The organism is Caulobacter sp. GW821-FHT12D05 (genome assembly GCF_058807295.1).
Window position 1 is genome coordinate 1,078,172 of the sequence record NZ_JBXAQO010000001.1, and the last position, 56,434, is coordinate 1,134,605.

General features: G+C 66.9%; 50 protein-coding genes, 3 tRNA genes and 2 pseudogenes (1 of these 55 only partly in view). 22 read left to right on the forward strand and 33 right to left on the reverse strand.

The annotated features are described in order from the left end of the window. Positions 1-148: 148 nt before the first annotated feature. Together AC1RRR_RS04710 and AC1RRR_RS04715 are read left to right on the forward strand one after the other, a co-directional pair. A tRNA-Asp gene (locus tag AC1RRR_RS04710) sits at positions 149-225 on the forward strand. Between the two features lie 84 nt (positions 226-309). Then, positions 310-1,302: an LLM class flavin-dependent oxidoreductase gene (locus AC1RRR_RS04715; protein ID WP_492810945.1), complete on the forward strand. Its 993-nt coding sequence runs from the start codon at positions 310-312 to the stop codon at positions 1,300-1,302. Here AC1RRR_RS04715 and AC1RRR_RS04720 read toward each other — a convergent pair. The 7 genes from AC1RRR_RS04720 to clpX form a co-directional block, all read right to left on the reverse strand. Beyond that, entirely contained in the window at positions 1,299-2,510 is a 1,212-nt protein-coding gene (locus AC1RRR_RS04720) for a glycosyltransferase family 4 protein (protein WP_492810947.1), read from the reverse strand. The genes AC1RRR_RS04715 and AC1RRR_RS04720 overlap by 4 nt on opposite strands. Before the next feature lie 65 nt (positions 2,511-2,575). Then, positions 2,576-2,779: a type II toxin-antitoxin system antitoxin gene (locus AC1RRR_RS04725; RefSeq protein ID WP_492810949.1), complete on the reverse strand. Its 204-nt coding sequence runs from the start codon at positions 2,777-2,779 to the stop codon at positions 2,576-2,578. 1 nt (position 2,780) lies between these two features. After that, positions 2,781-3,653 (reverse strand): SPFH domain-containing protein, encoded by an 873-nt coding sequence (locus AC1RRR_RS04730; RefSeq protein WP_492810950.1) that lies wholly within the window; start codon positions 3,651-3,653, stop codon positions 2,781-2,783. A 127-nt stretch (positions 3,654-3,780) separates the two neighbouring features. Further along, positions 3,781-3,855 (reverse strand) — tRNA-Val (locus AC1RRR_RS04735). Positions 3,856-3,967: 112 nt separating this feature from the next. Then, entirely contained in the window at positions 3,968-4,246 is a 279-nt protein-coding gene (locus tag AC1RRR_RS04740; RefSeq protein ID WP_013079364.1) for an HU family DNA-binding protein, read from the reverse strand. 143 nt (positions 4,247-4,389) lie between these two features. Then, positions 4,390-6,789 (reverse strand): endopeptidase La, encoded by a 2,400-nt coding sequence (lon, locus tag AC1RRR_RS04745; RefSeq protein ID WP_492810952.1) that lies wholly within the window; start codon positions 6,787-6,789, stop codon positions 4,390-4,392. Positions 6,790-7,189: 400 nt separating this feature from the next. Beyond that, a complete protein-coding gene (gene clpX / locus AC1RRR_RS04750; RefSeq protein ID WP_354072648.1) occupies positions 7,190-8,452 on the reverse strand; it encodes an ATP-dependent Clp protease ATP-binding subunit ClpX in 1,263 nt (420 codons plus the stop codon). Positions 8,453-8,789: 337 nt separating this feature from the next. Between clpX and AC1RRR_RS04755 the strand changes: the two genes are divergently transcribed. Continuing rightward, positions 8,790-9,461 (forward strand): HAD-IB family hydrolase, encoded by a 672-nt coding sequence (locus AC1RRR_RS04755; protein WP_492810954.1) that lies wholly within the window; start codon positions 8,790-8,792, stop codon positions 9,459-9,461. A gap of 85 nt (positions 9,462-9,546) precedes the next feature. Here AC1RRR_RS04755 and AC1RRR_RS04760 read toward each other — a convergent pair whose 3' ends face one another. The 6 genes from AC1RRR_RS04760 to AC1RRR_RS04785 all read right to left on the reverse strand — a co-directional run bounded on the left by AC1RRR_RS04760 (position 9,547) and on the right by AC1RRR_RS04785 (position 15,616). Continuing rightward, complete coding sequence (locus tag AC1RRR_RS04760) at positions 9,547-10,188, reverse strand: ATP-dependent Clp protease proteolytic subunit (protein ID WP_454716369.1); 642 nt, start codon at positions 10,186-10,188, stop codon at positions 9,547-9,549. A gap of 167 nt (positions 10,189-10,355) precedes the next feature. Then, positions 10,356-11,714 carry a trigger factor gene (tig, locus tag AC1RRR_RS04765; protein WP_492811767.1) on the reverse strand — a complete coding sequence of 453 codons (1,359 nt, stop codon included), beginning with the start codon at positions 11,712-11,714 and terminating at the stop codon, positions 10,356-10,358. Between the two features lie 197 nt (positions 11,715-11,911). Further along, positions 11,912-11,996, reverse strand: a tRNA-Leu gene (locus AC1RRR_RS04770). Positions 11,997-12,040: 44 nt separating this feature from the next. After that, positions 12,041-13,492 carry an NAD(P)H-hydrate dehydratase gene (locus AC1RRR_RS04775; protein WP_492810956.1) on the reverse strand — a complete coding sequence of 484 codons (1,452 nt, stop codon included), beginning with the start codon at positions 13,490-13,492 and terminating at the stop codon, positions 12,041-12,043. 10 nt (positions 13,493-13,502) lie between these two features. Further along, positions 13,503-14,072 (reverse strand): histidine phosphatase family protein, encoded by a 570-nt coding sequence (locus AC1RRR_RS04780; protein WP_492810957.1) that lies wholly within the window; start codon positions 14,070-14,072, stop codon positions 13,503-13,505. Between the two features lie 5 nt (positions 14,073-14,077). Beyond that, entirely contained in the window at positions 14,078-15,616 is a 1,539-nt protein-coding gene (locus tag AC1RRR_RS04785; protein WP_492810958.1) for an acetyl-CoA acetyltransferase, read from the reverse strand. 247 nt (positions 15,617-15,863) lie between these two features. Here AC1RRR_RS04785 and AC1RRR_RS04790 point away from each other — a divergent pair, with 247 nt between their 5' ends. From AC1RRR_RS04790 to AC1RRR_RS04800, 3 genes are all read left to right on the forward strand, one after another. Continuing rightward, the gene (locus tag AC1RRR_RS04790; RefSeq protein WP_099577548.1) at positions 15,864-16,202 is read left to right on the forward strand and encodes a P-II family nitrogen regulator; all 339 of its coding nucleotides are present in this window, start codon (positions 15,864-15,866) and stop codon (positions 16,200-16,202) included. A 44-nt stretch (positions 16,203-16,246) separates the two neighbouring features. Beyond that, positions 16,247-17,656 carry a type I glutamate--ammonia ligase gene (glnA, locus tag AC1RRR_RS04795; RefSeq protein ID WP_492810960.1) on the forward strand — a complete coding sequence of 470 codons (1,410 nt, stop codon included), beginning with the start codon at positions 16,247-16,249 and terminating at the stop codon, positions 17,654-17,656. Positions 17,657-18,030: 374 nt separating this feature from the next. Next, positions 18,031-20,208: a TonB-dependent receptor gene (locus AC1RRR_RS04800; protein ID WP_492810962.1), complete on the forward strand. Its 2,178-nt coding sequence runs from the start codon at positions 18,031-18,033 to the stop codon at positions 20,206-20,208. Positions 20,209-20,270: 62 nt separating this feature from the next. Here AC1RRR_RS04800 and AC1RRR_RS04805 read toward each other — a convergent pair whose 3' ends face one another. Together AC1RRR_RS04805 and AC1RRR_RS04810 are read right to left on the reverse strand one after the other, a co-directional pair. Next, positions 20,271-20,654 (reverse strand): putative quinol monooxygenase, encoded by a 384-nt coding sequence (locus tag AC1RRR_RS04805; protein WP_492810963.1) that lies wholly within the window; start codon positions 20,652-20,654, stop codon positions 20,271-20,273. Beyond that, the gene (locus AC1RRR_RS04810; protein WP_492810965.1) at positions 20,651-21,532 is read right to left on the reverse strand and encodes a LysR family transcriptional regulator; all 882 of its coding nucleotides are present in this window, start codon (positions 21,530-21,532) and stop codon (positions 20,651-20,653) included. The genes AC1RRR_RS04805 and AC1RRR_RS04810 overlap by 4 nt, the downstream gene beginning before the upstream one ends. A gap of 74 nt (positions 21,533-21,606) precedes the next feature. Between AC1RRR_RS04810 and AC1RRR_RS04815 the strand changes: the two genes are divergently transcribed. After that, positions 21,607-22,230 carry a hypothetical protein gene (locus tag AC1RRR_RS04815; protein ID WP_492810967.1) on the forward strand — a complete coding sequence of 208 codons (624 nt, stop codon included), beginning with the start codon at positions 21,607-21,609 and terminating at the stop codon, positions 22,228-22,230. On the opposite strand, the gene AC1RRR_RS04820 is transcribed toward AC1RRR_RS04815, so the two are convergent. After that, positions 22,227-22,574 carry a Kazal-type serine protease inhibitor family protein gene (locus AC1RRR_RS04820; protein ID WP_492810969.1) on the reverse strand — a complete coding sequence of 116 codons (348 nt, stop codon included), beginning with the start codon at positions 22,572-22,574 and terminating at the stop codon, positions 22,227-22,229. The two genes, AC1RRR_RS04815 and AC1RRR_RS04820, sit on opposite strands and share 4 nt — an antisense overlap. 139 nt (positions 22,575-22,713) lie before the next feature. Between AC1RRR_RS04820 and AC1RRR_RS04825 the strand changes: the two genes are divergently transcribed. From AC1RRR_RS04825 to parE, 3 genes are all read left to right on the forward strand, one after another. After that, entirely contained in the window at positions 22,714-24,177 is a 1,464-nt protein-coding gene (locus tag AC1RRR_RS04825) for an amidohydrolase (protein ID WP_492810970.1), read from the forward strand. After that, positions 24,177-25,529, forward strand: a complete 1,353-nt coding sequence (locus tag AC1RRR_RS04830; RefSeq protein WP_492810972.1) for an amidohydrolase family protein — start codon at positions 24,177-24,179, stop codon at positions 25,527-25,529. Before AC1RRR_RS04825 ends, AC1RRR_RS04830 begins: the two co-directional genes overlap by 1 nt. Before the next feature lie 104 nt (positions 25,530-25,633). Next, positions 25,634-27,736, forward strand: a complete 2,103-nt coding sequence (parE, locus tag AC1RRR_RS04835) for a DNA topoisomerase IV subunit B (protein ID WP_492811769.1) — start codon at positions 25,634-25,636, stop codon at positions 27,734-27,736. Positions 27,737-28,455: 719 nt separating this feature from the next. Here parE and AC1RRR_RS04840 read toward each other — a convergent pair. The 3 genes from AC1RRR_RS04840 to AC1RRR_RS04850 are packed head-to-tail and all read right to left on the reverse strand — an operon-like array spanning position 28,456 to position 30,515. Further along, positions 28,456-29,214, reverse strand: a complete 759-nt coding sequence (locus AC1RRR_RS04840) for an EcsC family protein (RefSeq protein WP_492810974.1) — start codon at positions 29,212-29,214, stop codon at positions 28,456-28,458. Positions 29,215-29,271: 57 nt separating this feature from the next. After that, a complete protein-coding gene (locus AC1RRR_RS04845) occupies positions 29,272-29,718 on the reverse strand; it encodes a hypothetical protein (RefSeq protein ID WP_492810976.1) in 447 nt (148 codons plus the stop codon). Beyond that, positions 29,715-30,515, reverse strand: coding sequence for a hypothetical protein (locus AC1RRR_RS04850; protein ID WP_492810977.1), 801 nt, complete (start codon positions 30,513-30,515; stop codon positions 29,715-29,717). Before AC1RRR_RS04850 ends, AC1RRR_RS04845 begins: the two co-directional genes overlap by 4 nt. 121 nt (positions 30,516-30,636) lie before the next feature. On the opposite strand from AC1RRR_RS04850, the gene hdaA reads away from it, so the two are divergent. After that, positions 30,637-31,326 (forward strand): DnaA regulatory inactivator HdaA, encoded by a 690-nt coding sequence (hdaA, locus tag AC1RRR_RS04855; protein WP_492811771.1) that lies wholly within the window; start codon positions 30,637-30,639, stop codon positions 31,324-31,326. 35 nt (positions 31,327-31,361) lie between these two features. Here the strand turns inward: hdaA and AC1RRR_RS04860 are convergent. Further along, positions 31,362-31,445: pseudogene (locus AC1RRR_RS04860) on the reverse strand (hypothetical protein); the annotation flags it as partial. Positions 31,446-31,571: 126 nt separating this feature from the next. Between AC1RRR_RS04860 and AC1RRR_RS04865 the strand changes: the two are divergent. Together AC1RRR_RS04865 and AC1RRR_RS04870 are read left to right on the forward strand one after the other, a co-directional pair. Then, entirely contained in the window at positions 31,572-33,797 is a 2,226-nt protein-coding gene (locus tag AC1RRR_RS04865) for an RNA degradosome polyphosphate kinase (protein ID WP_492810978.1), read from the forward strand. Then, positions 33,794-34,180: a hypothetical protein gene (locus AC1RRR_RS04870; RefSeq protein WP_492810980.1), complete on the forward strand. Its 387-nt coding sequence runs from the start codon at positions 33,794-33,796 to the stop codon at positions 34,178-34,180. The genes AC1RRR_RS04865 and AC1RRR_RS04870 overlap by 4 nt, the downstream gene beginning before the upstream one ends. Here AC1RRR_RS04870 and AC1RRR_RS04875 read toward each other — a convergent pair. Further along, positions 34,177-35,133 (reverse strand): phosphotransferase, encoded by a 957-nt coding sequence (locus tag AC1RRR_RS04875; protein WP_492810981.1) that lies wholly within the window; start codon positions 35,131-35,133, stop codon positions 34,177-34,179. The genes AC1RRR_RS04870 and AC1RRR_RS04875 overlap by 4 nt on opposite strands. Before the next feature lie 170 nt (positions 35,134-35,303). Here AC1RRR_RS04875 and AC1RRR_RS04880 point away from each other — a divergent pair, with 170 nt between their 5' ends. Then, complete coding sequence (locus AC1RRR_RS04880; RefSeq protein WP_492810983.1) at positions 35,304-36,806, forward strand: Ppx/GppA phosphatase family protein; 1,503 nt, start codon at positions 35,304-35,306, stop codon at positions 36,804-36,806. Between the two features lie 154 nt (positions 36,807-36,960). Continuing rightward, positions 36,961-37,233 carry a hypothetical protein gene (locus AC1RRR_RS04885; protein ID WP_492810985.1) on the forward strand — a complete coding sequence of 91 codons (273 nt, stop codon included), beginning with the start codon at positions 36,961-36,963 and terminating at the stop codon, positions 37,231-37,233. 38 nt (positions 37,234-37,271) lie between these two features. Here AC1RRR_RS04885 and AC1RRR_RS04890 read toward each other — a convergent pair whose 3' ends face one another. The 5 genes from AC1RRR_RS04890 to rnd form a co-directional block, all read right to left on the reverse strand. Continuing rightward, complete coding sequence (locus tag AC1RRR_RS04890) at positions 37,272-38,186, reverse strand: hypothetical protein (protein WP_492810986.1); 915 nt, start codon at positions 38,184-38,186, stop codon at positions 37,272-37,274. Between the two features lie 107 nt (positions 38,187-38,293). Beyond that, positions 38,294-39,832 carry an MFS transporter gene (locus AC1RRR_RS04895; RefSeq protein ID WP_492810988.1) on the reverse strand — a complete coding sequence of 513 codons (1,539 nt, stop codon included), beginning with the start codon at positions 39,830-39,832 and terminating at the stop codon, positions 38,294-38,296. Positions 39,833-39,931: 99 nt separating this feature from the next. Continuing rightward, positions 39,932-41,221: a serine hydrolase domain-containing protein gene (locus AC1RRR_RS04900; RefSeq protein WP_492810989.1), complete on the reverse strand. Its 1,290-nt coding sequence runs from the start codon at positions 41,219-41,221 to the stop codon at positions 39,932-39,934. Positions 41,222-41,297: 76 nt separating this feature from the next. Next, complete coding sequence (locus tag AC1RRR_RS04905; protein WP_492810990.1) at positions 41,298-42,962, reverse strand: ATP-binding protein; 1,665 nt, start codon at positions 42,960-42,962, stop codon at positions 41,298-41,300. 151 nt (positions 42,963-43,113) lie between these two features. Continuing rightward, positions 43,114-44,283: a ribonuclease D gene (rnd, locus tag AC1RRR_RS04910; protein WP_492810991.1), complete on the reverse strand. Its 1,170-nt coding sequence runs from the start codon at positions 44,281-44,283 to the stop codon at positions 43,114-43,116. Positions 44,284-44,419: 136 nt separating this feature from the next. Between rnd and purM the strand changes: the two genes are divergently transcribed. From purM to AC1RRR_RS04930, 4 genes and pseudogenes are all read left to right on the forward strand, one after another. Further along, positions 44,420-45,445, forward strand: coding sequence for a phosphoribosylformylglycinamidine cyclo-ligase (gene purM / locus AC1RRR_RS04915; protein WP_492810992.1), 1,026 nt, complete (start codon positions 44,420-44,422; stop codon positions 45,443-45,445). Positions 45,446-45,448: 3 nt separating this feature from the next. After that, positions 45,449-45,546 (forward strand): annotated as a pseudogene (locus AC1RRR_RS04920) (hypothetical protein); the annotation flags it as partial. An 18-nt stretch (positions 45,547-45,564) separates the two neighbouring features. After that, on the forward strand, positions 45,565-46,146 hold the full coding sequence (gene purN / locus AC1RRR_RS04925; protein ID WP_492810994.1) for a phosphoribosylglycinamide formyltransferase: 582 nt from the start codon (positions 45,565-45,567) through the stop codon (positions 46,144-46,146). 81 nt (positions 46,147-46,227) lie between these two features. Then, on the forward strand, positions 46,228-46,851 hold the full coding sequence (locus AC1RRR_RS04930; RefSeq protein WP_492810995.1) for a DedA family protein: 624 nt from the start codon (positions 46,228-46,230) through the stop codon (positions 46,849-46,851). Here AC1RRR_RS04930 and AC1RRR_RS04935 read toward each other — a convergent pair. The 3 genes from AC1RRR_RS04935 to ndk form a co-directional block, all read right to left on the reverse strand. Beyond that, on the reverse strand, positions 46,848-48,386 hold the full coding sequence (locus AC1RRR_RS04935) for a tetratricopeptide repeat protein (RefSeq protein WP_492810997.1): 1,539 nt from the start codon (positions 48,384-48,386) through the stop codon (positions 46,848-46,850). The two genes, AC1RRR_RS04930 and AC1RRR_RS04935, sit on opposite strands and share 4 nt — an antisense overlap. 102 nt (positions 48,387-48,488) lie before the next feature. After that, on the reverse strand, positions 48,489-48,956 hold the full coding sequence (locus AC1RRR_RS04940) for a hypothetical protein (protein ID WP_492810999.1): 468 nt from the start codon (positions 48,954-48,956) through the stop codon (positions 48,489-48,491). A gap of 91 nt (positions 48,957-49,047) precedes the next feature. After that, positions 49,048-49,467 carry a nucleoside-diphosphate kinase gene (gene ndk / locus AC1RRR_RS04945; protein ID WP_172271551.1) on the reverse strand — a complete coding sequence of 140 codons (420 nt, stop codon included), beginning with the start codon at positions 49,465-49,467 and terminating at the stop codon, positions 49,048-49,050. Positions 49,468-49,560: 93 nt separating this feature from the next. Between ndk and AC1RRR_RS04950 the strand changes: the two genes are divergently transcribed. Continuing rightward, positions 49,561-51,426: an ABC-F family ATP-binding cassette domain-containing protein gene (locus tag AC1RRR_RS04950; RefSeq protein WP_492811001.1), complete on the forward strand. Its 1,866-nt coding sequence runs from the start codon at positions 49,561-49,563 to the stop codon at positions 51,424-51,426. Positions 51,427-51,518: 92 nt separating this feature from the next. After that, a complete protein-coding gene (locus AC1RRR_RS04955) occupies positions 51,519-51,920 on the forward strand; it encodes a hypothetical protein (protein WP_492811003.1) in 402 nt (133 codons plus the stop codon). Positions 51,921-51,923: 3 nt separating this feature from the next. On the opposite strand, the gene AC1RRR_RS04960 is transcribed toward AC1RRR_RS04955, so the two are convergent. Further along, on the reverse strand, positions 51,924-52,829 hold the full coding sequence (locus AC1RRR_RS04960; protein ID WP_492811004.1) for a LysR family transcriptional regulator: 906 nt from the start codon (positions 52,827-52,829) through the stop codon (positions 51,924-51,926). Between the two features lie 133 nt (positions 52,830-52,962). Here AC1RRR_RS04960 and AC1RRR_RS04965 point away from each other — a divergent pair, with 133 nt between their 5' ends. Beyond that, positions 52,963-53,712 (forward strand): SDR family oxidoreductase, encoded by a 750-nt coding sequence (locus AC1RRR_RS04965; RefSeq protein WP_492811006.1) that lies wholly within the window; start codon positions 52,963-52,965, stop codon positions 53,710-53,712. On the opposite strand, the gene AC1RRR_RS04970 is transcribed toward AC1RRR_RS04965, so the two are convergent. The 3 genes from AC1RRR_RS04970 to AC1RRR_RS04980 form a co-directional block, all read right to left on the reverse strand. Continuing rightward, complete coding sequence (locus tag AC1RRR_RS04970; protein WP_492811007.1) at positions 53,684-53,836, reverse strand: hypothetical protein; 153 nt, start codon at positions 53,834-53,836, stop codon at positions 53,684-53,686. The two genes, AC1RRR_RS04965 and AC1RRR_RS04970, sit on opposite strands and share 29 nt — an antisense overlap. Then, entirely contained in the window at positions 53,833-55,524 is a 1,692-nt protein-coding gene (locus AC1RRR_RS04975) for a cellulase family glycosylhydrolase (protein ID WP_492811009.1), read from the reverse strand. Before AC1RRR_RS04975 ends, AC1RRR_RS04970 begins: the two co-directional genes overlap by 4 nt. 83 nt (positions 55,525-55,607) lie before the next feature. Next, on the reverse strand, positions 55,608-56,434 hold the 3' portion of the coding sequence (locus AC1RRR_RS04980) for an MASE1 domain-containing protein (RefSeq protein ID WP_492811011.1). Its footprint extends 1,621 nt past the window's final position; the window shows 827 of its 2,448 coding nt (coding positions 1,622-2,448); its start codon lies off the right edge, out of view; its stop codon occupies positions 55,608-55,610.

The window sequence follows — 56,434 nt, forward strand, 5'->3', positions numbered from 1 at the left end:
GGATGTAGCTCAGTTGGTTAGAGCGCCGGCCTGTCACGCCGGAGGTCGCGGGTTCGAGTCCCGTCATTCGCGCCACCCCTTTAAATAAGGGGTCGGAAAGCACCCTCCCCTCGGTTTACGGACGACCGTCGCGCCCAGGCGCAACGATGCGGATGTAGCTCAGTTGGTTAGAGCGCCGGCCTGTCACGCCGGAGGTCGCGGGTTCGAGTCCCGTCATTCGCGCCACCGTCCAGTGGTTCTTCTCCCCTTACATCGAGAATGATCTTCGCAACGGCTTGAGTTGCGATTGCCGCACGCCATGTAGCGGACATGACCTCAGCTTACCCGCAGTTCTCCGTTCTGGATCTGGCCCCCGTTCCGCAAGGCACGCCCGTCGGCCAGGCGCTCAACAACAGCCTGGACCTGGCCCAGCACGCCGAATCTCTCGGCTTCCACCGCTACTGGCTGGCCGAGCATCACAACATGCCGGGAATCGCGTCAGCCGCGACCGCCGTCGTGATCGGCCACGTGGCCGGCGGGACGAAGACGATTCGGGTCGGCTCGGGCGGCGTCATGCTGCCCAACCACGCCCCGCTGATGGTCGCCGAGCAGTTCGGCACGCTCGCCGCGCTCTATCCGGGTCGCATCGATCTGGGCCTGGGCCGCGCGCCGGGCACCGACCAGGCGACCATGCGCGCCCTGCGCCGCTATGCCGGCGCTGTTGATTCGTTCGCCCAGGACGTCGTCGAGCTGCAGCACTGGTTCAAGCCGGCCGATCCGGACCAGAACATCCGCGCCGTGCCGGGCGAAGGCCAGGACGTGCCGATCTGGCTGCTGGGCTCCTCGACCTGGGGCGCTCAGCTGGCCGCGGCGCTGGGCCTGCCGTTCGCCTTCGCCGCCCACTTCGCGCCCGACTCGCTGCTGGACGCCCTGCTGCTCTATCGCCGGCACTTCAAGCCGTCGGAGGTGTTGGACAAGCCCTATGCCATGGCCTGCATCGGCGTCTGCGCGGCCGATACCGATAAGGAGGCGACTCGCCTAGCGACCTCGACCCAGCAGCAGTTCCTGGCCCTGCGCCGCGGCCGCCCTGGCCTGCTGCCCCCGCCGGTCGACGATATCCGCGAGCACGCCTCGGAAGCCGAGCTGGCGGGCCTGGATCACACCTTCCAGTACTCGGCGATCGGTTCGCCCGAGACGGTGAAGCGCAAGATCGACCAGGTGCTGAAGCTGACGGAGGCCGACGAGCTGATGTTCGCCTCGCAGATCTACGATCACGCCGCGCGCAAGCACAGCTACGAGATCCTGGCGTCGCTCAAGGCCTAGTGGTCGCGCAGCGGGACCTGGCCGCCGAACGCCTGGCGGCCGGTCAGCCCGCCGTAGATACCGCAGAGCTGGCGGAACACCGCGTCCCAGCCGTGCCGTTCGACGGCGCGACGGCGAGCAGCCGCGCCGATGGCGGCGATGTCACGCGCGAACAGGGCTTCGATCGCTTCGGCGAAGGCCGCAGGCTCGGACATCGAGGCCAATTGGCCGACTTCCTCATCGACGGATTCGGCCACCCCGCCGGCGGCGACACCCACGACAGGCAGGCCACAGGCCATGGCCTCCAGCACGATCAGGCCGAACGGCTCATTGTCATTGGCATGGACGAAGGCGTCGCAGCTGGCCAGCACGCCGGCCAGGGTGGCGGGATCGCGCACATAGTCCAGGCACAAGGCGCGGTCGCTGACCGGCGCGCCGCCGCCGGCCCCGACGAACAGCAGCTTGTAGGGCGCGCCGAGTCGCTCGACCGCGCTGACCAGCACTTCCAGTTTCTTCTCGCGCGCCGGACGGCCGGCGAAGACCAGCAGGCGCTCGTCCGGCGCGACGCCCAGGCGGCGGCGCAAAGCGTCCCGATCGCCACGCGCGGGGTGGAACAGCTCGGTGTCGACGCCCAGCGGCAGGCCGATGGCGTTGTGCACGCCCGCCTCGATCAGGCGGCCGGCGATGAAGCGGCTGGGAGCCACGGCCTGGTCGAACTGACGATAGATCGCCGCCCAGCGCTTCTGGACGGGCTTTTCGGCCCACTCGCCGATGTGCAGCGCCGCTAGCTTACCCAGATCGGTGTGGCAGAAACCGACGACGGGAATGCCCAGGGCGCCCCCTGCCCTCAGCGCCGCCAGGCCGGGCGTATAGGGATCGCCGGCCTCAATGATGTCAGGCCGCTGACGGATCAGGCGGTCCATCCAGGCGGCCTTGACCATTGGCCAGCGGTAGCCGGCGCCGAACGGCAGCGGAGCAGCGTAGATCGAGACTCGACCCTGGCCATCATAGGAATCACGCGCGCCCGGCACGACCAGCGTATGGCGGACGTCTTGGCGATTGGCCGCCAGCCAGGCGCGCTTGGACGCCAAGTAGCGACGCACGCCGCCGCTGCGCGGGGCATAGAGCATTGTGGTGTCGACAAGACGAACCGGGCCGTCAGTCGGCGGAGCGATTTCAGAGTGGAAACCACGCAGGCCGGCGGGCCGAGTCAATGTCGTGTCCGTCACGCCGATTCCTCATCGCTACTCCAGGCCCCCCATTCGGCCCTGGAACGATAAAGCTTTTGCGACACTCACAGTTCCTCGCCGTTCCCGGACGATTTTGGAGTGACGCCGCGACGCTTGAGGGCCTCGCGCAGCAATACCTCTACCTGAGCATTCACGCTGCGCAACTCCGCGTCGGCCAGCTTTTCGACGGCGGCCAACACCTCGGGACGGACGCGCATCAGAAACGCGCGCCGTCCGCCTTTTGCTCCCTTTTCCGGATCCTCGGCCACGTCAGCCGTACAGCGTGCCGGTGTTGACCACGGGCTGGGCCTCGCGATCGGCGCACAGCACGACCAACAGGTTCGAGACCATCGAGGCGCGACGCTCGTCGTCCAGAGTGACGACGCCCCGCTCGCTGAGCTGGCTCAGGGCGCTTTCGACCATGTCCACGGCGCCGGCCACGATCGTGCGGCGGGCGGCCAGCACGGCCTCGGCCTGCTGACGCTTCAACATCGAGCCGGCGATCTCGGGGGCATAGGCCAGGTGCATCAGGTGCGCCTCGTCGATGGCGACGCCGGCGACGTTGCAGCGCTGCTGCAGGTCCTTCTGCAGGCGGTCACCGACCTCCTCGGCATGGGCGCGCAGGGTCGGCTCGCCCTCCTCCGCGTGATCGTAGGCGTAGTGCGAGGCGACCTCGCGCAGGCCGGTCTCGATCTGGATGTTCACGAAGGCGACGTAGTCATCGACGTCGAACAGGGCCTGGGCCGAGTCCTTGACCCGCCAGACGATGTTGGCGGCGATCTCGATCGGGTTGCCGCGCTTGTCGTTGACCTTCAGCGTCTCGCTGGTGACGTTGCGCACCCGCAGGCTGATCTTCTTGCGACCATACCAGAACAGGATCCAGCGCAGGCCGGTCTTACGGTCGGTGCCGACATAGGATCCGAACAGGGTGATCGCGTAGGCCTCGTTCGGCTGCAGCGAATAGAAGCCCGCCGACACCAGCAGAAACAGCAGGACCAGGGCGACGCCGATGACCGGCAGCTCCTGCGAGAAGGCGAAGATCCCTCCGCCCAGCAGGAACGGCAGCGCCAACAGCGGCAGGCCGCCGCCCATGCCGCCATGGGGACGCTCGGTAGTGGGATTGATGGTGCGGGTCTCGGTCATGGCGCTCCTCCAGCGGTGCGATCAAAGTGATATCACTTCGATCAGTATTACGCAGGTTAAAACGGCGTCATGTGGCGGCACCCCGCGCTGGCTCGCGCGAGGTTGGATCGGACTTGTGCTGGAAGGATGGTGGGCAGTGAGGGGATCGAACCCCCGACCCTCTCGGTGTAAACGAGACGCTCTACCGCTGAGCTAACTGCCCCACTTGGGTGGGCGCTTCTAGCCGCACCCGTGCGCCGCGCAAAGCGCAAAACGAAAAGGCGGAACGTCAGCCCCCCAGGATGACGCTCCGCCTCTCTTAAGCGGAAACTGGTTTAGCCGTTCAGCGAGGACTTCAAGCCTTCGCCGACCTGGAAGCGCGCGGTCTTCGAAGCGGGACGGTTGACGGTCTCGCCGGTGCGCGGGTTGCGGGCGGTGCCTGCGGCGCGGGTCACGGCCTTGAAGGTGCCGAAACCGACCAGGCGAACGTCCTGACCCGATTTCAACGAGTCGGTGACGGCGTCGATGAAAGCTTCCAGCGCGTCCTTGGCCTGGTTCTTGTTGATGCCCGCCTTCTCGGCGATCGCCGTAACGAGTTCGGCTTTTGTGGTCATGTTTTTCTCCCAGCCTGAGCGGCGCCGCTTATTCCTTACGGCGCTTGGCTCAGCGGGGGATTATGGCGGCAGAAAATGCCCCGTCAAACGCGAGCGGCGCGGGAAACTCCCGCGCCGCCTAAGTTATCAACGATTAGTTGCGTTTAGTGGGTCAGAACGGCGTCCCCGTCGGGGTCGTCCTTCTTCGCACCCGCAGCAATCGGCTCATCAGCCTCGTTCCATTCGACCGGGGTCAAAGGGCCCGTGAGGCCGTGCTTGAGCACCTCGTCCATGGTCGAGACCGGGATGATTTCCAGACCGTCCTTGACGCTCTGGGGCACATCCGCGAGGTCCTTCTCGTTCTCCTGCGGGATCAGCACGGTCTTCACGCCCGAGCGCAGAGCCGCCAGCAGCTTCTCCTTCAGGCCGCCGATCGCGGTGACCCGGCCGCGCAGGGTGATCTCGCCGGTCATGGCGATATCCTTGCGGATCGGGATGCCGGTCAGCACCGAGACGATGGCCAGGCCCATTGCCGCGCCGGCGGACGGACCGTCCTTGGGCGTGGCGCCGTCCGGCACGTGGATGTGGACGTCGGTCTTCTCGAACACCGGCGGCTTGATGCCGAACTGCACCGACCGCGAACGGACGTAGCTGTTGGCCGCCGAGATCGACTCCTTCATCACTTCCTTGAGGTTGCCGGTGATCGACATGCGACCCTTGCCCGGCATCTTCACGGCTTCGATGGTCAGGATGTCGCCGCCAAATTCCGTCCAGGCCAGACCGGTGACAATGCCGACCTGGTCAACTTCGTCGGTCTCGCCGTAGCGGTACTTCTGGACGCCCGCGTACTTGGCCAGGCGCTCATCGTCGATGGTGATCGTGGTCAACTTTTCGCGGGCCAGGTCACGCACCGTCTTGCGCGCCAGGGCGCCCAGTTCCCGCTCCAGCGACCGCACGCCGGCTTCCCGGGTGTAGTAGCGGATCAGGTCGCGGATCGCCTTGTCCGGAACGATGAACTCGGCCGGCTTCAGGCCGTGATCCTTGCTCAGCTTCGGCAGGATGTGGCGCTTGGCGATCTCCAGCTTCTCATCCTCGGTGTAGCCGGGGATGCGGATGATCTCCATGCGGTCCAGCAGCGGCTGGGGCATGTTCAGGCTGTTGGCCGTCGTGACGAACATCACCTGCGACAGGTCGTAGTCGACCTCCAGATAGTGGTCGCCAAAAGTCGAGTTCTGCGACGGATCCAGCACTTCCAGCAGCGCCGAGGCGGGGTCGCCGCGGTAGTCGCTGCCCATCTTATCGATCTCGTCCAGCAGGACGAAGGCGTTCGTGGTCTTGGCCTTCTTCATCGACTGGACGACCTTGCCAGGCATCGAGCCGATGTAGGTGCGGCGGTGACCGCGGATCTCGGCTTCGTCACGCACGCCGCCCAGCGACATACGCACGAACTCGCGACCGGTCGCCTTGGCCAGCGACTTGCCCAGCGAGGTCTTGCCGACGCCGGGAGGACCGACCAGGCACAGGATCGGGCCCTTCAGCGAGTTGGTCCGGGCCTGGACGGCCAGGTACTCGAGGATCCGTTCCTTGACCTTGTCCAGGCCGTAGTGGTCCTCGTCGAGGATGCCTTCGGCTTCCGGCAGGTCGATCTTCTTGGTCTTGGCCTTGCCCCACGGGATCGACAGCAGCCAGTCCAGATAGTTGCGGACAACGGTGCTCTCGGCCGACATCGGGCTCATGTTGCGCAGCTTCTTCAGCTCGCTCTCGGCCTTGGTGCGGGCTTCCTTGGAAAGCTTGGTCTTCTTGATGCGCTTTTCGAGATCGATCAGCTCGTCGCGCGAGTCATCCGGGTCGCCCAGCTCGCGCTGGATCGCCTTCATCTGTTCGTTCAGATAGTACTCGCGCTGGGTCTTCTCCATCTGGCGCTTCACGCGCGAGCGGATCTTCTTCTCGACCTGCAGAACCGAGATCTCGCCTTCCATGAGGGCGAAGACCTTCTCCAGGCGCTTCACGACGTCGAAGATTTCCAGCAAGTGCTGCTTGTCGCCGATCTTCACCGACAGGTGGGCGGCGATGCTGTCGGCCAGCTTGCCCGGTTCGGCGATCTGCGGGATCGACGCCAGGGCCTCCGGCGGCACCTTCTTGTTCAGCTTCACATAGTTTTCGAATTGCTCGACGACCGCGCGCGACAGGGCCTCGGCCTCGGGGCCGGCGCCTTCGTCTTCGCTGACTTCGCCGATCTGGGCCTCGTAGAAGGACTCCTGGTCGGTGAACTTCACGACGGCCGCGCGGCCCTTGCCCTCGACCAGCACCTTCACGGTGCCGTCGGGCAGCTTCAGCAGCTGCAGGACGGTGGCCAGAACGCCGACGTCGAAGATGTCGCCCGGCGCCGGATCATCATCCGCCGAGTTCTTCTGGGTGACGAGCAGGATCTGCTTGTCGCCGCGCATCACTTCCTCGAGGGCGCGTACGGATTTATCGCGGCCCACGAAAAGCGGCACGACCATGTGCGGGAACACAACGATATCCCGCAGCGGCAAGACAGGAAGCGTACGTAGTTCGGACATGTGCTCAATACTCCCGGCCTTCAGCGCCCCTAGACGCCTTGGCCCTGCGGGCCGCCGTAACATCAGACGATGCGCCTGAGTCGAACGACCCGTCCGCCCGTGACTGGGCGAATGGTCGTTATTTATGTGGACGTTTTACAACAGGGTTCAAGCGTACTCGCCTCACAGCGGCGACAGGTCGCGCGTGACCGGCAAAGCTGAAGTGAATATGCCCCAGCTGGCGCCATAGCGGGCAAGTTCGCCTAAACACTGTCGGGAAAAGGACTTTCGCTCGCTCAAGCTGCCCGTGGCGCCGAAGCCTCACCGGTCGTCCAACAGGTTTACGACACCGGTTTATCCACGAAAAAGGCGCGCCTCCCTGTGGAAGACGCGCCCTGATTTTCGCGACGAAGCTTGGCGCTTAGGCCGAAGCGGCCCCGCCCTTCTTCTCGGCGTAGATCAGCAGCGGCTGAGCGCGGCCTTCCACGACCTCGGCATTGACCACCACTTCCTCGACGCCCTCATAGTTGGGCAGCTCGAACATGGTCTCCAGCAGGATGCCTTCCATGATGGAACGCAGGCCGCGGGCGCCGGTCTTGCGGGCAATGGCCTTCTTGGCGACCTGGTGCAGGGCGTCCTCGGTGAAGGTCAGGCCGATGTTCTCCATCTCGAACAGGCGCTGGTACTGCTTGACGAAGGCGTTCTTCGGCTCGGTCAGGATCTTGACCAGGGCGGTCTCGTCGAGATCCTCCAGGGTCGCGACCACCGGCAGACGGCCGATGAATTCCGGGATCAGGCCGAAGCGCTGCAGGTCGTCGGGTTCGACGTTCCGCAGGATCTCGCCCGTCCGGCGCTCTTCCGGATCGGTCACTTTCGCGCCGAAGCCGATCGACTTGGCCGCGCCGCGCGCCGAGATGATCTTCTCGAGGCCGGCGAAGGCGCCACCGCAGATGAACAGGATGTTCGTGGTGTCGACCTGCAGGAATTCCTGCTGCGGATGCTTGCGCCCGCCTTGCGGCGGCACGGAGGCGACGGTGCCTTCCATGATCTTCAGCAGGGCCTGCTGCACGCCTTCACCCGACACGTCACGGGTGATCGACGGGTTGTCGGACTTGCGGCTGATCTTGTCGATTTCGTCGATGTAGACGATGCCGCGTTGGGCGCGCTCGACGTTGTAGTCGGCGGCTTGCAGCAGCTTCAGCACGATGTTCTCGACGTCTTCGCCGACGTAACCGGCTTCGGTCAGCGTCGTGGCGTCGGCCATCGTGAACGGCACGTCGATGATTCGGGCCAGCGTCTGAGCCAGCAGCGTCTTACCCGTACCGGTCGGACCGACCAGCAGGATGTTCGACTTCGCCAGTTCGACGTCGTTGTTCTTCGAAGCGTGGTTCAGGCGCTTGTAGTGGTTGTGGACCGCAACCGCGAGGACCTTCTTGGCGTGACCTTGGCCGATCACGTAATCGTCCAGGACTTCGCAGATCTCGCGCGGCGTCGGGACGCCGTCCTTGGACTTCACGAAAGCGATCTTGTGCTCTTCGCGAATGATATCCATGCAGAGCTCGACGCATTCATCACAAATGAACACCGTCGGTCCCGCGATGAGCTTGCGCACCTCATGTTGGCTCTTTCCGCAGAAAGAACAGTAGAGAGTGCTCTTGGTGTCGCCGCTCGCGGCTTTCGTCATGATCGCTTCTCACACTATGGCGACTTACGGCTTACGCCGGTGACGCCCCTCCGAGCACACACACCGCCACCGAAGCAGGCAGGATATACGCCGGGAGTTGTCTAATCCTTGACAATCCCCGATCCGGGCTCGGTTCACAAGCCTTGCCGGCGCCTTTCCGCCCTCAAACGCCTGAACCTGCTGGATCGTGTCATGACCTCGTCATCTAATTTGGGCGATTGGCGCGCCGACGCAAGCGCCGAGCGACTAAGCCCTTACCGCCGCCCCAGGAACCCCTTATTACGAGAACCGGAATCGTAAGGGTCGAGCGCGGCAAGCGCGCTCTTTGGGAAGGTCTATGGCGAAGCGTTCGTTGATGTCGATGGGTTTGAGCGCGTCGCGTCCGATGACCGGCGATCTGGGCGATGAGCCCGCGCTCGTGGCCTTCGATTTCGACGGCACCCTGACCGTCAAGGACAGCTTCAACGCCTTCCTGAAGTGGCGCGCCGGCCGCAAGTGGACGCGCGGCGTCATCCGCCTGACCCCGTCGTTGATCGGCTACGTGTTCGACAGGAACCGCGCGAAACTCAAGGCCGCCGCGGTCCGCGAGTTCATGAAGGGCGCCACGGTCGAGCAGATCGAGAACGACGCGCGGGCCTTCGCCCAGGCCTTCGCCCCGTCCCTGCTGCGCCCCGACGCCCTGGCGGTCTGGCGCTCGTGGCGGGCCAAGGGGGCCAAGCTTGTCATCGTAACGGCCTCGCCCGAAATCACCGTCGCGCCCTTCGCCCGGGGCCTGGGCGCCGACATGCTGATCGGCACGCGCCTGATGACCAACGAGGACGGCCGCATCCTGGGCGGCCTCGACGGGAACAACTGCCGGGCCAAGGAAAAGGTGCAGCGCCTGCGCGAGGTCTTCGGCCCCGACGTGCACCTGACGGCGGCCTACGGCGACACCTCGGGCGACACCGAGATGCTGGCGATCGCCGACGAGAAGGGCTACCGCGTCTTCCGAGGCCGGCCCGCGACCTGAGCGGATTTGCCGCAGGGTTCCGAGTAAAGAAAAAGCCGCCGATCCTGAGATCGGCGGCTTTCTTGTTCTTGCGAAGCTTCGCGCCTTATTCGGCGCCGGCCTCGGCCGCGTCGCGGCTGTCGTAGACGTGGTCGACCAGGCCCCAGGCCTTGGCTTCGTCAGCGCTCATGAAGTGGTCGCGGTCGAGGGTCTTTTCGACTTCCTCATAGGTGCGGCCGGTGTGCTTGACGTAGATCTCGTTCAGGCGACGCTTGGTCTTGATGATGTCCTCGGCGTGGCGCTCGATGTCCGAGGCTTGGCCACGGAAACCGCCCGAGGGTTGGTGCACCATGATGCGGGCGTTCGGCAGCGCGATGCGCTGGCCCGGCGCGCCGGCTTGCAGCAGCAGCGAACCCATCGAAGCGGCCATGCCCATGCACACCGTCGAGACCGGGCTCTTGATGTATTGCATGGTGTCGTAGATCGCGAGGCCCGACGTCACCACGCCACCCGGCGAGTTGATGTACATGGCGATCTCTTTCTTGGGGTTCTCGGACTCCAGGAACAGCAGCTGGGCGCAGATCAGGCTGGCCATGCCGTCCTCGACCGGACCGGTCAGGAAGATGATCCGCTCCTTCAGCAGGCGCGAGAAGATGTCGAAGGCGCGCTCGCCGCGGCTGGTCTGCTCGACCACCATCGGAACCAGGTTCATCGCCGTCGCCATCGGATCGTACATCATAGGGATCACCCTCTTTGTGTGTCTGGGCGGCGAAAACGAATCAGCTCTCGCGCGCCGTCGCTCTCGCATATCGCGTGGCGCTTAACAGGTTGCAAGGAGCCGGCGGTTTCGTGGCGAAACGAAAAAGGCGCGGCCCTCGCGGACCGCGCCTCATTTCTTTCGACTTCAGCGAAGCCTTAGCCGCCGTAGCCTTCCGGCAGGTCGTCTTCTTCCAGGAGTTCGTCCTTGGAGACTTCCTTTTCCTCGATCTTGGCCTTGCCGAAGATCAGGTCGACGACCTTGTCTTCGTAGATCGGGGCGCGCAGGGCGGCCTGCAGGTCGGCGCGCTGGCGGTACATGTCGAACACTTGCTGGGCCTGAGCGCCGTACTGGCGGGCTTCGCGCATGATCGCGTCGGTCAGTTCCTGGTCGGTGACGACGACGTCGTTCTTACGACCGATTTCGGCCAGCACCAGACCCAGGCGCACGCGGCGCTCAGCGATCTTCTTGTACTCGTCCTTCAGGGTCTCTTCCGACTTCTCGGCGTCTTCCGGCGGCAGGCCGCCACGGGCCTTGTCGGCCTCGACCTGTTGCCAGATGCCGGCGAACTCGGCGTCGACCATGCGCGGCGGCAGGGCGAAGTCGTGCTTGGTGTCCAGGACGTCCAGCAGGGCGCGCTTCAGCTTGAAGCGCGAGCTGTTTTCGTAGCGGCTGCCCAGGTTCGACTTCAGCAGCTCGGTCAGGGCGGCCAGGTCCGACAGACCCAGGCGCTTGGCCAGCTCGTCGTCGGCCTTGCCATCGACCGGCGCGCGGACTTCGGTGACCTTGGTGGCGAATTCGGCGTCCTTACCGGCCAGGTCGGCGGCTTGGTACTCTTCCGGGAACTTCACCTTCACGACAATTTCGTCGCCCGGCTTGGCGCCGACCAGTTGCTCTTCGAAGCCCGGGATGAATTGGCCCGAACCCAGGACCAGCTCAGCGCCTTCGGCCTTGCCGCCGGCGAATTCGACGCCGTCGATGGTGCCGACGAAGTCGATCAGCAGTTGGTCGCCGTCCTTGGCCTTCAGGCTCTTGCCCGTGCGCGGCTCATAGGTGCGAGCCTGCTTGGCCAGCTCGGCCAGGGCTTCTTCGACTTCTTCGTCGCCGACCTTGTAGACCGGCTTGACCAGCTCGATCGACGCCGGGTCGATCGGTTCGAATTCCGGCATCACTTCGACGGCCAGATCGAAGACCAGGTCTTCGCCGCCGTTGAGGACCTTGTCCATGTCCGAGGTCGGGTTCAGCTCGGGCTGACCGGCCGGACGCAGCTTGTTCTCTTCCAGGACCTTCGAGGTCGTCTCGTTCAGAGCCTGCTCGATGACTTCGCCCATCAGGCCCTTGCCGTACAGGCGGCGAACGTGGGCCGTCGGCACCTTGCCGGGACGGAAGCCCTTCACGTTCATCTGCGGCGCGACTTCGGCGATGCGCGCTTCCAGGCGCGTGGCCAGTTCACTTGCGGGCACCGTGACGCCAAAAACGCGGCTGAGGCCTTCGCCCGACTTTTCAACGATCTGCATCGACATTCTTTAATTCTCGGGTCCGAGGCGCCGAGCGCCCGAGCTCCGCCCTGGGGTCCAAAAGATCGACGCCGCCCGCGAGGCCGGGGCGGCGAAAGAGCGCCCTTATGTCACGACGTGCGCGAGCATCCAAGAGCGTCATAAGTAAAACTCGTGACAGCCGACCCAGTCTTTTGAGCAGGCCGTCACGAGGCGTCTGGTGCGGATGAGAGGACTCGAACCTCCACGCCTCTCGGCGCTAGAACCTAAATCTAGTGCGTCTACCAGTTTCGCCACATCCGCGTGCGAGGGGGATTACGGACTTAAACCCCGCCGCGCAAGTCCGGTCAGCGCCCGGCGTACAGCTGCGCCAGCACGGCCGGCGCCAGGCCCGGCAGGTCCTCGGCGATCAGGCCCGGCCCATGAGCGGCGCCGCACTCGGCGTGGATCCAGGCCCCGGCGCAGGCGGCCTCGAAGCTCTCCATGCCCTGGGCGATCAGCCCGCCGATGAAGCCGGCCAGCACGTCGCCCGAACCGGCGGTGGCCAGCCAGGGCGTTCCGTTCAGCGACACGGCCGCCCGGCCGTCCGGCGCGGCGACCACGGTGTCGGGGCCTTTCAGCAGCACGACGGCCCCTGCCCGCCTGGCCGCCTCGCGAGTCGCGGCGATCCGCTCGGGCGACCGGGCCAGCAGGCCCGGGAAGATTCGCTCGAACTCGCCCGGATGCGGGGTCAGGACGTCGTCGCGGTCGAGACAGGCGAACAGGGTCTCGACATCATGCCGGAAACTGGTCAGCGCGTCGGCGTCGACGACCAGGGCCGCGCCGGTCTGGGCCAAGGCTTGCAGGTTCAGCGCGGTCGCCTCTCCCACCCCGGCGGCCGGACCGATGATCACCGCGTCGGCCTCCTCGGCGGCGACGGCCAGGTCGGCCTCCGCCCCGAACGGCGCCAGCATGATCGCCTCCAGGTGGGCGGCGTTGACCGCCAGAGCGCCCGGCGGCGACAGCAAGGTCACCGCGCCGGCCCCGATCCGCAGACCGCCCCGCGCCGCCAGCCGCGCCGCGCCCGTGCTCCACATCTCGCCGCTGACCACCTTGAGGCGACCGCGCGTGTGCTTGTGGGCGTCCAGCGCCGGCCACGGGAAGCGCTTGCCCCAGAGGTCGGGCTCGTTCTCGAACAGGTCCGCACCCTCGCCGGGCCACAGGCCGATGTCGGCGACGACGATCTCACCGCAGGCCTTACGGCCCTCGGCCAGCACATGGGCGCGCTTGCGGCGGTGGAAGGTGACGGTCAGGTCGGCGCGGAAGGCGACATCACCCAGCGGCTGACCCGTGTCGCCGTGCAGGCCCGACGGCGTGTCGACCGCGACCAGGGTCAGGGAAGGCTCGGCGGCGAGACGCGCCAGCTTGGCAACGTCGCCCTCCAGGGGACGCGACAGCCCCGCCCCGAACAACGCATCTATATAGAGCGTACCGGTTGAGAGCTCGGTCGACAGCGGCCGGACCTCGCCCTTCCAGCGCGAGGCGGCCCAGCGGCAGGCGTCCGTCGACGGCGGATAGGCGGCCTCGACCACGACCTGCCAGCCGCGCTTGCGCAGATGGCGGGCGGCGACATAGCCGTCACCGCCGTTGTCGCCGGGACCACACCAGATCACCACGGGACGATGGGCGTAGCGCTCCCGGATAGCCTGGGCCACGGCCTCGCCGGCGCGTTCCATCAGCACCGGCGTCGGCGTGCCGCGCTCGACGGCGGCGCGATCGGCCGCGGCCATCTGGGCGACCGTCAGAATCTCTCGCGCCACGCCTACTCCTTCAAAGCACCTGACTTTGAGCTTCGCGCCCTTTCGCAGCCAGGATCAAGCGGTCCCCGTCGATCTCGAACACCGTGCGCGAGCAATGGTCGGGCCGAAAGGCCATGACCTCGCCCTGCCCCGTCGCCACGCCGACCGCCGCATTCAGGGCGACGAAGTGGCTGAACACTGCCGCGCCGGCGTGTTCGGCCAGGGCCGTGGCAACGCTTTGTGTCCAGTCGACATAGTCCAGGTCGCCCTGGATCTGATCCCAGCGCCCGCCGAACGCCTGGCGCAGCCACGCCGGTCTTTCCTCATGGCTCAAGGCCGCCGGGGTGGGGATCTCGCCGACGCGCGGATCGATGACGATGTCCACGCCCAAAGCGTCGGCCAGCGGCTCGGCCGTCTCGCGGCAGCGGCGCAGCGGCGAGGACACCACCCGCGTCGGTCGCTGATCCTTGGGCAAGGCCAGGACCTCCTTGGCGATCGCCAGGGCCTGCAACAGGCCCGTGCCGTCCAGGCCCGGATCCTCGTCGTCTCCGCCCCAGGTCGCAGCGGGTTTCCCGTGACGGATGACATGCACTCTATTCATGGCGCTCAATCCGGGACGAAGAGGCTGCGGACGCCATCCGGATGCGGCCCGACCACGCCGGTGCGCCCGACGCCCTCACGGCTTTCCAGGTCGCGCAGCACCTCTGGGTCGTCCGGTGTCTGGGCCACGAAGCGGCGGCCCTCGGCGTCGCGACCGATGACGATGCCCATCCGCACGCCCTCGCGGCCGTGGACGACGGTGTAGGTCTCGATCGTCGCTGGCCCCTCGGGTTTCTCGACGATCTCCGGATGCGGCAGGGCATCGATCCGCGCCTGGAGCACCGAAGGCGCCTCCCGCTCCCATTTCCCCTCGAAGGGCTTGGTCGAATAGATGCCAACCGACTGCTTGGTCAGGAACCAGCCATTGGCGGTCGACAGGCCCCAGGCGCCAGGCCGTTCGCGCAGCTTGGCCACCATCTCGGCGATGGCGTGCAGGGCGTAGTTGTTCCCCGGTCCGCCGAAATACGGCAGGCCACCGGTGACGGTCAGGCCGCGCGGGTCGTCCAGGGTCAGGCCGATCTCCTCGGCCCCTATCCGCACCGCCGAGGGAAAGCAGGAGTAGAGGTCGATGACGTCCAGGTCCTCGACACCAATCCCAGCCATCTCCAGCGCGCGTTCACCGGTCAGGCGCATGGCGGGGCTGGAGTGGTAGTCCTGGCGCTCCAGCGGATACCAAAGGTCCGAAGCGTCGGCGCAGCCATGCAGGAAGACCCACTTGTCCTCCGGCACGCCCAACTCCCGCGCCTTGCCGACGCTGGCGATCAGGACGGCGGCCGACTGGTCGACTTCCATGATGGCGTTCAGGTACTTCGGGTACGGATAGCCGACCATCCGATTGCGGTCGGTGACGGTGACCAGTTCCTCGGGCGAGCGCTCGACCGGAAACCAGGCATGCGGATTGGCGGCGGCGACCTTGGTGAAGGGCGCGAAGAAGTCGCCCAGCTGCTGCTGGTGATCCGCCAGTGAGCGCCCGTCCCGCGCTCGCAGCGCGTTCTCGAACAAAGGATAGGTGTTCACCGGATAGCCCAGGCCGTGCGCACCCTCCTGCCGGGTGACGCCCGGACGCGGGTCGCCGATGCGCTGGGGCGTGCTGGTGATGTCGTCACCCCAGCCCTCGAAGCCCAGGCCGCCCTTCATCCGCTTCATCAGCGAGCCGAGGAACTCCGCCCCTGTCACCAGGGCCAGTTGCGACTCGCCCTTGGCGATCCGCTCACAGACGACATTGACCGCCTGCTGGGGGCTGTTGCCGCCGGTCTCGGTGTAGACGCTCCATGCTGGCGAGGCTCCGATCGCACGCGCCAGCGAGGCCGGCGGATCCGCCAAGCGTGGCAAAGGCAGCTTCGACAACCCTCCAGGCGCATCGATGCTGAACGCAACGACCGCCAAAGCGTCCAGATCGGCAAGAACCGACCCTGTCAGCCCGGCGTCGAGCGAGGCTCTTTCCGCCGCAGTTTTCAGCAATTCCAGCGGAGATGGTGAATTTTCGGCCTCACCGCGATACGTGAATTGGCCCGCCCCGATCAAAACCGGCGTGTCGTCGCGCATTTCCACCCCCGTTCAAACGCTCGTTCGGCGCGATCGTAGGCGCCAAATGGCGCATCGCAAGCCGATTTGGCCGCCAATCCGAAAATGCGCATTTCAACGGCGCCAGGCGCCTAAAAATGCGCCACATGCCTATGAGACAACGGAACGGTCATAAATGTCGGCGGCGCTCGCTTGCGACGCTCCGGCGGTCGTGATGGTTGCCCGCTCAGTGAAGGCGGCACGCCGCCGACGGGACCGAGTGGAACCGATGAAGAAGATCGAAGCCGTCATCAAGCCGTTCAAGCTGGATGAGGTGAAGGAGGCCCTGCAGGACATGGGCGTCCAGGGCATGACCGTGCTCGAAGCCAAGGGCTATGGCCGTCAGAAGGGCCATACGGAACTCTATCGCGGCGCCGAGTACGTCGTGGACTTCCTCCCCAAGATCAAGGTGGAGGTGGTCGTCGAGGACAGCCAGCTGGAACCCGCGCTGGAAGCCATCACCCGCGCCGCCCGCACGGGCCGTATCGGCGACGGCAAGATTTTCGTCTCGGAGATCGCGGAGGTCATCCGCATCCGAACCGGAGAAAGCGGCCCGGCCGCCGTTTAGGCCGGTTCGTCAAACACTTAGAGACTCTACAAAGGGGATACGGAATGAGCACCGCCAAGGATATCCTGAACCTGATCAAGGAAAAGGACGTCAAGTACGTCGACGTCCGCTTCACCGACGTGCGCGGCAAGTTGCAACACGTCACGTTCGACATCGACCTGGTCGACGATGACTTCCTGAACGACGGCACCATGTTCGACGGCTCGTCGATCGCCGGCTGGAAGGCCATCAACGAGTCGGACATGAAGCTGCGCCCGGACCTGTCGAGCGCGATCATCGATCCGTTCTATCAGCAGACCACGCTGGCCCTGTTCTGCGACGTCGTGAACCCCGACGACGGCACCCCCTACAACCGCGACCCGCGCTCGATCGCCAAGGCCGCGCTGAACTACGTCAAGTCGGCGGGCGTGGGCGACACCGTCTACTTCGGCCCGGAAGCCGAGTTCTTCATCTTCGACGACGTGCGCTGGTCGACCTCGCCGAACAACACCGGCTACTCGTATGACTCGAGCGAACTGCCGAGCAACTCGGGCAAGGAATATCCGGAAGGCAACATGGGCCACCGCCCGGGCCCCAAGGGCGGCTACTTCCCGGTGAACCCGGTCGACAGCTGCCAGGACCTGCGCGGCGAAATGCTGGCCGTCATGGGCGAGCTGGGCATGAAGCCGGAAAAGCACCACCACGAGGTGGCCCCGGCCCAGCACGAACTCGGCCTGAAGTTCGACACCATGGTCGTCATGGCCGACCGGATGCAGCTCTACAAGTACGTCATCCACAACGTCGCCGCGGCCTACGGCAAGACGGCCACCTTCATGGCCAAGCCGATGTTCGCCGACAACGGCTCGGGCATGCACGTGCACCAGTCGATCTGGCAGGACGGCAAGCCGCTGTTCGCCGGTGACAAGTACGCCGGCCTGTCGCAGGACTGCCTGTACTACATCGGCGGCATCATCAAGCACGCCAAGGCTATCAACGCGTTCTCGAACTCGACGACGAACTCGTACAAGCGCCTGGTGCCCGGCTACGAAGCCCCGGTGAAGCTGGCCTACAGCTCGCGTAACCGCTCGGCCTCGATCCGCATCCCGCACGTCGACTCGCCGAAGGCCAAGCGTCTGGAAGCCCGCTTCCCCGACCCGATGGGCAACCCCTATCTGACCTTCGTCGCCCTGCTGATGGCCGGCCTGGACGGCATCATCAACAAGATCGACCCGGGCGCTCCGGCCGACAAGAACCTGTACGACCTGCCGCCCCGCGAGCAGAAGAAGATCCCGGAAGTCTGCGGCTCGCTGCGCGAAGCCCTGGAAAGCCTGGACAAGGACCGCGCCTTCCTGAAGGCCGGCGGCGTCATGGATGACGACTTCATCGACAGCTACATCGAGCTGAAGATGGAAGAGGTGATGCGTCTGCAACTGCACCCGCACCCGGTCGAATTCGACATGTACTACAAGTGCTAATCGCGTTGAGCCTGTCCGGTTTGAATGGCTTCCATTCAAACCGGATAAACAGGCTCAATCTCAAACATTGAGCGCGCCTAGCGCGCTCGGCGCTTAGACAGACGAAGGGCCGGAGAGCGATCTCCGGCCCTTTTTCGTTGCGGCGCAAGGTGAGCGACGCTCCATAAGTAGAATAGATTATTACTTACTAGGCGCCGCTTGAACAAAAATGTCGCAACTTCGCAACAGAACCGACGTAATCGGCCAGAATGGGCCGTTTTCATGCGTTCTGAGATATCCCAACAGCCTCCGATGAGCCTATCGCAGCGCAATAGAAGCGCCGTTAACGCCCCAGTGAGAGTCGGCGGGCGGCGTGCTCATCACAGGATGTCTCCATGCACCCCACCCGCTCCTTCCGCCGCGCCCTCGTGGTGTCCTGCGGCCTGACCGCCCTCGTGGCCTCGCTGGCCGCCGCTCCGGCCGCCTTCGCCCAAGACACCAAGGTCGGCGAGATCATCATCACCGCCCAGAAGCGCAGCGAAAACCTGCAGGACGTGCCGGTTTCGGTCGCCGCCATCGGCGGTGAGCGCCTGCAGTCGGCCTTCGCCGCGGGCGATGACATCCTGACCCTGTCGGGCAAGGCTCCCGGCCTGTACGCCGAGTCCTCGAACGGCCGCGTCGCCCCGCGCTTCTACATCCGCGGCCTGGGCAACGCCGACTTCGACCTGGCTGCCTCGCAGCCGGTGTCGATCATCCAGGACGACGTCGTCCTCGAGAATGTCGTCCTGAAGAGCTCGCCGCTCTATGACCTCGACCACGTCGAAGTCCTGCGCGGCCCGCAAGGCACGCTGTTCGGCCGCAACACCACGGCCGGCATCGTCAAGTTCGACACCATCAAGCCGACCGACGAGACCAAGGGCCGCGCCACCGCCTCGTACGGCAGCTACAACACGTTCACCTTCGACGGCGGCCTGGGCTGGGCCGTGGTCCCCGGCAAGGTCGCGGCTCGCGCCTCGGTGCTGTTCCAGCGCCGCGACGACTGGATCGACAACACCTTCACCAAGAAGCCGAACACCCTGGGCGGCTTCAATGAGAAGGCGGCTCGCCTGCAGCTGCTGTTCACGCCGACCGACAAGCTGTCGGCCCTGTTCAACGTCCACATGCGCGACCTGGACGGCACCGCCGCCGTGTTCCGCGCCAACGTGCTGACCAAGGGCTCGAACAAGCTCAACAGCAACTACGACCGCGATCAGGTCGCCTACAACAACCCCGCCAATAACCCGCAGACCTACAAGGGCGCCGGCGCTTCGGCCAAGATCGAGTACGACTTCGACGGCGCCAAGCTGACCTCGATCACCGCCTACGAGAACACCCACGGCTACAGCCTGGGCGACATCGACGGCGGCAATCCGGGCGGTCCGGGCTTCATCCCGTTCCAGTCGGACACCCAGGACGGCATCAAGAACCTGTTCCAGTGGACTCAGGAAGTCCGCCTGGCCAGCGACACCGACGGCCCGCTGAGCTGGCAGGTCGGCGGCTTCTACTTCGACACCAAGTACGACATCCGCACCGACCCGTTCTTCATGCCGGCCACCACGCTGCGCCAGAAGAACAAGGCCTGGGCCGCCTTCGGTCAGGCCTCGTATAAGGTCAGCGAGCAGCTGACCCTGACGGGCGGCCTGCGCTACACCGACGACGACAAGGACATGAACGTCGTCTCGGGCCCGAACAAGGCTCCGTCGGTCGCCGTGTCGGACTCGAAGGTGACCTGGGATCTGTCGGCCTTCTACAAGATCGACGAGGACGTCAGCGTCTACGCCAAGGTCGCCTCGGGCTTCCGCGGTCCGTCGATCCAGGGTCGTGACATCGCCTTCGGCTCGCCGGCCTCGGCCGCCAAGTCCGAAACGATCATGTCCTACGAGCTGGGCCTGAAGAGCGAGCTGTTCGAACGTCGCGTCCGCCTGAACGGCGCGGTGTTCACCTACAGCATCGACGATCCGCAGTTCAGCGCGGTCGGCGGTGGTTCCAACTCGAACCGCCTGATCAACGCCAAGAAGGGCGACGCCTACGGCTTCGAACTGGACAGCGAGTTCGTGATCACCCCGAACTTCGTCGTCACGGCTGGCTACAGCTATGCCCACACCAAGATCAAGGACAGCACGCTGGCCGTCGCGCCTTGCGCCGCCTGCACCGTCACCGACAAGCTGACCGCGGCCGGCCTGGCCCTGGTGGACGGCAACCCGTTCCCGAACGCGCCGAAGTACACCTTCGACTTCACGGCCCGCTACTCGGTGCCGGTCGCCACGGGTGAACTGTTCGCCTTCACCGACTGGAAGCGCCAGGGCTACACGAACCTATTCCTGTACCAGTCGAAGGAGTTCTACACGAAGGGCGACTTCGAAGGCGGCCTGAAGCTGGGCTACGCCAACAAGGAAGGCGGCTGGGAAGTGGCGGGCTTTGCTCGCAACATCACCAACGAGAGCAACATCAAGGGCGCGATCGACTTCAACAACCTGACCGCGTTCGTCAACGAACCCCGCGTGATCGGCGTCTCGATCGACGCGCGCTTCTAAGACCTTCGGGTCCGCAAGACGGGAAAGGCCGCGGAGCGATCTGCGGCCTTTTTCTTTGGTCGCTACTTCAGGCCGTGTCCGCTGACCGGGATGGTCTCGAAGTGCTGCGGGAAGCCGGCGATGATCGGCCGGGCCTTGGCGATGGCCGCCTGCACGGCCGGCAGCTTCAGAGACGCGGCGTGGGCGTCCTTGTCGGTCCAGACCTCAGTGATCCATAGGGCGTCGGCGTTGGCCGGGTCCTTGGCGATCACGTAGCTGAGACAGCCGGGCATGTCGTTCACGCCTTCGCCTAGGATGGTCAGCAGGTCGTCGCGTTTGCCGGGCGCGGCCAGCATCTGTCCGATCAGTCCGTACATGGGCGTCTTCTCCTGGGCTTGGACGGTAGTCGACAGAGCGGCGACGGCGAGGCCGCCGGCCAGCACGTCACGTCGAACGATCTGGGTCATGGTTCCGCTCCTATCGCCAAGGCGGACCGGATCGTGTCAGCATCGGCCGAGACGAGCGCCGCGCCCAGACCCAGAAGATGCAGGGTGTTGACGCAGACCGGCAAGCCAGGCGGGCGGACGACCCGCACCCGTTCCCGCCATGCTGGGGCCTCAACCAGGTCCAGCGGCGCGATGGTCGCTCCGCGCCCCGCGGCGCAGCTCTCCATGGCTTCCTCGATCTCGCCGGTGCGGTCCAGGCGACGAAGGCTGTCGGGCTGGCGGCCGAACACCGTCTCGAACCAGTGGCCGAAGACGAACTCGTATTCGTCGTAGGTGACGAAGGTCGTGGTCGCCATGGCGTCCAGATCGGCCGGCGCCGGGGCGTCGCGGGCCACGGCCAGGACGATCTCTTCTTGCGCCAACGGCTTGGACTGTACCGGCGCGGCGGTGACCGGGCGGTAGGTGACGGCCAGATCGGCCGCGCCGCTGGACACCGCCGCCAGCACCGTCTCATGCGCGCCGAAAGCCAGCTCCAGCGGACGATCGGCCGGCAGGCTGGCCATCAGGCGCGGCGCCAGGCGATAGCGGCCGAACGCCGAGACCGTGGCGATCCGCAGGGGCTTGAGCGCCGGATCCTCCTGGGCCAGCCGCATCCGCGTGCGCTCGACCTCATCCAGGGCGCGGCCGACGCTCTCGAACAGCGCCTGCCCCGCCGCTGTCAGCCGCAGCGCCCTGCCCGCCCGTTCGAACAGCGGCCGGCCGATCTCGGCCTCGAAGCGCTTGAGGTCGTGGTGGATGGCCGGCGGCGACTTGCCCAGGCGCGGGCTGGCCGCGGCGATGCCGCCCGCCGCCGCCACCGCGTGGAACACCGCCGCCCGGCGCAGGTCCGCGTGCCGCATGATTTCAAGATCCGAAAGAATGGCGCTCTTCGTTCGAAATATTCCCGAACGCCGTTCGCCGCTAGGTGTTGGCCATGACCCCGTTGCTCCTGATCGCCCAAGCCGCCTTCCTGTTCGCCTACGATGTCGATCGCGGGAAGCAGGACGCCTTCGAGGCCCGTTACGCCGCGCACCTGGCCTGGCACGCCGAGCACAAGGATCCGCTGCCCTGGTACGGCTGGTACGTGACCAGCGGCCCGCGCACCGGGCTCTTCATCGACGGCACCTTCGGCATCCCGTTCGCGGCCATGGACCAGCGCATCGATCCCACCGGCGACGGCGCCGACATGGAGGCCAAGGTCCTGCCCTTCGCCAAGGCGCGAACCTATTCGGCGCTGGAGCTTTGGTCCGAGGTCAGCACGGCCCGGACGCTGGAGGACCGCAAGCCGACCGCTGTGCTGGACGCCTTCACCGTGATCGTCGCGCCGAAGAACGTCGCGGCCTTCGAGACGGCGCTGAGCCGCGAGCCGAAGGGCCGAGCCGCCTGGTACCGCACAGTCAGCGGCGGCCCGACAGGTTCGTACCTGGCGCTGGTCCCACGTCAGACCTGGGCGGACCTGGCCAGCCGCCCCGCCATCCTGGGCAAGGCCGCCGCGCTGGCCGAAACCGTCGAGGTCGAGAGCTGGTCCTATCGGCCCAAGCTCAGCCGCATCCCCTAGGCCTTGCACTCACCTTCGGAGGCGACGCTGGCGCCAGCCCCGGCCGCCTGGCAGGCATTGCCGTAGGTCTTGCCATCGCAGCCGCAGACCGGCTTGTAGATCATCGGGCAGACCTGCGGCTTCTTGCGGCAAGTCCCCGCCGCGTCGGCGATGGTCTTGCAGGCGTTGACCTCCATCTGGCAGGTCAGGCCCGCCTGGCATTGGAAGCCGGCGAAGCCGCCGCACATGCCGCCCTCGGCCACCGGCGTACGGGGCGACTGAGCCGGCGGCGTACCGCCACCCGAGGTCGGCGCGCTGCAGGCGGTCAGTACGATCATGGCGAGACAGGCGAGCAGACGGCGCATGGACGACCTCCGATAGGCGCGCCGCCAAAGCGTGCCGCGCAACAAATTTGCCGTAAATGCGTCCGTCGGACGCTGTTCGACTTGATAGCGCGGTTCTTTTCGTCTGTCCTTCCCGCCTCTTCGAGAGTCGGGGTTTTTCATGATCAGATGGCGTAGCGTGGCGATGGCCACGAGCCTCTTGGCGCTTGGGCTTTCGGCCTGCGCGACGACCGGGACGACCAGTCCCGCCAAGCCCGCGGCCAAACCGGCCGAAAAGGCCGAGGCCAAGCCGCTGCCCAAGGGCCTGGACGGCCAGGCCTCGACCGGCTTCCCGTCGACCTATGTCCCGCTGCCGTCGCGCGCTACGGCCTTCGTCGGCGCCACGATCCTGACCGCGACCGGCCAGCAGATCGAGAACGGCGTGGTCTTCGTCTCGGGCGGCAAGATCTCGTCCGTCGGCGGTCCCGAGACGCCGATCCCGGCCGACATCGCGGTGATCGACGCCAAGGGCAAGTGGATCACCCCCGGCATCATCGACGCCCACAGCCACCTGGGCGTCTATCCCTCGCCCGGCGTCCAAGCCCGCTCGGACGGTAACGAGGCCACCGATCCGAACACCGCCCAGGTCTGGGCCGAGCACTCGGTCTGGCCGCAGGACCCCGGCTTCAACCGGGCCCGCGCCGGCGGCGTCACCACGCTGCAGATCCTCCCCGGCTCGGCCAACCTGTTCGGCGGCCGTTCCGTGACCTTGAAGAACGTCCCGGCCCTGACCATGCAGGGCATGAAGTTCCCCGACGCCCCCTACGGCCTGAAGATGGCCTGCGGCGAGAACCCCAAGCGCGTCTATGGCGGCAAGGGCCGCTCGCCCTCGACGGCGATGGGCAATGTCTTCGGCTATCGCAAGGCCTGGATCGACGCGGCCGACTACGCCCGCAAGTGGGACGATTTCCGCGCCAAGCAGCAGAAGGGCGAGAAGGCCGACGCGCCGAAACGCGACCTGCAGATGGAGACCCTGGCCGGCGTCCTGAAGGGCGACATCCTGGTCCAGAACCATTGCTACCGCGCCGACGAGGAAGCGGTGATGATCGATATCGCCAAGGAGTTCGGCTACAAGATCACGATGTTCCACCACGCGGTGGAGAGCTACAAGATCGCGCCTCTGCTGGCGAAAGAAGGCATCTGCTCGGCGACCTGGGCGTCGTGGACCGGCTTCAAGATGGAGAGCCTGGACGGCATCGACGCCAACGCCGCCATCCTGTGGAAGAACGGCGCCTGCGTCGTCATCCACTCCGACGACCCGATCATGACCCAGCGGCTGAACCAGGAAGCCGCCATCGCCATGACCGCCGGCAACAAGCTGGGCTACGGCATCACCCGCGCCGAGGCGATCAAGTGGATCACCGCCAACCCGGCCAAGGCCATGGGCATCGGCGACAAGACCGGTTCGATCGAGCCCGGCAAGGCCGCCGACCTGGTGGTCTGGAGCCGCGACCCGTTCAGCGTCTACGCCCAGGCCGAGAAGGTCTTCATCGACGGCGCGCTGATCTATGACCGCCAGGACAAGCGCTTCCAGCCCAAGTCCGATTTCGAGCTCGGCCAGCCCGGCCAGGGAGCGTTCAACTGATGATCCGGTCACTGCTTCTGGCCAGCGCCGCCTGCGCGTTGGCCCTCCCCGCCGCGGCCGAAACGGTCGCTATCGTCAATGCTCGGATCGAGCCGGTCTCCAGCGCCGCCATTGCCAATGGCGTGCTGGTGATCAAGGACGGCAAGATCGCCGCCGTCGGCGCCAGCGTGGCCGTCCCGGCCGGCGCCAAGGTGATCGACGCCAAGGGCGGGGTCGTCACCCCCGGCCTGGTCGCCCCGTCCTCGAACCTCGGCGCCTCCGAAGTCAGCGGCGTCCGCGAGACCCGCGACGACGGCACCGGCAGCGCGCTGTCGGCCGCCTTCGACATCGCCTATGGCGTCAACCCGGCCTCGCCGATGCTGGGCCTGGCCCGCGACGGCGGCGTCACCAGCTCGGCCGTCGTGCCGGTGCTGTCGGGGACCGGCGGCGGCGCTCACGAGCATGCCGACGACGGCGTGGCCGAGGAGATGACCGCCGGGGCCAGCGGCGATGGCGACCCGCCGCTGTTCGGCGGCCAGGCGGCGTTCATCCGCCTGAAGGCCGGGGCCAGCGACATCGTCGAGGCCTCCAAGCTGGCCGTCACCGTCTCGCTGGGCGAAAGCGGGGCCCGGGCCGCCGGCGGCTCGCGCGGCGCGGACCTCGTGCTGATCCGCTCGGCCCTGGAGGACGCCCGCGCCTTCGCCAGCCGCCGCGCGGCCTTCGAGCAGGGCGCGACCCGCGACTTCGGCCTCTCGCGCCTGGATCTGCAGGCGCTGATCCCGGTCGTGCAGGGCAAGATCCCGCTGCTGATCCGCGTCTCCCGCGCCGCCGACATCCGCCAGGCCCTGAAACTGGCGGCCGAGGAGAAGATCCGCGTCGTCCTCGAAGGCGTCGAGGAAGGCTGGATGGTCGCCCCCGAAATCGCCAAGGCCGGCGTGCCGGTCATCGTCGATCCGCAGGCCGACCTGCCCGACAGCTTCGAGGCCCTGGGCTCGCGGCTCGACAACGCCGCCCGCCTGAACGCCGCCGGGGTCACGGTCGCCATCAACGGCTCGCGGGACTTCAACAACCTGCGTCAGGAGCGGCTGAACGCCGGCCTCGCGGTCGCCAACGGCCTGCCCTACGCGGCCGGCCTGGCGTCGGTGACCCTGACCCCGGCCAGGATTTGGGGCCAGGACGGCAAGATCGGCTCGCTGGACGTGGGCAAGGTCGCCGACGTCGTGGTCTGGAACGGCGATCCGCTGGAGACGACCAGCTGGCCGCTGAACGTCTTCGTTGGCGGCGTCGAGCAGCCCAAGGACAGCCGCCAAACCCAGCTGCGGGACCGTTACGCGGCCACCGACCAGAGCGGTTACCCGCCGGCCTACCGCTAGAAGATCCGGATCCGCCCCCAGTTCGCTGGGGGCGGATTTCTCTTTTCAGGGGAAGCGCGTGAGCCCATACGAGGCCCCCGCGTTCGAATCGCTTAAGACTCCTCCTGATGTCCTCCGACAAGACCCCCTCGCTATTCGACGACGACGCCCTGGCGCCCGTCCCCGCCGCGCCGTTCCAGGCCAGCGTGGAGCCGCACGTCGAGCCGACGCCGCGTCCGATTCCGCCGCCGCCCCCTTCGAGCAAGCCCGCGCCGCCCGCCAAGGCCTCGGCGCCGGGCGAATACTCGGCCGCCGACATCGAGGTGCTGGAAGGGCTGGAGCCCGTCCGCAAGCGCCCCGGCATGTACATCGGCGGCACCGACGAGCGGGCGCTGCACCACCTGTTCGCCGAAGTGCTCGACAACTCGATGGACGAGGCCGTGGCCGGCTTCGCCAAGACCATCGAGGTCAAGCTCGACGCCGACGGCTATCTGTCGGTCAAGGACGACGGCCGCGGCATGCCCGTGGACCCGCACCCCAAGTACCCCGGCAAGTCGGCGCTGGAGGTCATCATGACCGTCCTGCACGCCGGCGGTAAGTTCACGGGCAAGGCCTACGAGACCTCCGGCGGCCTGCACGGCGTCGGCGCCAGCGTCGTCAACGCCCTGTCCGAGCGCGTCGAGGTCACCGTCTGGCGCGACGGCTTCGAGCACCTGCAGGTGTTCTCGCGCGGCAAGCCGCTGGGCCCGATCCAGCAGATCGCCCCGTCGAAGAAGAAGGGCACCATGGTGCGCTTCAAGCCCGACGACGAGATCTTCGGCGAAGGCACCAACTTCAAACCCGCCCGCCTGTACCGGATGGCCCGCTCCAAGGCCTATCTGTTCCGGGGCGTGCAGATCAAATGGTCCTGCGATCCCTCCCGTATCCATGACCAGACCCCACCCGAGGCCGTCTTCCACTTCCCCAACGGCCTGGCCGACTTCCTGGCCGAGCGGACCAAGGGCCTGACCACGATCACGCCCGAGAGCTTCTCGGGCCGCATCGAGCGCCAGGGCGAGGCCGGCGCCGTCGAGTGGGCCGTCAGCTGGACGCCCCAGGGCTTTGGCGAGCACGACGGCTTCATGCAGTCGTACTGCAACACCGTGCCCACCCCCGAAGGCGGCACCCACGAGAGCGGCTTCCGCGCCGCCCTGACGAGAGGTCTGAAGGCGTACGCCGACCTCAAGGGCGAGAAGCGCGGCGCGATCATCACCGCCGACGACGTCGTCGCCCAGGCCGGCGCCCTGATCTCGGTGTTCATCAAGAACCCCGAATTCCAGGGCCAGACCAAGGAAAAGCTGTCGACGACCGAGGCCCAGCGCTTCGTCGAGGCGGCCTTGCGCGACCCGTTCGACCTGTGGCTGACCTCCAGCCCCAAGAACGCCCAGGCCCTGCTGGAATTCGTCATCGAGCGGGCCGAGGAACGCCTCAAGCGCCGCAAGGACAAAGAGGTCACCCGCGCCTCGGCGACCCGCAAGCTGCGCCTGCCGGGCAAGCTGGCCGACTGCGCCGGCGGCGCGGTCGACGGCGCGGAACTGTTCATCGTCGAAGGCGACTCGGCCGGCGGCTCGGCCAAGCAGGCTCGCGACCGCAAGAACCAGGCGATCCTGCCCCTGCGCGGCAAGATCCTGAACGTGGCCTCGGCCAGCGGCGAGAAGTTCACCGCCAACAAAGAACTGTCGGACCTGATGCTGGCCCTGGGGGCCCAGGGCGGGAACAAGTATCGCGAGGAAGACCTGCGATACGACCGCATCATCATCATGACCGACGCCGACGTCGACGGCGCCCACATCGCCAGCCTGTTGATCACCTTCTTCTACCGCACCATGCCGGACGTGATCCGCCAGGGGCACCTGTACCTGGCCCTGCCGCCGCTCTACCGCATCGCCCACGGCGGCAAGAGCGAATACGCCCGCGACGACGCCCACAAGGACGAGCTGCTGGCCACGGTGTTCAAGGGCAAGAAGCCCGAGATCGGCCGCTTCAAGGGCCTGGGCGAGATGATGGCCTCCCAGCTGAAGGAGACCACCATGGACCCCAAGAAACGCACCCTGGCCCGCGTGACCCTGCCGCGCTCGGAAGAGGCGGTGGAAAGCCTGGTCGAGACCCTGATGGGGCGGAAGCCCGAGCTGCGGTTCCGGTTCATCCAGGAGAATGCGGAGTTCGCGGCGGCGGATCTGGATCTCTGATTTCCCCCTTCCCCCTTGATGGGGGAAGGGTCGGGGATGGGGGTGATCTGCTGAGCCGGCGGCCGTGTGCGGCATCCAACGCCGTAGCCACCCCCACCCCTGCCCCTCCCCCATCGAGGGGGAGGGAACGTGTTTCATCGCCCTCGCGCCGAGAAGCTGCGAGTTGGTGGAAAGGGACGCGAAGCGCCGGACAGCGTCCGGAGTGTGAGTAGTGATTACCGTTTCGACGAAGCCCGACGCTCCGCGCAGCCGTTATCCGGTGAGCCCTCGACGCGCGGGGTCTTAACCCGCTTCCGAAAGAGGCCCCCGACGGGCGGGCCAGGGCGACGACCCCGGTCCCGGAATACGCGGGCGATTTCAGCCCACGCCTGCCGCGTTCGCCAAGCCTTCGCCGCCAGGGCTTCGCCCCATGTTTCAGGGAACCTGCGCCTGGATCCGCCGCGAAGGCGAGCCTCCCGAAAGAGACCCGGCGCTTCCCGCTCGACCACCCCTGACAGCCGTCACGATCGCCGGCCGGACGTCCCTTCCAAGCCGTCAGGTGAGATGAGGATACGGCAGGTTTTGGAGCCGGGGACGGAGAGGTGTGAACGCTCTTGAGTCACCCTTCTCCCCTTGCGGGAGAAGGTGACCGCCAAAGGCGGTCGGATGAGGGGTCGCACAAGCCTAACCCCTTGCGCCACAACGCTAATCCGAAAGGCCTATCAACCCCTCATCCGGCGCTACGCGCCACCTTCTCCCGCAGGGGGAGAAGGAGAAACACCCGTCCCGGTCGATGCGTTCGCCCCCTGCTCCGCCCGCATCCGGTAGGCCATCACCGCCGTATGCCCCAGCCGTTCCACCAGCCGCCAGTTGACGATCGCCCCCAGCGGCGCGCCGACCACTGGGATGAACTGGGCTAGTTTCGCCAGGTCGATGTGGTCGCGGTACTGCTGCTGGAAGGCCCGCCAGTCGAAGTCGTCCAGGTGCTGGGGATGCGCCCGCGCCTCCCAGTCCTCCAGCGCCGCGAACACCCCGGCCCGGTGCTGAGCATCCGAAAACGCCAGCTCGAAGACGTGCAGGATGAACAGCCGCTCGGGCAACTCGGTCCCGTCATGGCCGAAGATCGCGGCGATCTCGAACAGCAGCTTGATCTTGAAGCTCATCAGCAGCGGGAAGTCGGCCGCCGCCAGCAGGAAACCCCCGGCCCCGGTGACCCCGCCCTCGGCCGCCGCCGCCTTCTTCCACCCGTCGATCGCCTTGGCCGCCCTGGCCCGCCGCTCGTCCAGGGTCAGGCCGATCATCGGCGACCCGGTCGTGAAGTCCGACCCGACCAGCAAGGCCCGCGTCATCCCCTCGATGCCGGCGGTGATGGCGGCGTGGACCTTCTCCGGGATCAGCCGGTTGATCCGCTGCTGCGTGGCGCGGGCGATGCCGTTCAGCGGGCCGGGCGGACGGAGGAGGTCTTCGCGCCAGGTGAGGAGGTCGGGGGAGAGAGGCATGCGCACCTTGAGCCTTACATAACAAGTGGCCAATGGACCGCATTAGTCTCCGACCAGCTACTCCGTAATCAACGAGCGCATGTCACGCTCCAGAATTCCATAAGATCCATTCCCAAAATAGAAAATATCAGACGTTTCTATCCTCAATGTTCTGTAAACAGTCAATTTAATGTTCATAGAAACTATAGAATGCCCAAACGGAAGTAGATAGATCTTTGTCCAAATCTTCTCGTTGAGCTTTTCATGAAGACCTCGAACGATTTTATCGATTTCAGCACCGACACTATCTATTGAATCGAAATTCAGACTTCCGCGAGAGGCAATGTACAATTCACCAAATATATAATCCTCAGGAACTGGATGGACACCCACATTAGCAACGATAGTGAGCACATTGCTCTCACTAGGCGAGATATCCCTCACAGCTCCTAGAACACGATCCTCTCCGTAAAGACGGATCAGCTCCTGAAGAAGCGCTAGATCCTTCTCATCAAGCTTCTTCACAATTGCACCCGCGAGGCTTCCTTCCAGATATTTCCTATATCCTCGTTCCACCGCCCCCATAGAACCGTTCCCCGCCCGACGAAAAATGCAGGCGGCGTATCTTGGCGATCACCGTTCCAGTACAGCTTGATCCAAATCCCCCGATCCACAACAACAAAGTTATAACTAAATAGTCGAGAAGACTCTCTAAGATTTACACACTTCAGAAATTTTGCATTGCCGCTAGCAAGCTTCCGAACATAGTCTTCAATAGTTTCCGATGGCGGGTGCCCGGGCATAATGTTAACGGCAGGCCCATTCGACATTCTTATTATATCAATCTTACCACCACGCTTCATTCTAGCGATAATATCATCCTTATTGTTTTTCAAGAAATGCGGTGAAAATCTAGACGATATCATCAAAACACTAGAGTTCTCTATATCACTCCTATAAGACACCGCCGAAGCTGCGAGCTCTATATCATTCAAACCAAAACTATTAGCTTTACTTCGACCAACAGCAACCTCAACAACTGAGCTAACAAGCTCACGCTTTCCAAAATATTCAAACGCGACCCCAAACACGCCATACACGAGCACGGCCGCCGCAACACTTTCCACTACTTTTTGGACAATTACGTACTTCGCCAACGCCGGCGAAACGGAACCCCACGTCAGCAGCACTCCTAAGAACAGAGCCAGCAGCGCTTGAGATATGGGGTTAAGAAAAAAATTTCGTAGATGACCCATCTGTCCCCCGACGTGAATCATATTTTTGATCAATCTTTTGTAGCAAGCTTCAGCAGCACAACTCAACTTTTACAATCCACACCCCCTGCCCTTCCATCCCCACTATCCCCAGCCCCGCCGCCTCCCCTTGCGCGGCGGGTCGCCCTATATGGCAACCAACACGTTCACCACGCCGGGCGCCCGAGGCTTGTCCACCCAGTTCAGACTGCCGCTGACCGCCGCCCCGACCTGGGGACGGGACGACTTTGCCGTCTCGGCGGTGAACAGCGACGCCCTGGCCCGGCTGGACGCCTGGCCGGCTTGGCCCGAGGGGCGACTGGCGCTGGTCGGACCGGCGGGCAGCGGCAAGACGCATCTGGCGCGGGCCTGGGCCGCGCAGGCGCAGGCGGTGATCATCGACGCGACCGGCCCGGCGGAGGCCGCGCCCGACCTGGCCGCTCTGCGCGGCAAGGCGGTGCTGGTCGAGGACGCCGACCGTCGGGGTGAGGCGCTGTCGGACGAGGCGCTGTTTCACATCCTCAACATGGCCGGGGTCGACGGCGGGACCGTGCTGTTGACCGGCCGCGTCGCGCCGCTGGCGTGGGAGACCTCGGTGGCGGACCTGCGCTCGCGGCTGAACGCCCTGTCGGTCGCCGCGATCGAGGAGCCCGACGACGTGGTGCTGGAAGCGGTGCTGCGGCGGGCCTTCGCGCAGCGGCTGCTGAAGCCCGATCCGGACCTCTATCCCTACCTGGTCTCGCGCCTGCCCCGCTCGGCGGCCGAGGCCATCGCGGCGGCGGACCTGCTGGACGAGGCGGCGGCGGATCGGAAGCGGGAGCTGAACAAGGCGCTGGCGCGGGAAGTGCTGGGGGATTTCGAGGGGGAGGAGGAGCTTTAGGCTCCGGGTTCTTCCCGCTCCCCCTACCCCTTCCCGTCATCCCGCGCTTTATGCGCGGGACCCATCGTTCCGCCGCAAGTGCGGAGCGGAATGTTCCTCTCACGTGCAAGCTGATCCATGGGTCCCGCGCATAAAGCGCGGGATGACGGATGAATTGATTGAAGAGCGACGGATTGCGCCCTGTCGTCGTCCCGTCACTTGCCTCGTTCACGATGCCGGAACACACTTGGCCCCAAAGTGACACCATGACCGAGATCGCCGCCCTGACCGCGCCCGCCATTGTTCCGCCAACTGAAGGTTCCGCCCCGCTGGTGCTCGACGCCGACCTGCTGGCCTCGCCCGAGCGGTTCTTCAATCGTGAGCTGTCGTGGCTGGCCTTCAACCAGCGGGTCCTGGAGGAGAGCGCCAATCCGCGCCATCCGCTGCTGGAACGCCTGCGGTTCCTGTCGATCTCGGCCAACAACCTCGACGAATTCTACATGGTCCGCGTGGCCGGCCTGAAGGGCCAGGTGCGCGAGGGCGTGCGGGTGGTCAGCCTGGACGGCCTGACGCCCGGCGAGCAGCTGAGCCACATCAACGCCTCGGCCTTCGAGCTGATGACCGAGCAGCAGAAGATCTGGCGCCAGGTCCGCACCCAGCTGTGGGACGAGGGGCTGAAGCTGCTGGACGCCAAGGACATCGAGGGCGAGGACCGCAAACTGGCCGAGGACATCTTCCTCAACCAGATCTTCCCGGTGATGACGCCGCTGGCCATCGATCCGGCCCACCCGTTCCCGTTCATCCCGAACCTGGGCTTCTGCCTGGCGCTGAAGCTGCGCCGGATCTCGGACGACAAGCACCTGTACGCCCTGGCCCCGATCCCGTCGCAGGTGCGGCGGTTCTGGGAGCTCTCCTCGGTCGTCACGCGCGGCAAGAAGCGCCAGCGCAAGATCGTGGCGCTGGAAAGCTTCATCATCCTGTTCCTGGACCACCTGTTCCCCGGCTACGAGGTCGAGGGCCGGGGTCTGTTCCGCCTGATCCGCGACAGCGATCTGGAGATCGAGGAAGAGGCCGAGGACCTGGTGCGCGAGTTCGAGGCGCGGCTGAAGAAGCGTCGCCTGGGCCGCGTGGTGCGGGTCAAGATCCAGACCACCATGCCGCCGGACCTGCGCGAGTTTATCATCGAGGGCCTGCGCGCCGAGCCGGAAGACGTGGTGCTGGTCGACGGCAAGCTGGGCCTGGCCCAGATGTCGGAGCTGATCCCGCCCGACCGTCCGGACCTGAAGTTCCCGCCCTTCAACGCCCGCTTCCCCGAGCGCATCCGCGACCACGGCGGCGACTGCTTCGCGGCGATCCGTGAGAAGGACATCCTGGTTCACCACCCGTTCGAGAGCTTCGACGTGGTGGTGCAGTTTATCCGCCAGGCCGCGCGCGATCCCAACGTGCTGGCGATCAAGCAGACCCTGTACCGCACCTCCAAGGACAGCCCGATCGTGGCGGCCCTGATCGAGGCGGCCGACAACGGCAAGAACGTCACGGCCCTGGTCGAGATCAAGGCGCGCTTCGACGAGGAGAATAACCTCAAGTGGGCGCGCGACCTGGAGCGGGCCGGCGTGCACGTGGTGTTCGGCTTCGTCGACTGGAAGACCCACGCCAAGCTGTCGGTGGTGGTGCGCCGCGAGGCCGACCAGACCCTGCGCACCTACTGCCACTTCGGCACCGGCAACTATCACCCGCAGACGGCGCGGGTTTACACCGATCTCAGCCTCTTCACCTGCGACCCGGCCCTGGGGCGTGATGGCGGCAAGCTGTTCAACTTCATCACCGGCTATGCCCAGCCCGGGCGGCTGGAGAAGCTGTCGTTCTCGCCGCATACGCTCAAGCCCGACCTCTTGAAGATGATCGAGACCGAGGCCGACGCGGCGCGCGCCGGCAAGCCGGCCGCGATCTGGGCCAAGATGAACTCGGTCGTGGACCCGCAGATCATCGACGCCCTGTACGCCGCCAGCCAGGCCGGCGTGCAGATCGACCTGGTGGTGCGCGGCATCTGCTGCCTGCGCCCGGGCATCGCGGGCCTGTCGGAGAACATCCGCGTCAAGTCGATCGTCGGCCGCTTCCTGGAGCACGCGCGGATCATCGCCTTCGCCAATGGCGGGACGATGCCCTCGGCGCAGACGCGCCTCTTCATCAGCTCGGCCGACTGGATGCCGCGCAACCTGGACCGCCGCGTCGAGAGCCTGGTGCCGATCGAGAACCCGACCGTGCACCAGCAGGTGCTGGACCAGATCATGGTCGCCAACCTCAATGACGAGGCCCAGAGCTGGAAGCTGGACAGCGAGGGCGACTATCATCGCGACCCGGCCTGGAACAGCAAGACCGCCTTCTCGGCCCACGACTACTTCATGACCAATCCCAGCCTGTCGGGGCGCGGCCACAAGACCACCGACCTGCCGCGGGCCTTCGACCACGTGGGGCCCAAGCGTAAGCGGTGAGGCGTCTTGGGCTGCTCCTGCCGCTGGCGCTGCTGACGGCCTGCGGGCCGACAGGCCAGCGGCGGACGGACCTGTGCGCCATCCAGGCCCTGCCCGCCCGCCCCGGCGTCGACCGCTTCGGCGCGCCGCCGGGCGTGGAGCGCAAGGCACAGCTGGAGGGCGAGGCCTATGGGCCTGGGATCGCCGGCGGCTACCACATCCGCTGGTGGGGCCTGTGCGGCAAGCAGGCCGACACCACGGACATGATCCTGATCGGCCCCGCGCCGTGGGCGCTCACCAAGGGTGGGACGCGCGCCCACGGCCGCCAGGTCACCTACGGCACCTGCTATCACCGCAAGGCGGATAACGGCTGGAAGACGGTGGCCTGCCGGATCAATCCTTAGACCGCCATCGCCACGGCGGCCTCGAACGCCTCCGAGCCGATGTTCGCCGTCGCCGTCCTCAGCCGCGCCTGGCCGTAGGCTTGCCGGCCCTGCGGCGTGTCCAACAGCGGCTCGCCTAGGCTGAGGCCCTGGTGGATCGCATCGAGCTCCGGCCCGTCCAGGCTCTCCGCCCTCGCCTGCCCGGCCAGGAAGATCGCCGCGTGGAAGACGTGGCTGACCTGCCGGAACAGCCATAGCCTGGCATGCTCGGCGCTGGTGGCCTCGCGGTTGAAATAGGTGCGGAGCAGCAGCGCCTCGGCCTCGGGATAGGCGGCGTAGGTGTTGGCGATGGCGGCCAGGTCCACATAGCGATCGGCCCGGAACGCCGCCTCCCAGTCGATCAGCCAGACCCGCCGGCCGTCATGGATCAGGTTGCGCGGGTTGAGGTCGTTGTGGCTGGAGACCAACTGCGGCGTCAGCGCCTTGCACGCCGCATAGAGCCGCCGCCAGGGCGCGAAGGCCCCGTCCGGAACCGCGCCTCGCGCCTGCTCGACCAGCGCGTCCAGCCCCTCCAGATAGTCGACGAGCGGCGGAAACCCCTCGACCCCGTGCAGCACCCGCACCGCCTGGGCCAACTCGACCACGAGGTCAGCCCGGCTCCCGAGGTGCTCCGCCGCCGCGATGTGGTCGAGGATCGCCACCCCATCGTCCGGATCGGCGTAACGCACGCGCGGCGCCAGGCACGCCTCGGCGGCCAGCCTCATGCAGGCATAGGACCGATGCGGATCGCGCAGACCGTCGCGCTCGGGCGCCTCGACCTTCAGCAGATAGGCGATGCCGCCCACCCGGATCCGCCACACGCCCGCGCCCGACAGCCCGCCGGACAGCGGCGTCCAGCCGTCCAGAACCTGCGTCCCGAACGCCGCGCGCAGGGCCTTGGCGACGGCGGGCAAGTCAGCGGGCGAAGACGACATCGGCGGAACCTCTCGAAAGCGGCCGCCTTATTCACCCGGATGAAAATTGAGTCAATATAACCCGGGTAATATTTTGAACCGTTTTCCGACAAGCCTTTCGGCGCGTTCTTCCCCATGCAATTTCGAACGGACCCGCTTCCCCTGACCCGCGAATAGGCTAAACCGGACCCATGCCATTCCAGGCGCCGCGCGACGCGGCCGTGATCGATATCGGTTCCAACTCGGTCCGCCTGGTGGTGTACCGGCTGGAAGGCCGCGCCATCTGGACCGTCTTCAATGAGAAGGTCCTGGCGGGCCTGGGCCGCGACCTGGCCAAGACCGGCCGCCTGGCGCCCGACGGCGTCATCCAGACCCTGCAGGCCCTGAAACGCTTCCGCGCCGTGCTGGAGGCGGTCAATCCAGCCGAGACCTTCGCCGTCGCCACCGCCGCCGCGCGCGACGCGCAGGACGGCCCCGACTTCATCGCCCGCGTGAAGGCCGAGACCGGCTTTTCCGTCCGCGTGCTGACCGGCGAGGAAGAGGCCCACTACGCCGCCGTCGGCGTGCTGGCCGGGGCCCCGGACGCCGAAGGCGTGGTCGGTGACTTAGGCGGCGCCAGCCTGGAACTGATCCGCCTGAACGCCACCGGCGCCGGCCAAGGCGTGACCCTGCCGCTGGGACCGTTCAGCCTGGCCACGCCGCAGAACGGAGGCCCGGCCGGCTTCGATGGCGAGCGCGCCCGCCGCCTGGCCCGCGAGCGCATTTCGGCCGTCGCCGCCGACTTCAAGACCGACACCTTCCACGCCGTGGGCGGCGCCTGGCGCAACCTGGCCCTGCTGCACATGCGGCTGTCGGGCTATCCGCTGCACGTCGTCCACCAGTACGAGATCCCTGCCAACGAGGCGCTCGAGGCCGCGCGCCTGGTCGCCCACCAGTCCAAGAGCTCCCTCGAGCGCATCGAGGGCATGAGCAAGAAGCGCTCGGAGACCCTGCCCTACGCCGCCGTGGTGCTGGAGACCCTGATCGAGCAGCTGTCGCTCAAGCGCATCGAGATCTCGGCCTTCGGCGTGCGCGAGGGCCTGCTGTTCGAGGCCATGCCGCCGCGCGTGCGGGGCCTGGACCCGCTGATCGAGGGCTGCACGGCCCTGGGCGCGCGCCAAGGCGTCGCCGACGACCTGGGCGTGGCCCTGGACGCCTGGATCACCCCGGCCTTCCGCACCCTGCCCCCGCTGTTTGGCGAGCGCGACGGGATCCTGGTCTCGGCCGCCTGCCGCCTGTCGGATGTCGGCGCGCGCCTGCACCCCGACCATCGCGCCGACCTGGTCTTCGAGCAGGTGCTGCGCGCCCCGATCGCCGGCCAGACCCACGCCGAGCGCTGCTTCCTGGCCGTGGCCGCCCACGCCCGCCACGCCACCAACTTCAACCCGCCGGAACTCCAGACCCTGGAGCGCCTGCTGGACCCCGCCCAGCTGAAGCGCGCGCGCGCCCTGGGGGCCACGATGCGCCTGGCCTGCGACCTCTCGGGGCGTAGTCCCAGCCTGCTGGTCCACTCGCGCCTGACCCTGGACAAGAACCATCTGATCCTGGCCGCCGAGCCCGGTTTCGCCGATCTTCTCCTGGGCGAACAGACCAGCAAGCGCGCCAATACTGCCGCGCAACATCTTAACCTGAAATCCAAGATTATTACCGGATAGTTTCAGGTATAGAGCGCACCAAAATCATACTTAACCGAGCCTGAACCTCCCCAATACGGGGTGAATGACAAGTTGTCGCAGGGAAACGCGGTTATTCGAGCATGATTTGTTAGCTCTACCTCACGCATCGTGGCCTCAACAACAAAGGAGGTCAGTGATGTTGCAGCGTAAGTTCGACTATCTGGACGCTATCGCCCCGGCTCCCGAAGCCCACAAGCGCCCCGACCTGCGGATCGCCAACGATCACGACGCGGCCGTCGCCAGCGGCGCCCGCACCCTGCAATCCGAACTGGGCCGCGTCTTCGCCCAGGAAAACACCTGGTCGGTGCGCCGCACCGTCGCCATCGGCGTCGTCTTCCACCTGGGCGTCTTCTGCGCGCTGGGCCTGGCGGCCGGCGGCGCGCTGAGCCAGTTCGCGCACCACTAGCCTTCCGAGGCTCCCGCTGCCTGAGCGGGAGCCGGCGCCTATTTCGGCATCGCCTCCAGCGACCCGACGAGTTCGGTCAGAACCCGATCGAACGTGACGATGTCGAAGTTCTGAGGGTCATCGTGTCCGTCGCGATATTTGGCGTCGATGACGGCGTGAAAGGCCGGCGTCAGCCAATGACCCCGTCGCGCGCTGGCCGCGACATACAGCAAGGCCAGCCGCCGATACTGGGCTTCGGTGAACCCCGGTGTCGGCGCGATCAGGTCGTTGGCCTTCTTGCCGGGCGCCGGAATGGCGGGCTTGCCGATCCGGGGCTGGATGTTCTCGACGCCCAGGAACAGCCCGCGCTTACTGCTGGCGTTGTGGCAATAGTCGAATTTGAGATGCGAGATGTGTGTCTCGAACTTCGTTTCGACGATCGATTCACCGACACGATTGGTCCAGGCGTGCGCGATCGGTTTGGCCGATCCGACAGGCTTGTGGCCGCCGAACGTGCGGTTGATCCGCCAGGTCTCCTGATCTCGATCGACCGGAAACTCCCCCAGGACCGGACATGACGCCGAACCGCCTTCCGAGCAGTTGGGCGTGCTGGTGTCGTGGATGATGAAGTACTCGGCGGCCAGCGGCGTACTACCGTCCAGTCCAAGATCCTTCAGGGCGATGCCCTTCTGCGCCGCATAGGCCTCCAGGCCTTTGCGGCTGAACAACAACGAAGCGCCGGCGCGATCGGTCAAGCTGGCCGGCGCGGTCGGCTCGCCGATATTGGCGCCCTGCTTGACCTGCCGCAGCAGGCACCGCGCCTGCTCGCTGGGTGATCCCTCGAACCGTTGCTTAGCGACATCGAAGCCGCAAAGGCCGGTGCGCGCCTCGGCGATGGGGACGCCATCCTTCAGACGGCACCTGGGTGAACTGGAATCCTGAGCCTGCGCTCCGCCCGCCACGACCATGGTCACGGCAAAAACGCTTGAGATGAACGCCGCTCTCATATCGCCCCCCAGCAAAGATTCAGCGGGTCGAGACAGCGCCCGTAAGTTGCTCAAGTCAACGGGAACACGCGGAACTACTCCAGCGCCCGCAGGTCTCGTCCCCGCGTCTCGCGCCCCAAGGTCATGACCAGCGCCAGCGACAGCACCGTCAGGCCGCCGACCATGGCCGCCGCCACGCCCAGCGGCGGGGCCAGGGCCGCGACGCTGAGGCCTTGAGCCAGCAGGCCGCCCAGCTTGCTACACCCTGCGATCCAGCCCGAGGCGCGGCCACGGATGCGCAGCGGGAAGTTCTCGGCCGTATAGGGCAGGATGATCGAGATGACGCCGCTGGAGCCGACGATCAGCAGGGCCAGCGGCGCGATCGGATTGGCCAAGGCGGCCACACCCAGGCTGCGCAGCAGCAGGCCAAACAGCCCCAGCGCCGTCAGGCCCAGCATCAGCGCCAAGGCGCCACGCGTGCTCCAGGCGCTGTAGAGCCAGACCGACACCGCCACGGTCGGCGCGGCGATCAGGGTCGACTTGGCGATCAGGCCCGAGGCGGCCTGGACGCTGACGCCCTCGGCCACCAGGGCGCTGGGCAGCCACAACAGGATGCCGAAATTGACCAGCCCCCAGGCCAGCGCGGCCAGGGTCAGGGCCGCGGTCACCCCGCGATAGCGGTGATCGATCGGCGGCAGGTGCGAGTGGTCGGGCTCGATCTTGGGCGTATCGGTGCGGATGGCGGCGCCGAAGCGGCTCAGCATGGCCAGGGCCTCGGCCTTGCGGCCGGTGTGGAGCAGGAAGCGCGCCGACTCCGGCAACAGCGGGCTCAGCGCGATCAGGATCAGGCCCGTGGGCAGGTTCAGGAACCACATGACCCGCCAGCTCCAGACGGGCTGCAGCCAGGCCGACAGCGCGCTGGCGGCGAAATAGCCGCCGACCGCGCCGATACCGCCGACCAGCACCAAGCTCCAGCCGCGATGCTTGGTCGGCATGATCTCGGCCAGCAGGGCGTAGGCGACGGGCAGCATGCCGCCGGCGGCCGCGCCCATCAGGAAACACATGCCGACATTCCACCAGAAGTCCGGCATGGCGCCGCAGATCGAGGTGCCGACGAACATCACCGACGACAGCAGGATCGACGCCCGCCGTCCGTAGATGTCGGCCAGCCAGCCCCACAGGAACGAGCCGACGACGGTGCCCGACAGCGCCGCGAACGGCAGGGCCGAGGCGATGGCGCCGGTCACGCCGTACTCGGCCTTCATGCCCGGCACGACAAAGCCCAGACTGGCGGGCTTCATGATGTCGATGATCAGGGCCAGGGCCAGCAGCGCGCACATCAACCAGTGCGCCTTGGTCAGGGGCGCGTCCTCGGGCGGCGCGATCTCGCCGGCGATGCTGGTGTCGTCATCGACGCGCGGCAGCAAGCCGAAGGCGGCCAGGCCGATACCGGCGATGATGACCAGCATGCCCCACAGCATCTCGGCGTCCATCGGCATGCCGACCAGGCGGAAACCCATGTTCCGCCCCATCCAGTACATCGGCAGGTGCAGGACGACACCGGCCGTCACCAAGAGGCAGCCCAGCCAGAAGGCCCAGCCGTGGCGGCGATCCCCGAAGAGTTGGGTCAGCATCGATGTCCCCCTGGCCGGGCGCGCTCGTGACTCGGCGCGCATCGGTCGACAGCCAAGGTGGCTCAGTCGCCCTTGAGGTTCAATCCGGGGTGAAGACCCCTACCCCGACACCTCGGCCGCGCTGGTCGTCGCCGGCGCGCCGCTGTCCAGGTCCAGGTAGTCGGTGAACGGCAACTGGAAGGCGCGATCGAAGAACTCGGCCTGGAAGCGGAAAGGCAGGTTGGCGTCGCTGTTCCACAGCATGACGATGCCGGTCTTGGTGGCCGGGTCGAACATCATGGTCGAGCGGTAGCCCGAGACGCCGCCGCTGTGCCCGATCAGGTGGTGGCCCTTGTAGTCGAAGCTACGCATGCCCAGGCCGTAACCGGGCGACTTCAGCTCGCGGGCGATGTTGAGGCGGCCATAGGGCCGGCCGGTGGCGACGCGAGCGCGCTGCACCTCCTCCAGCACGGCCGGCGGCAGGACGTCGGGGCGCAGGCCCATCTGGGCCTGCATCCAGGCGGCCAGGTCGACGATGGTCGAGTTGACCCCGGCGGCCGCGGGGACGCGGTAGTAGGCCTCCGACAGCTTCAGCTCATTGCCGTGACGGTGCGGCCGAGCCCAGTGGGCGGCCGAGGTCAGGCCGGCCATGCCGATGGTGGCTCCACTCATGCCCAGCGGCTGGAAGATGCGGCGGCGCACGGTGTCGGCATAGGGCGCGCCGGTGCGTTCGCGGATGACCTCGCTGATCGTGTCGTAGGCGATGTTCTGGTAGCTGTGGCAGGTGCCGGGCGGGCAGACCGTCTTCAGCGCCCCGAAGCTGCTGCGGATCTTGGCCGGGTCCTGACCGTCCTCCAGCTGGCCGTCATAAGCGTTCTTGCCCAGGCCCGTGCGCTGGGACAGCAGCTGCTCGATCGTCAGGCTGTTCTGGGCCTCGCCCGGCAGGCGCAGGCTGGTGTCGAAGATGCCCAGCGGATCGTTCAGCGAGAAGGTCCCATCGGCCGCCAGCCGGGCCGACAGCGTGCCGGCGATGGTCTTGGACAAGGACGCCCAGCGGAACACTGTCTGCGGGGTGACCCGCTCGCCGTGCTGGCTGGCGGTGAGGCCATAGCCCTTCACGAACGACAGTCGGCCCTTCTCGACCACGGCGACGCCCAGGCCCTCCATCGAGGGATCGGTCATCATCGCGTTGATGCGGGCGTCGAAGGCCTTGTAGTCGATGGTGCCGTGCCAGTCGGCGGGCGTCTGCGGCAGGTTGACGGACTGCTCCGCCGTCGCCTGCGCGCCGGTCTTGGGCGCCTTGTCGCGGGCGCGCGGCAGCAGCACCGCCCCGACGATGACCAGCAGAACGCCTCCGGCGATCAGCCACTGGAGATGCCGTTTCCGGCTTAGGACCCCGACCTCAGACACTACCGATAGAACCTTGAATCACCTGCGAGACTTCTACGCAGGATCGCCCGGAATGTGGGGCGAAAATGCGAAGGTCTCAGCCGAAAAGCGCGGCGTAGAGGTCCTTGGCGTTCACCGGCTTCTCGACCCAGCCGGTCATGCCCGCCTCGCGGCAGGCGGCGACCTCCTCGGGCGAGACCGCGCCGGTGACGGCGATCACCGGGGTAGCGCGATTGGCGCGGCTGGCGCGCAGGCGGCGGGTGGCCTCCAGACCGTCGACGCCGGGCATGCGCACGTCCATCAGGATGGCGTCAAACACCTGCCGCTCGGCCATCGCCAGGGCGGTCAGAGCGTCATCGGCGGTCTCCACGCGAGCGCCGAAGGCCTCCAGCATCTGGCGGAGAGCCCGGCGGTTGATGTCGTGGTCGTCGACCACCAGGATCAGCGGGGCCTCGCTGCGGGTCTCCAGGGCCTCGTCCGGCGAGGGCGCTGGCGGCTCTGCGCCGGGCGGCGCGGGCAGACGCAGGGTGAAACGGGCGCCGCCGCCCTCGGCATTGGCGGCCGACAGCTCGCCGCCCATCAGGCGGGTCAGGTCGCGGCTGATCGACAGCCCCAGGCCCGTGCCGCCGAACGACCGGGCGGTGTCGGTCCCGGCCTGCTCGTAGGGGCTGAACAGGCGTTCGATCTGGTCGTCGGCGAGGCCCGGGCCGGTATCGCGCACCTCGATCGAAACCATGCGCGACGGCTGGGTGTCGACCCGCACGCCGACCGTCACCGCGCCCTCGGCAGTGAACTTGATGGCGTTGCTGAGCAGGTTGTTCAGCACCTGGCGCACGCGCATCGGGTCGCCGCGCACCCACTGTGGCAGGTCCTCGGCGCCGTTCAGGACCAGGCAGACGCCCTTGGCCTCGGCGGCGGTGCGCCAGAAGCCGACCGTGTCGCCGACCAGGGCGCGCAGGTCGTGGTCGACGACCTCGACGCCCATGCGCCCGGCCTCGATCTTGGAGAGGTCCAAGAGATCGTTCAGCAGGGTGCGCATCATCGCGCCGGCGTCGGCGATCAGCGAGGCCCCGGACTTGTCGCGCTCCAGGGCCTCGGCGCCGTTCAGGATGGCGTTGATGGGCGTGCGCAGCTCGTGGCTGACCATGGCGATGAAGGCGGACTTGGCGGCGGTCTGGGCCTCGGCGGCGCGGCGCGCGGCGCGCTCGGCGGCCAGGGTCCGCTGCGACCACAGGAAGACCATCGACAGGGTCAGGCAGAAGAGGCCCACGCCGGCCAGGAAGAACGGCCAGATCGGATCGTGGACCGCGCCCGACACCAGCGGCGTGACGACCAGATAGCTGACATGCGGCGTGACGGCGGCGACGAAGGCGGCCAGGCAGCCTTGCGCGCCCATCAGGGCGGTGATGATCGAGCCGGACAGCAGCAGGATGGCCCCGGCCGCGCCGACGGGCGTGCCCGTGGCCCAGACGGGAATGGCCAGCCAGCCGAAGACCAGCGCCAGCGCGATGTCGGCCGTGAGGTTCAACGCCACGACCCGACGCGGATCGGCGCTTTTCAGGAAGTGGTTCAGCGCCAGCACTTCGGCGACCTGGGCCACGACGTACAGGGTCGACCAGGGCAGGACGAATTCAAGGCCCGGCTTGGCGATCGCCAGGGCGGCCAGCACCAGGACGACGAAGAGGCGAAGGGGAACCTGCTTGCGGCGTGAAAAGGCCGCAGGGCGGTAGGCGACCGCCAGATTTCCCCAGAAAGCACTCAACGCGACCCCCTACTCGGCGCGTCCGGTCTCCGTGAAGCCCCGGGCGCGACGCCTTGTACGCCAGCAAACCTTTGCGTGGCCTTGTACAGGACCCGATACGGGTAGGAAAAGCCCTACTTCCCTTAAGGTCATAGAGCTTTGAGAGGCGTTCTTATTCAGCCTTGGGCGCGCGGCGCACTTCGACGACACGAACCTTGGCGCCGTCCAGCACCAGGGCCAGTTCACCGCGCTTGATCTTCAGGGCGTCGGCCCCGAAGGCGTCGCGGCGCCAGCCGGCCAGGGCCGGCGTGGTGGCGTTGTCGTCGGCGGCGATCTTTTCCAGGTCCGAGACCGTGGCGATCAACTTGGACGCCACGCCGGCCTCTTCGGCGCGGGCCTTCAGCAGCACCTTGAGCAGCTCGACGACGGCGCCGGCGTTCTGGGGCGGCGGCGGACCGGGCTTGTCGACGACCGGGGCGTAGCCTTCCGGATCGGCCAGGGCCGACTTGATCGCCGCCAGCAGGTCGGGACCGAACTTGCTGCCGCCAAAGCCCTTGGGCACGCCGCGCAGGTTGTTCAGGGCGTCCAGCGAGGTCGGGGCCTGGGTGGCCAGCTCGTCGATGGCCTCGTCCTTCAGGATGCGGCCACGCGGCTGGTCGCGGTTCTGGGCGGTGCGCTCGCGCCAGGCGGCGACGGCCTTGAACACGGCCAGGTACTTCGGCGCCGTCTTGCGCGGACGCAGGCGACGCCAGGCCTTCTCCGGATCGACGTCGTAGGCGGCCGGATCCGAGATCGCGGTCATTTCCTCCTCGACCCAGGCCAGGCGGCCCGAGGTTTCGAGTCGCTCGCGCAGGATCGGGAACAGCGCCGCCAGGTGGGTGACGTCGGCCAGGGCGTAGGTCAGCTGGGCGTCCGTCAGCGGCCGGCGAGCCCAGTCGGTGAACCGGCTGGACTTGTCCAGCTCGATGCGCAGCATCTGGCGGACCAGGGCGTCATAGGCGATCTGCTCGCCGAAGCCCGCCGCCATGCCGGCGACCTGGGTGTCGAACAGCGGACGCGGCATGGCCTTGAGATTGTTGAAGATCTCGACGTCCTGACGCGCGGCGTGGAACACCTTGAGGATGCTGGTGTCACGCATGACGGCCAGCAACGGCTCCAGGTCGATGCCCTCGGCCAGCGGGTCGATAACGGCTTCGTGCGTCGGCGACGCGACCTGGATCAGGCACAGTTTTGGCCAGTAGGTCGTCTCGCGCATGAACTCGGTGTCGACGGCGACGAAAGGCTCGCCCGCGAGCGCATTACAGAACGCCGCCAGCTCGGCGGTAGTGGTGATCGGCTTCATCGGCTGCTAATAGCCTCGCGCACCCCCGAGTCTGCAAGCGTCAAGACGCGCTCAGCGTACCGGGAAAGCAAATTTTCCGCGTGTTCGGAGGATCTTACCGTCCTCCGATAAATCCAGAGCGAGCGCCAGAGCGACCATGAGCGATCAGCCGAACGGCCTTACCTACGCCCAGGCAGGCGTTGATATCGACGCGGGCAACGCCCTGGTGGACGCCATCAAGCCCTTGGCCAAGGCCACCCGCCGCCCCGGCGCGGAAGCCAGCCTGGGCGGTTTCGGCGCCCTGTTCGACCTGAAGGCGGCCGGCTACGAAGACCCGCTGCTGGTCACCACCACCGACGGCGTCGGCACCAAGCTGCGCATCGCCATCGACGCGGGCATGCACGCCACGGTCGGCATCGACCTGGTGGCCATGTGCGTCAACGACCTGCTGGCGCAAGGCGCCGAGCCGCTGATGTTCCTGGACTATTTCGCCACCGGCAAGCTGGACATCGAGGTCGCCAAGAGCGTCGTCGCCGGCATCGCCGAGGGCTGCAAGCTGGCCGGCGCGGCCCTGGTGGGCGGCGAGACCGCCGAAATGCCGGGCATGTACAGCGACGGCGAGTACGACCTGGCCGGCTTCTCGGTCGGCGCCGTGGACCGCGAAGACGTCCTGCCGAAACTCGACAAGCAGCGCGCCGGCGACATCATCATCGGCCTGGGCTCGTCGGGTCCGCACTCCAACGGCTACTCGCTGGTGCGCCGCGTGGTCGAGCGCTCGGGCCTGGCCTGGGACGCCCCCTGCCCGTTTGAAGACGGCAAGACCCTGGCCGAGGCCCTGATGGCCCCGACCCGCATCTATGTGAAGTCGCTGCTGCCCCTGCTGCAGTCGGGTCGCGTCAAGGGCGGCGCCCACATCACCGGCGGCGGCCTGATCGAAAACCCGCCCCGCGCCATCGCCGAAGGCCTGGCCGCCGAGTTCGACTGGAACAGCTGGGCCCAACCGCCCGTGTTCGACTGGCTGGCCAAGACGGGCGGCGTTTCGGAACACGAGATGCGCCGCACGTTCAACTGCGGCGTGGGCTTCATCGTCATCGTGGCGCAGGCCGACGCCGAACCGGTCCTGGCCGCCCTGCTAAACGCCGGCGAGGACGCCTTCATCTGCGGCCAGCTGGTCAAGGCTTAGGCCCTGCGTGAAATCCTCGTCCTTCGACAAGCTCAGGATGAGGATTTCAGTTCAAGCTCCCCAGTAGCCCTCATCCTGAGCCTGTCGAAGGACGAGGGCGGCCCCACGGAACGATCCGCGTGACCCAGAAGACCAAAGTCGCCGTCCTGATCTCCGGGCGCGGCTCGAACATGGAAGCGCTCGTCGCCGCCGCGCGCGACCCCGACTGCCCGTTCGAGATCGCCCTGGTCCTGGCCAACAAGCCCGACGCCGGCGGCCTGGCCACGGCGGCGACCGAGGGCGTCGAAGCCCTCTGCGTCGATCAAAAGCCCTTCGGCAAGGACCGCGAGGCCCATGAGCGGGCCATCGACGCGGCCCTGCGCGAGCGCGGGATCCAGGTCATCGCCCTGGCCGGCTACATGCGGATCCTCACGCCCTTCCTGGTCGACGCCTGGGAAGGTCGGATGCTGAACATCCACCCGTCCCTGCTGCCCGCCTATCCCGGCCTGGACACCCACGCCCGCGCCATCGCGGCCGGCGAGGCCGAGGCCGGCTGCACCGTCCACCTGGTCACGGCCGGCGTCGACGAAGGCCCGATCCTGGGCCAGGCGCGCGTTCCGATCCTGCCCGGCGACGACGACCACACCCTGGCCGCCCGGGTGCTGGAGCAGGAACACAAGCTCTATGCCGCCACCCTGGCCGCTTTCGTAAGCAAGCTCTGAGACCGCGTGTCGCAGCCCCTAACGGCCGATAAAGCCTAACGGGTCAGAACTTCGTCATTATGTGTCGCCATGATGCACTTCATGGACGCCTGGATCGCCGATCTCTTTCGAGTCGCCGCCGACAACGCCGGTTTCGCCGGCGTGGCGCTGTTCGTCTTCACATTGCTGGAGGCGCTGCTGGTCGTCGGCCTGCTGATCCCGATCCTGGGCGTCATGCTGGCCGCCGGGGCGCTGATCGCCCAGGGCGTGCTGCATCCTGTCGAAGCCATTCTGTGGTGCAGCGCCGGCGCGGCCGCTGGTGACGCCGTCTCCTATCTGATGGGCCGAGGCCTGGGCGGCCGTCGCGCCACCCAGCTGCTGTTCGGCGGCAAGCGCCGCCTGCTGGCCCGCGCCAAGCTGCTGACCCGCCGCCACGGCGTGCTGGCCATCGCCGCCGCCCGGTATCTCGGTCCCGCCCGCCCGTTCATCCCGATCCTGGCCGGCATCTCCCGCTCGCGCCCCTGGAGCTTCCAGGTCGCCAACATCCTGTCGGCCCCGCTGTGGGTCGTGTCGCTGCTGGCTCCCGGCTATCTGGCCGCCCGGAACCTGCAGATGTTCGGCAGCAACCCGGCCCTCGCCAGCGGCATCGTGCTGGCCGTGATCCTGGCCGTCGGCCTGGTGGTCATGGGTTTCAAGCGCGGCCAGCGCCTGCGCCTCGCCGCCTAGGGCTTCACGCCCACCCGCGCCATCGCCTCCAGCACCCGCTTGGCCTGGCTCGCCGCCAGCCCGCCATTGGGATCGGCCGAGATCGGCTTCAGCAGCTGATAGGCCGTCGCCGCATCGTCGGCGTAGAGGAAGGCCATCGCCGTCACCAGGCGGATCTTGGTCACCTCCGGCGCCAGGGTCACGGCCCGCCGCAGCAACGCCAGCCGCTCCGCCGACGGCCTGTCGCCCTCGGTCATGGTCTGGGCCAGCAGGAATAGGGTCTGGTAGTCGTTCGGCTCGGCCGCGTCGGCCCGGCGCAGATAGACCTGTGACGCCGCCAGCAGTTCGGCGCGATGCGCCTTGTCGGCCGCCGCGCGATAGAGCTTGCTGGTTCCCATCAGCCGCAGGGCTTCCAGGTTATCGGCGTCCTCGGACAGCAGTTGCTCCAGCAGCCGCTCGCCCTTGTCGCGGTCGCCCAGGGTGATCTCGGCCCGCGCCAGGGCCTGGCGGCTATAGCGCTCGGTTGGCCGGCGCTCGGCGGCCTTGCGGATCTTGCGCAGCAGCTCGCCGCGATCGGGGACGGCCCCGGTCTTCATCTGCTGCAGTTCCAGGATCAGGTCGTCGGCCCCGGCCGGCATCCTTCGGATCTTGATTGGCGGTGGCGGGCCGCTGGCTCGTGGCAAGGTCGCGACCACCGGCTCCTTGCGCACGAAGGCCCGCAGAGCGTCGGGCAAGGCCTCCAGCGGCTGGCCGAAGACCTGCGCCCAGATCGCCTTCGGATCGCCGCCGCCCTCGGCGACGCGGTCCAGATAGGTCGCCAGCCGCGCCTTGCGATCCGGATCGGCCCACAGATAACGGACCAGCAGGGCCGACTGGGCGTCGAAACGCTGGCGCTCGGGCAGGCTCCAGCCGTCGCCGCTCTCGGTGATGATGTCGGGGATCCGCTCCAGGCCGCGCATGGCCAGGGCGTCGTCGAACAGCGCCGGCGTCCGGCCGATCGTCACCGCCTGCGGCTGGATATCGATGCTGCTGTAGTAGATCGCCGCGCCCTTGGTCAGCCAGCGCGGCTGGCGGAACGGGAAGTTCTCGCTGAAGAAGTGGAAGCCATAGGCGCCCAGCACCACATCGTCGCCCGCCGTGTGATCGACCACGCCGAAGAAGGCGAAGTCGTCGCGCACCACCACGGCGAAGATGTCCTCGACCTCGGCCACGTCCAGCGACAGCGCGGTGACCGCGGCGCCGGGCATGAACCGGCGATAGGCCGGATTGGAGTTGGCCCCAATCTCGGGCGTGCGGACCATGTAGATTGGAAACTTCCGCGGCGGCGGCCCGTCCTGGCGGCCGTAGAGGCCTCGCAGCACCCGATCCAGCGCCTCCAGGTCGGCGACCGTCTTGCGCAGCACGTCGGCGCTCTCGTCGGAATAGACGATGACATGCTGGCTCTCGGCCCGCAGCCACCGGCCACTGGCCTGGGGCGAGATGACCACGTCGTCGACGGACTGGGCGATCGCCGGCGCAGCGCTCAGCAGGCCCAGCGCCGCCAGGCCAATCGCCAAAGTTCTTCTTCTCGCCAAACCCGCCCCTCCCCGGCGACTCGTCGGAAACGCAGAATAGGGTCACGCCGGCCGCCAGGTATGTCGGGGGCGCAAAACGCGAATTCAGCGCTCGCGCGCTTCGGTGACCTGGATGTAGCCACCGTCATGGCCATGACAGTAGCCCCGGACGAACATGATCATGTCCGGCGTATCCGCCGAATGGATCTCGGCGCGCGTCTGCTCGCAGTCTCCGATCCGACCGACCACCGTCAGACGGCGCCGTTTCGAGAGGTCCTTGCCGGGGCGCCAGCCATCGATGCCCAGCACGCGGCCCGTTTCGGACGGATCCAGACGCGGACGGAAACGATCGGCGTCGGCATTGTCGTCGAACAGGAGATAGCCGACGGCGACACCGTTTATCTTCACGCAGCGCCCTCGCCAGGCCGTCTGGTCGCCTGCCACGGTTCGCACGGTGGCCGCCTGGGCGATCGCCGCGGTGCAAGCCGGCGCCGGGACCGGCTCGACGGCCTGAGCGCGCGCGGCGTGCGACGCCATCGCCAGGAACAGGACTGCAAGGCAAGCTAACCGCATGCCGCAACCTTAAGCGTCTCGAACAATAAGCGCGCAAAGAAAAAGGCCGGAGCTTCCGCCCCGGCCTCTTCCGATCAGTAAGGCGTAAGCCTTAGCCGACGATTTCGTCTTCGGTGAAGAACTGGGCGATTTCGATGCCCGCGTTCTCCAGGCTGTCCGAGCCGTGGACCGAGTTTTCGCCGATCGACAGGGCGAACAGCTTGCGGATCGTGCCTTCGTCGGCGTTTTCCGGGTTCGTGGCGCCCATGACTTCACGGTACTTGGCCACGGCGTTGTCGCCTTGCAGCACTTGGACGACGACCGGCTCGGCGGTCATCTGGCCGACGAGTTCGCCGTAGAACGGACGCTCGGCGTGCACTTCGTAGAACTTCTTGGCTTGGGCTTCGGTCAGCTTCACGCGACGCTGAGCGACGATGCGCAGGCCAGCGGCCTCGATCACGGCGTTGACCGAGCCGGTCAGGTTGCGACGCGTGGCGTCCGGCTTGATGATCGAGAAGGTGCGTTCGGTCACGGGAGGTCTCACAGAAGAGTTGTGAATTAGAAGGTTGCGGGCTTATAGCCGTGCGCCTCCTCCCCGCCAACCCCGCCGCGTAACCTTCATAAAATGCTTCAGATCCGTGACCTGACCTTCAACGCCTGGGGTCGGAAGTTCTTCGACCATGCCAGCGTCAGCCTGCCACCGGGCGCCAAGGTCGGCCTGATCGGACGCAACGGCGTGGGCAAGTCCACCCTGTTCAAGCTGATCCTGGGTCAGCTGCACGCGGGCGACGACGAGATCAGCCTGCCCAAGACCGCCCGCATCGGCTCGGTGGACCAGGAGCACCCGGCTACGCCCTTCACCCTGCTGGAGACGGTGCTGGAGGCCGACGAGGAGCGTCACGGCCTGCTGACCCGCCTGGAGACCGCCGATCCCGAGGAGATGGGCGAGATCTGGGGCCGGCTGATCGAGATCGATTCCGACGCCGCCCCGGCCAAGGCCTCCGAAATCCTGGTCGGCCTGGGCTTTACGCAAGAAGATCTGGCGCGGCCGATGAGCGAGTTCTCGGGCGGCTGGCGCATGCGCGTGGCCCTGGCCGCAGCGCTGTTCGCCGAGCCCGACATGCTGCTGCTGGACGAACCGACCAACTATCTCGACCTGGAAGGCGCGCTGTGGCTGGAGGCGAGGCTCCAGAAATACCCGCACACCGCCCTGATCGTCAGCCACGACCGCGAGCTGCTCAACAACAGCTGTACGCACATGCTGCACCTGGCCGGCGGCAAGCTGGAGCTCTACACTGGCGGCTACGACGACTTCGAGGAGCGCCGCGCCGAGAAGGCTCGCCTGCAACTGTCGGCCAAGGCCAAGCAGGACGCCGAGCGCGCGCACCTGCAGGCCTTCGTCGATCGCTTCAAGGCCAAGGCGTCCAAGGCCGCCCAGGCCCAGTCGCGGATGAAGCGCCTGGCCAAGATGCAGCCGGTGGCGACCACGATCGAGGAGCGCGTCGCGCCCTTCACCCTGCCCTCGCCGCCGCGCCCGCTGGCGCCGCCGCTGATCCGCCTGGAAAAGGCGAATGTGGGTTACGAGGCCGATCGCCCGATCCTCAAGAACCTGAACCTGCGCATGGACCTGGACGACCGCATCGGTCTCCTGGGCGTCAACGGCGCGGGCAAGTCGACCTTCGCCAAGATGATCGCCGGAGCCCTGACCGTCCAGAAGGGCGAGCTGCACCGCGACAAGAAGATGAAGGTCGGCTGGTTCCACCAGCACCAGATCGAGGCGATGGACCCGGAAGACACCCCGCTGGAGATCATCCGCCGGGCGATGCCGGAAGCCTCGGAAAGCTCGCGCCGTTCGAAGCTGGCGCAGTTTGGCCTGGGCTTCGAGAAGCAGGAGACCACGGTCGCCAACCTGTCGGGCGGCGAACGCGCCCGCCTGCTGCTCAACATGGTGGCGATGGACGCGCCGCACCTGCTGATCCTCGACGAACCGACCAACCACCTGGACATCGACAGCCGCCGCGCCCTGCTGGACGCGCTGAACGACTACAGCGGCGCGGTGATCCTGATCACCCACGACCGCTCGCTGATGGAGCTGGTCGCCGACCGCCTGTGGCTGGCCGCCGACGGCTCGGTGAAGCCGTTCGACGGCGACATGGACGACTACGCCAAGTTCGTGCTGGATCGCGCCAAGCAGGCCGTGAAGCCGACCCAGGTGGACCGCGAGCCGGTGGTCGCTGCCGAGGCCCCGAAGAAGAAGGCCGCCGTCGAGCCCCTGCGCCGCAAGGTCGAGGCGGCCGAACAGGTCATGACCCGCTGCACCCGCAACCTCGCCGAGCTGGACGCCCAGCTCGAGGATCCGGACCTCTATGTGAAGAACCCGGCCAAGGTCGCCGAACTGACCAAGCGCCGCGACAACGCCAAGTCCAAGCTGGACGAGGCCGAGGAAGCCTGGATGGCCCTGGCCGAGGAACTGGCCGAGGCCGAAGCGTAAGCTAGGCCATTGATCGGCAAGGTTTAGGGTGAACGCGCCCTAAACCATGTCGTTTAGCGCTTCCGCGACACCTCGGGGCGCATGGTGCGCTCATGAGTAGCGCCCATCCCCGCAACCACGTCGTGGCCAATCCGGAAGGATTGTCCTCTTCGGTCGTCCTCGAGGCCTTCGCCGAATGGGTGAACGACCGGATCGGCGAGGCCATGCGGATCGAGATGGACCTGGCCTTCCGCGACCGTCCGTTCGACGTCGTCGTCGGCCGCACGCCCGCCCTGGTCGGCTGGGAAGCCAAGTTCATCCAGCCCGGCGCGCCCGCGCCCAAGGGTAAGATGTGGACGGTCTACCGCCTGCACGCCCAGGACGGCCGCCCCGCCCACCTGCCGCAGTCGGGCGACCTGGTCGAGGACCTAACGCCGCTGCTGGGCGAGCTGGGTTATCTGGGCGTGTTCGAAGACGGCGTGGCGATGTTCCCGGGCGTCGGGAACCGCAAGTAACCTCTACCGATCCCAGGGCGGCGTTCCCTTGAACGCCTCGGCCAGGAAATCCACCATCAGGCGCACCTTGGCGCTCAAGTGCCGGCGGCTGGGATAGACCGCCAGCACGTCGATGTCGGGCAGGCTCCACTCCGGCAGCACCCGCACCAGCTTTCCGCTACGCAGATCGTCGCCGATGATGAAGGTTGGCTGCCAGATCACGCCTTGGCCGGCCAGCGCCGCCGCGCGGGTGGTGTCGCCGTTGTTGGAGTACATGACCGGCCGCATCCGCACGCTGGCCTCGCGGCCGTCGGCGTGGGTCAGCCGCCAATCCTCGGCCATGGCCGTGTAGCTGTAGGCCAGACAGCGGTGGGTCGCGAGTTCGTCCGGCGTGGTTGGGGTCCCATGGACCGCCAGATAGTCCGGCGAGGCGCAGACGATGTTGCGCGAGGTCGCCAGCTTGCGGGCCACATGCGCCTGGGAGCCGCCGCGCGAGATGCGGATGGCCAGGTCGTAGCCTTCCTCCACCAGGTCGACGACGCGATCCGACAGGCTGATCTCCAGCTCGACCTTCGGATGGCGAGCCATGAATTGCGGCCACAGTCCCGCCAGGTGGCGGACGCCGAAGCTGAGCGGCGCATTGATCCGCAGGCGCCCGCGCGGCTCGGCGACATTGGCGGAAGCGGCGGCTTCGGCCTCGGCGATCTCGTCCAGGATGGCGCGGGCGCGTTCGTACAGCGCCTCGCCGGCCTCGGTCAGGGACAGGCGGCGCGAGGTGCGGTTCAGCAGCCGCGCGCCGAGATGCGTCTCCAGCTCGGCGACATAGCGGGTGACATTGGCCGGCGAGGTGTCCAGCGCCTCGGCCGCCTTGGCGAAGCCGCCGCGGCTGACGACGGTGGTGAAGACCTCGAACGCACGTAGCCGATCCATGGCCGCCCCATCATTCACTTAAGCTGAATGATAGATCGCGTTTCTACCCATCGTTCAAGTCGGATGCCCAGCCTAAATCACCCTCACTGACCGACGCGCGGTGCGCCGGCCCGTCAAACGGAAGGATCACCCCATGTCCCGTCTCGCTCAAAAGACCATCCTGATCACCGGCGGCACCACCGGCATCGGCTTCGCCGCCGCCCAACGCGCGCTGGAAGAAGGCGCCAAGGTCGCCATCACCGGCGCCAACGCCCAGCGCCTCGAGGAAGCCAAGGCTGCCCTGGGCGGCGACGTCGTCGCCATCCTGGCCGATGCGGGCGATGTCGCCGCTCAAGCCACGATCGCCAAGACCGTCGAAGCCGCCTTCGGCAAGCTGGACGCCGTGTTCGTCAATGCTGGCATCGCCCCGTTCGGCCCGCTGGAAAGCTGGACCGAGGAGACCTTCGACCGCGCCATCGGCGTCAATCTGAAGGGTCCGCTGTTCCTGATCCAGGCCCTGGCCCCGATCCTCAGCAACCCAGCCTCGATCGTCTTCAACGGTTCGATCAACGCCCATATCGGCATGCCGAACTCCAGCGTCTACGCCGCCAGCAAGGCCGGCCTGATCTCGCTGGCCCGCACCCTGTCGGGCGAGCTGATCGGTCGCGGCATCCGGGTCAATGTCATCAGCCCCGGGCCGGTGAGCACGCCGCTCTACGGCAAGCTGGGTCTGGACGCCGCCTCGCTGGACGCCATGTCGGCCGGCATCCTGGCCAACCTGCCGGCCGGCCGCTTCGGCGAGCCCAAGGAGATCGCCGACGCGGTGATCTTCCTGGCCTCTGACGAGAGCCGCTTCACGGTCGGCAGCGAGCTGATCATCGATGGCGGGATGAGCACGCTCTGATCTGTAGCAAAACAAACCGTGTCATCCCGGGCGGCGTAGCCGACCCGGGACCCAGGGGCCGGCGCACTGCGGTTGCCCCTGGGTCCCGGCTCTCCGCTTCGCTACGGCCGGGATGACACGTCATTTTGCAGGGGTGATTTTCAGGGCGGAGATCTGCGCCGCCCCCGTCGACTTCACCACCAGCGTATTGGTCCCCGGCAGCAGGCTCACGACCGCGCCGCTCTTGACCGCCGCGCCGCCGTTGACCGTGACCTCCATCGGGCCCTCACCCACGACGCTGACCGCATAACGCCCCGCCATCGCCGAGACCGTGTAGCGCAGCCACTCGCCAGCTGCGAAATCGGTGACCTTCAGCGAGCCGTCCGCCGCCCGCTCCAGGTCGACGCCGTCATTGCGGCCGGTGCGGCCCTTGTTCCAGGGCGTGCGCTGGCCGCCGGTCGAAACGTGGTAGTTGGCCGCGTCCGTGTCGGCATAGGCCGCGCCGATGACGCCCAGGTCGTACTGCCAGGCCGGAATGGTCGCGCCCTTCACGCCCACCACATGCTTCTTGAACGGCCGCGTCGTCGCATCGTGCGGCTGGCGGAACATGGCGTCGATGACGTCGGGATGAGCCTCATTGTTCTCGAAACGCACGTCGTGCGAGGCGACCTTCATCAGCACCGAATAGGCCTTGTCCGCGCTCACCGGCGTCTTGGCATCACCGGTCAGGGTCGCGACCACGTCGTCATAGGCCGGGTCGACCTTGATCTCGAGCGGCTGGTTGAAACCGATCTTCTTCAGCGGCCAGAACGCCCAGCCGATCTCGTGCTTCTCGACCAGGCGGATGGCGTCGGCGAACCAGACATTGGAGTTCTCGCCGCTCTCGCCCAGCCACAGCGGCAGGCCGGTTTCTTCGCGCAGCTTTAGATGCTGGGCGATCGAGGCGTCGTCATTGACGTTCCAGTACTTGTGGAAGCTGAGCGCCATGTTGGCGTCCCAGGGCTTCCCCATGCCCTTGTAGTTGTTGCCCCAGCAGTTGCCCTCGATGATGATCATGTGTCGCGGGTCGATGGCGCGGATCGCGGCCGTGGCCTCCTGGTAGAAGCTCCACAGCTTCTCCTGCTTCTCGTCCTTGCAGCCGTTCTTGTTGCCCGAGCCGTCGAAGTCCCAGTTGGGCTCGTTCAGCAGGTCATAGGCCCCGATCATCGGCTCGTCCTTGTAGCGGGCGGCCAGCTTCTTCCACAGTTCGATGGTCTTGCGGCGGGCCTCCGGACTGTCCCACAGCGAGGGTTTGCCCGGATCACGGTCGGCGATCGGCAGGTCGTTGCCCTGGCCGTTCGGCGCGGCGTGCAGGTCCAGGATCAGGTAGATCCCGTTGGCCTTGCTCCAGGCCAGCAAGTCGTCGATCCGCTTGAAGCCGTCCTCGTGCCAGGTGTCGACGCCCGGCTTGGGCTCCTGGTCGACCGGCAGGGTCAAGAGGTCGTAGTGCATCGGCAGGCGCACGGAGTTGAACCCCCAGGCGGCCATGGCGTCGATGTCGGCCTTGGTGGTGTGGTTGTCGAGCCAGGCCTTGTGGATCGCCTGCTGGCGCGCGGGGCCCACGAGATCGGCGATCTTGCCTTGGATGACGTGCTGCTGACCCAACTTGGACAGGCGCAGCATGTAGCCTTCCTGCAGCATCCAGCCGCCCAGGCCCATACCGCGCAGAATCACCGGTTGGCCGGCCTCGTCGACGATGCGGGCGTCCTTGGCCTTCAGCCAGCCTTCTGCACTGGCGGTGGTGGTAGCCAAGAGTGCGAGCGTAGCAACGCCCACTGCGAGCCAGGACTTCATTAAGCGGCCTCCCTATGAGGTCGCCTCTAGCCGGGCGACGCTTACTGGTATGACCAATTCCTGGCGCAGAATGACAACGTTGTCTAGGCCGTCTCCCTCGGCGATCCGGTCAAGGCGTCCGACAGGGTTGACAGCAGCGAGGCCACCGTCAGCGGCTTGGGCGTCGCCCCGTCGAACACCGGGTCCAGCGGCCCCAGGCGGACATCGGCCGAGAAGGCGATGATCGGCGAGCTGGCGCTGGGTCCCGCCTCGGCCCGGATCCGCTGGGCGGCCGAGACGCCATCCAGCTTCGGCATCCGCAGGTCCATCAGGATAGCGTCGAACGTATCGGCGGCGGCGGCGGCCACCCCATCTTCGCCATCGACGGCCTCGGCGACATGCACGCCGACCGCTTCCAGCACCGAGCGCACCAGCTCCCGATTGCCGGCATTGTCGTCGACCACCAGCACTCGCACGCCGGGCGGCGGCAGAGGCAGCTCGGTCTCCTCGACCTCGTCGACCGCCGCGTCATGCGAGGGGCCGGTCTGGGCCGGGATCTCGAACCAGAAGCGGGCGCCCTGCCCCAGCGTGCTCTCGACGCCGATGTCGCCGCCCATCAGCTCGACCAGGCCGCGCGAGATGGCCAGGCCCAGGCCCGTGCCGCCATGCTCACGGTTCAGCGCCTCGTCGATCTGCGAGAAGCGGGCGAAGATCAGCGCCTGGTCGGCCTGCGCCACGCCCGGCCCGGTGTCGGTGACGCTCATGCGCAGCCGGCCGGTCTGGATGTCGTAGTCGGTCTCCAGCCGCACCTCGCCGACCTCGGTGAACTTCACGGCGTTGCCGATCAGGTTCAGCAGCACCTGGCGCACGCGCTCGGGATCGATGAACAGCTCGGGCGGCGCGGCGTCGTCACCCACCGAACGCAGCACCA

What these genes read in the sequence shown, in the direction of transcription:
- AC1RRR_RS04825 (WP_492810970.1), top strand. Translation starts at nt 22,714, where the DNA reads ATGATCAGATGGCGTAGCGTGGCGATGGCCACGAGCCTCTTGGCGCTT.
- AC1RRR_RS04895 (WP_492810988.1), bottom strand. Translation starts at nt 39,832, where the DNA reads ATGCTGACCCAACTCTTCGGGGATCGCCGCCACGGCTGGGCCTTCTGG.
- purM (WP_492810992.1), top strand. Translation starts at nt 44,420, where the DNA reads ATGAGCGATCAGCCGAACGGCCTTACCTACGCCCAGGCAGGCGTTGAT.
- AC1RRR_RS04820 (WP_492810969.1), bottom strand. Translation starts at nt 22,574, where the DNA reads ATGCGCCGTCTGCTCGCCTGTCTCGCCATGATCGTACTGACCGCCTGC.
- clpX (WP_354072648.1), bottom strand. Translation starts at nt 8,452, where the DNA reads ATGACGAAAGCCGCGAGCGGCGACACCAAGAGCACTCTCTACTGTTCT.
- glnA (WP_492810960.1), top strand. Translation starts at nt 16,247, where the DNA reads ATGAGCACCGCCAAGGATATCCTGAACCTGATCAAGGAAAAGGACGTC.
- AC1RRR_RS04865 (WP_492810978.1), top strand. Translation starts at nt 31,572, where the DNA reads ATGACCGAGATCGCCGCCCTGACCGCGCCCGCCATTGTTCCGCCAACT.
- AC1RRR_RS04975 (WP_492811009.1), bottom strand. Translation starts at nt 55,524, where the DNA reads ATGAAGTCCTGGCTCGCAGTGGGCGTTGCTACGCTCGCACTCTTGGCT.
- AC1RRR_RS04875 (WP_492810981.1), bottom strand. Translation starts at nt 35,133, where the DNA reads ATGTCGTCTTCGCCCGCTGACTTGCCCGCCGTCGCCAAGGCCCTGCGC.
- AC1RRR_RS04970 (WP_492811007.1), bottom strand. Translation starts at nt 53,836, where the DNA reads ATGACGTGTCATCCCGGCCGTAGCGAAGCGGAGAGCCGGGACCCAGGG.
- AC1RRR_RS04880 (WP_492810983.1), top strand. Translation starts at nt 35,304, where the DNA reads ATGCCATTCCAGGCGCCGCGCGACGCGGCCGTGATCGATATCGGTTCC.
- AC1RRR_RS04790 (WP_099577548.1), top strand. Translation starts at nt 15,864, where the DNA reads ATGAAGAAGATCGAAGCCGTCATCAAGCCGTTCAAGCTGGATGAGGTG.
- AC1RRR_RS04780 (WP_492810957.1), bottom strand. Translation starts at nt 14,072, where the DNA reads ATGAATAGAGTGCATGTCATCCGTCACGGGAAACCCGCTGCGACCTGG.
- AC1RRR_RS04800 (WP_492810962.1), top strand. Translation starts at nt 18,031, where the DNA reads ATGCACCCCACCCGCTCCTTCCGCCGCGCCCTCGTGGTGTCCTGCGGC.
- AC1RRR_RS04755 (WP_492810954.1), top strand. Translation starts at nt 8,790, where the DNA reads ATGGCGAAGCGTTCGTTGATGTCGATGGGTTTGAGCGCGTCGCGTCCG.
- AC1RRR_RS04815 (WP_492810967.1), top strand. Translation starts at nt 21,607, where the DNA reads ATGACCCCGTTGCTCCTGATCGCCCAAGCCGCCTTCCTGTTCGCCTAC.
- AC1RRR_RS04955 (WP_492811003.1), top strand. Translation starts at nt 51,519, where the DNA reads ATGAGTAGCGCCCATCCCCGCAACCACGTCGTGGCCAATCCGGAAGGA.
- AC1RRR_RS04950 (WP_492811001.1), top strand. Translation starts at nt 49,561, where the DNA reads ATGCTTCAGATCCGTGACCTGACCTTCAACGCCTGGGGTCGGAAGTTC.
- AC1RRR_RS04940 (WP_492810999.1), bottom strand. Translation starts at nt 48,956, where the DNA reads ATGCGGTTAGCTTGCCTTGCAGTCCTGTTCCTGGCGATGGCGTCGCAC.
- AC1RRR_RS04830 (WP_492810972.1), top strand. Translation starts at nt 24,177, where the DNA reads ATGATCCGGTCACTGCTTCTGGCCAGCGCCGCCTGCGCGTTGGCCCTC.
- AC1RRR_RS04965 (WP_492811006.1), top strand. Translation starts at nt 52,963, where the DNA reads ATGTCCCGTCTCGCTCAAAAGACCATCCTGATCACCGGCGGCACCACC.
- lon (WP_492810952.1), bottom strand. Translation starts at nt 6,789, where the DNA reads ATGTCCGAACTACGTACGCTTCCTGTCTTGCCGCTGCGGGATATCGTT.
- AC1RRR_RS04840 (WP_492810974.1), bottom strand. Translation starts at nt 29,214, where the DNA reads ATGCCTCTCTCCCCCGACCTCCTCACCTGGCGCGAAGACCTCCTCCGT.
- AC1RRR_RS04960 (WP_492811004.1), bottom strand. Translation starts at nt 52,829, where the DNA reads ATGGATCGGCTACGTGCGTTCGAGGTCTTCACCACCGTCGTCAGCCGC.
- AC1RRR_RS04740 (WP_013079364.1), bottom strand. Translation starts at nt 4,246, where the DNA reads ATGACCACAAAAGCCGAACTCGTTACGGCGATCGCCGAGAAGGCGGGC.
- AC1RRR_RS04730 (WP_492810950.1), bottom strand. Translation starts at nt 3,653, where the DNA reads ATGACCGAGACCCGCACCATCAATCCCACTACCGAGCGTCCCCATGGC.
- rnd (WP_492810991.1), bottom strand. Translation starts at nt 44,283, where the DNA reads ATGAAGCCGATCACCACTACCGCCGAGCTGGCGGCGTTCTGTAATGCG.
- tig (WP_492811767.1), bottom strand. Translation starts at nt 11,714, where the DNA reads ATGCAGATCGTTGAAAAGTCGGGCGAAGGCCTCAGCCGCGTTTTTGGC.
- AC1RRR_RS04810 (WP_492810965.1), bottom strand. Translation starts at nt 21,532, where the DNA reads ATGCGGCACGCGGACCTGCGCCGGGCGGCGGTGTTCCACGCGGTGGCG.
- AC1RRR_RS04805 (WP_492810963.1), bottom strand. Translation starts at nt 20,654, where the DNA reads ATGACCCAGATCGTTCGACGTGACGTGCTGGCCGGCGGCCTCGCCGTC.
- AC1RRR_RS04715 (WP_492810945.1), top strand. Translation starts at nt 310, where the DNA reads ATGACCTCAGCTTACCCGCAGTTCTCCGTTCTGGATCTGGCCCCCGTT.
- AC1RRR_RS04785 (WP_492810958.1), bottom strand. Translation starts at nt 15,616, where the DNA reads ATGCGCGACGACACGCCGGTTTTGATCGGGGCGGGCCAATTCACGTAT.
- AC1RRR_RS04930 (WP_492810995.1), top strand. Translation starts at nt 46,228, where the DNA reads ATGGACGCCTGGATCGCCGATCTCTTTCGAGTCGCCGCCGACAACGCC.